Here is a 57,671-nt window from a genome sequence, read left to right on the forward strand (position 1 = left end):
TATCCCAGAAAAACAATATATAAAGACATGACGCTAAAAGAAAAAATAATGTACTTGTCTTAATAAGGTTTTTTGACCATTTAGAATATATACTTTTAATAAAGTAAAAAGCTAAGAAAACTGTACTGCCAATCTGCCAAAATATCGTGTACCACCAATAATTGCGCTTAAACACAGTACCTGTAACTAAGTTATCCAAGGGTTCAAAAAACTCATAGTGCAAAAATTCAGGATACGTCGCAATGATTTCACCAATTAAAACAAAAATTAAATAATAGATGAAATACTTAACTTTTGTGTGCTTATACTTTTTAAATAATAGTAATCCAACTAAAACTGGAATTGCTTCAATAATCCTAGTTAGGAGCGAATAATTAATGATAATAAAATCCTTAAATTCCTGCACACTCGAGTATATTACGATATCAGTTAATTAAGTAAATAATTATCCTCCATAACCACCACTTGGTGGTTTACCTGGATTACCACCGTTCAACGGGTCAGCGCCAGATATATCGTCATCGCCTCCACCACCTTGAAATGAAAAATTAAAGAGATTGAAACTGCCTTCTGAGGTGTCTGTTGGTCGCGCTTTTTTACCTGTCGGTACTATAAACATGGTTTGGTAGTCGGCTTTACCATTAGGAGCATTACCTGGATATACCCCAAGATATACACGTAAACCATCGAGTTCATAACCCAATTCACCGGCTTGGTTGTCTGCATAATCAATATAATCTTGGATATCCTCCAAAGACCACCATGCTGAGCGGTTATCTGGTCTGCCTGCAGCTGAATCGACCGCTTTTTTACGCTTATTAGTCCAATTGTTATTTAAGCCTTTCGCAACAGCTGGGGTTACCACACCTTTTGGTTTTACAATGGTGACCTCTTCTTCCTGTGGCTGTTGATAATAATTGCAATACCAATACATGGCAGCCAAGCCGATAATAAATCCGATGATTAATGTTGATAGTTTTTTCATGTTGAGGAATGGTTTAGTTAATAGCTTTGCTAAAAATAGGAAATACTTAGTAATAAACCCTTATGACACAGTTTTGTTATTAACAGTACTATTCTTTCAAAATAAAAGAAAAAACATCTCCAGTTCTTTTTTGGCTCAAACAATTTATAGCATACTCTGTCAGATGTAATATTCTAGGGTAGCCGCCTGTGGTTTGGCAGTCTCGCATCAATACAATCAATTGCCCAGAAGGTGTCCATTGTACGGTTCCAGGTAAAACCGGACCTGTTAGAATGCTTTTTGAGTGTGGTTTTAAGCTTTCATTGAGCTGATATCCCATACTGTTATTTAAAGCTCCAACGGTAAAGGAATGGCTTAGTAGTTGTGATTTCACCTCCTCTACCAACATTTTAAATTCGGGACCCTGAAAAGCTTCAAGTGTTTTTGAAGTGATGACATCATCCTTAAATTTTAATTGGGCATGTTGTGATATGTTATTCGATTTGTAGGATTCTACGGGTAACATATCACCTTTTAAGAGTTGCCGTTTCTCTGTTATCGGTTGATAAAAACTACGGCTACCAAGGTAAGTTTCTGTTTTAAAGCCGTGCTTTATTGCCAAATAGGTTCTAAACCCCTTAATAATGGCAGCACATTCTAAAATATCACCCTTTTTAATTGAGATAGGTTTATATAGTTCAATGGGCGAACCATTCAATACTGCTTTTAAAGTACCACCAGCCAATGCAATTTGAGTGGGTATATTGAACTTTAAAGCACAACCCGTCATCGTCATTTCTAAAACTGCTGCGCATTCCTTGTTATTTAAAATCGCATTAGCAAACCTCGCGGAATAATTATCCATAGCTCCAGAAACAGGAACTCCATATTGTGCATAACCTTTCCTGCCAAGATCTTGAATCGTTGTAAAAAAACCTGGCTTTAATATTTCAACCATGATACACTTCTGGTTTTAATTGGTAGTTTCCTGTTTTTACCTTCTTGGAAATGCTATGATATTCATCTAACGAAATAGGTACACATTGAATTTTATCTCCTGCTTGAGCAAAACAAGGAACTTCCTTTTTTGGGTCAAAAAATTCAATGGGCGAATTACCAATAATATGCCATCCCCCAGGACTCTGTTGAGGGTAAATTCCGGTTTGTTCTCCACCTATGGCAACAGCCCCTTTTTTAATACTTGGGTTAGGTGTTTTTCTTCGTGAAAAATGAAGCCTTTTATCCAATCCTCCTAAGTATAAAAAACCAGGTAAAAACCCAATAAAAAAAACGGTGTATAGAGGTGCCGAATGCCACTTAATGATATCAGATTTTGAAACCTTTTTTTCTTGGGAAAAATGATCTATGTCTATTGCAAAATCATCATCATAACATACAGGAATTTTCCAAAGCTGATTATTGAGGTTTACCTCTCGATTGAGGTTAGAATATAGGCCTTTAAGTGTTAATATTTTATCATTGATATTATCAATAGTAAAATTATAATTAATTAATAATGAATTATATGTATTAATTATATAAAGTTTTTCTTTAACATACTTGTTTTGAAGGCTTTTTTTATAATTCAGAATGTCAGACAGTATATTTTCATCAATTTTAGCAGGCCATTCTATCAAAATTCCTGATGCACCATATCGTGAATATTTCAATGTATAAGCTCCCAAAGTATTAACGAATTATTATATATTTTTCTTTAAATTTTTGATGTAAAAACTCAGCAATTTCAACAGCATTTTCAGTATCGGAATGAATGCAAAATGTAGACACTTTTATAGGTACTTCTACTCCATCGATGGTCTTCACTTTGTCATGTATAAACATGTGATATAAATGCTCAAAAACGTCATGCTTATCCGTAATTAAAGCTTTTGGCTGTTGTCTAGAAACGAGTGATAAATCGGTATTGTAATTTCGGTCTCCAAAAGCTTCATACACTACAGGTATATTTTCTTGCTCAGCAAGGCTAGCAATTACCGAATTATATGGTGCATACAATTTTAAGGGAAGTGCAATACTCTTCATCACTTCTATAATAACTGTTGCAGTCTTATGGTCTTTAGCGGCTAAATTATATAATGCACCGTGTGGCTTTATATGATGTAGTGAAATTTCTTTTTTTCTGATGACAGAAAGTAAGGCTCTGATTTGAGCTTTTAGACTAGTGTATAAGTCAGCTGCCGATATATTAATAATTTGTCGCCCAAAGTTTTCTTTATCAGGAAATGATGGATGTGCTCCAATTTTTACACTATTTTCAATAGCCAGGTCTACCACCTTATGCATGGTCTCTTCATCGCCGGCATGACCTCCACAAGCTATATTACAAGAAGCCAAATAAGGCATTAGTTGGGCTTCATTTCCCACTCCCTCACCGACATCTGCATTTATGTCAATAGATTTTTTCATGCTAGCTAAATCAATTCAAAAACACTTAAAACGCCTTTTAATCCTAATAAAATAGTAATTATTACAATAGCAATGCCCAATACATTTTGAAGCTTAGAGTTCTTATATCTTCCAAGTAAGCTGGAATTGTTCATCATCCAAATTAAAATACCAGCAACAAGAGGCAAAACCAGTCCGTTTGCAAATTGAGCGAATTTGATAATCTCTATGGATTTTACTCCAGATGATGCCGATAACACACCCATTAATAAAACCACTATCCATACGACTCTAAAACGTTTCGATTTTAAATCAGAGCTCCAGCCCAAGCATCCTGTTGCCACATAGGCTGCTGCCAAAGGAGCCGTTATAGCACTCGTAATACCTGCTGCACCTAAACCTATAGCCATAATATATGTAGCATTTGTTCCAAATAAAGGTTCTAAAGCCAGCGCTAAATCAGACGCATTATTGATATCTGCACCATTTAGGGATGCGGAACAAATAATAATACTCATGGATACTATACCACCCAAAATAACAGCAATTAAAGTATCCTTCCGTGCAAAACCTAAATCCGAAGCATTTCCCCATTTTTCCTTTACTAAAGATGCATGCAAAAAGAGATTATAGGGCACAACCGTTGTCCCAATTAATCCAACAATAGTCAGCATACTACCTTCTGGTATAGAAGGTGCCGCAATTCCTTTAAAAATTTCGGCGATATTGGGTCCAACAATAAAAGCTGTAGTTATAAATGCCAGACTCATTAAAATAACCAGAGCTACCAAAAAACGTTCTAAAAGTTTATAGCTTCCAATAAACAAAACTGTGAAAGCAGCCAACCCTATAACAATTGGCAAATAATGTATTGAAATAGCACCTAAGATTATTTCAGTATTACCAGTCAATACTTCAAGCCCCAATACTCCTCCACTGATATTACCTGCTTCATAAGCCGTATTACCAATAACAATCGCTGACAGAATTAGTAAAATTACAATAGCTCGGATTTGTGGCTGTTTAATTTCGGAACGAATAACATCCGATAATCCCTTTTGGGTTATAATACCCAGTCTTGCCGCCATTTCTTGTAATACCACTGTAGCTACAATAGACAAAACCATTGCCCATAATAATGCATAGCCAAAATCAGCTCCCGCCAACGTACAGATTGTAACTGTCCCCGGGCCAATAAAAGCTGCAGCCACCAGAGGACCTGGCCCTATATTTTTGAAAAATTTTTTCATACTATTATCCTAACCATCCTTCTCTATCCAAACTTCGGTATTGAATAGCCTCGCTAATATGACTACCTAAAACCTTAGCAGAGCCTTCTATATCGGCAATAGTTCTTGACACTTTTAAAATCCGATCATAAGCACGCGCTGAAAGGTTTAGACGTTCCATTGCGGATTTTAAAAGTTGTAGAGAGGCATCATCTAACTTACAATATGCTCTAATCTGCTTGGTATTCATTTGTGCGTTGTAATGCACATTCTCTAATTCTTTAAATCGTTCTGTCTGGAGCTCTCTTGCTTTTGTCACTCGCTTTCTAATATCAACTGAAGACTCACCTTTTCTATCATCTGAGAGTTTTTCGAAAGGCACAGGTGTGACTTCAATATGAATGTCAATACGGTCTAATAAAGGGCCTGAAATCTTTCCCATATAACGTTGCATCTCAGCTGGTGATGAGGTAACGGGAGCATCTGGGTCATTAAAATAACCACTTGGGCTAGGGTTCATGCTCGCCACTAGCATAAATGAACTTGGATAAGTTACCGTAAATTTAGCACGAGAGATGGTCACCTCACGGTCTTCTAATGGTTGACGCATTACTTCCAAGACTTCGCGTTTAAATTCTGGTAATTCGTCCAAAAACAATACACCATTGTGCGATAATGAAATCTCACCAGGTTGAGGATAACTCCCACCTCCTACAAGTGCAACGTTCGAAATGGTATGGTGAGGGCTTCTAAAAGGCCGTTGTGCCATTAAACCTGTGTGTTCTTTGACTCTTCCAACAACAGAATGAATCTTAGTAGTTTCCAATGCCTCATGCAGTGTCATCGGTGGCAAAATACTCGGTAATCGCTTAGCTAACATTGTTTTTCCGGAACCAGGCGGTCCAATAAGAATAATATTATGGCCGCCTGCAGCAGCAATTTCCATACAGCGCTTTATACTTTCTTGACCTTTGACATCAGCAAAATCGAATTCAGGGAAATCCAAGTTTTTATAGAACTCTTCTCGCGTATTAATAATCGTCTGCCCTAAAGTTTCACCTTTATCAAAATGATTGATAACCTGCTCAATGGTATCCACTCCATAGACGTTTAAATTATCGACTATAGCCGCCTCTTTTGCATTTTGACTAGGCAAAATAAAATGTTTAAAACCTTCCTCTCTTGCTTTAACAGCGATAGGCAACGCCCCTTTTATAGGTTGCAAGCTACCGTCAAGAGATAATTCCCCCATGATTAAATACTCCTCTAGGTTTTCTGCCTGAATTTGGTTTGAAGCGGTTAAAATACCAACGGCTAAGGTTAAATCATAAGCAGAGCCTTCTTTTCTTAGGTCAGCAGGCGCCATGTTTATGGTGATTTTTTTGCCCGGAATTTTATAGCCATTATTTTGAAGTGCTGCAGCAATTCTGTAATTACTTTCCTTAATGGCATTATCCGGCAGCCCCACCAAGTGATAGCCGATACCGTTATCTACGTTAACCTCAACTGTGATAGTTGATGCTTCCACACCAAAAACGGCACTAGCAAATACTTTTTTGAGCATGAATTAGAATTTGATTAAAACTACGAATTAAAGTCCATTTACAAAATTCAATGCCCTACGTTCATTGTAGTACACATTATTTTTATCTATAAAACCGACATGCCCACCATATTTGGGCATTTCTAATTGGATATTGGGATTTTCTTTCGCCGATTTTACAGGAAAGCAAGACGCTGATAAAAATGAGTCATTAAGAGCATTAATTATTAATGTCGGGGTTTGAATATGTTTTAAAAAGGGTCCGCAACTTGCTTTTTCGTAATAGTCGTCAGCATTTTGGAAGCCATGTGCTTTAGAGGTATAGACATCATCAAAATCTTTTAATGTTTTAATAGTGTCAAAATCTGTTTGACTTAGTTTCTCTGGATATTGGATAGCCTTTAGCTTAAGTTTTCGTTTTAAATACCCCAAAAAATTAATGGCATAAGGTCTGTTTTTAAGTTTAAGCAATTCATTACAAGAGCCCTTTAAGTCACAAGGTACAGATACCGCAATTACAGCCTTTAATTCTTGTGGCACTATTCGATCTTCTCCGATATATTTTAAAGCCATGTTTGCCCCTAGACTGATGCCTTTTATATAAATATCCGAGTATGAATAGTTCTCCACAATATGACTTATAATCTCATCTAAATCTTCTGTGGCACCGGAATGGTACGTTCTATATTTTAAATTATCCTCTCCACTACAACCCCTAAAATTAACAGCCACAGCGTCAATATCATTATCATTAAAATGCTTTGCAGTACCAGTAATATATGGCCGTTGTCCATTGCCTTCTAACCCGTGTAGCAAAACAATAACACGATTGCTTTTCTCTTTTGAATAGCTCCAATCTAAATCGAGATAATCCCCATCATTAAGAAAAATTCGTTCTCGTTTTTGTTCTAAACCTTTAACGCTTCGGAGTAAGCCCGAATAGACTGTTGCAACATATCCATTTTTAGCCCAGAAAGGCGGCTTGTATGTTGACTCTATTATTGGCATTACGCTTCTATTGGAGTGAATTTGAAGATTGAACCATCAAACAGCCCTTTGTCACTTAATTTTAAGGAAGGAATTACCAACAACGCCATAAAGGACAAGCTCATATAAGGTGCAGACAAGGTACATCCCATCTGTTTTGTCATTGAATCGAGTTCACTATACGCTTTCCCAATAATTTCTGCACTCTGATCACTCATTATTCCCGCTACAGGTAATGGCACATTATTTTCTTCAGACTGAGTCACGGCACAAATACCACCCTTATGTTCAATTAAAAGGTTAACAGCTTTACAAATCATGTCATCAGAGACACCCACAGCAATTATGTTATGCGAATCATGGGCGACAGAAGATGCGATAGCACCTTTTTTTAAACCAAAATTCTTAATGAATGCTACGGAAGCCGGAGCATCACTATATCGATTAACAACACAAATTTTTAAAATATCTGTTTCAGTATTGGAAATTAAATGTCCATCCTCAACGGTTGCATCAGCAATAACCTGATTGGTGACCAATTCACCATCCAAGCATTCAATAACTTTAATGGTGCTAGTATTAGATTTTAATTTAAAATCTTTTAATTGCTTTTTACCTGCATTGAAGTTGTTAGGAATATCTATTGCAACTGATTCAATTTTTGACAGACCCTTTTCAAAAACCAATTGACCGTCAATATAGGTTTGCTCTGTCTTAAAATGTTTTAAGTCTTCAACAACAATAAAATCTGCAGAATCACCAACTCTTAACTGCCCTACATCCAAATTATAGTGAGCAATAGGATTAATACAAGCCGCTTTAAGTACTTTAAATACATCTATTCCTTTAGCAACGGCTCTTTCGCAAAGCTGATTGATATGCCCCAACAATAAATCATCGGGATGCTTATCATCACTACAAAACATCATGTTTTCATAAAACTCTGGGAGCAAGTCAATAAGTGCATTAAAGTTTTTGGCTGCACTACCCTCACGGATAATAACCTTCATGCCTTTTTGCAATTTCTCTAAACCTTCGTCGTAAGTAAAACATTCGTGATCGGTTGTTATTCCTGCACTAATATATTTTGATAAATGGTCGCCTCGCAATCCTGGAGCATGACCATCAATAGGTTTTCCAAAATATTTTGCCCATTTGATTTTTTGTAATACTTCAGAATCATCATAAATGACTCCTGGGTAATTCATCATTTCTGCCAAATATTTAATCTCCGGTTTTTCTAACAAGGATTTAATCCCATCTGAATTTATTTCAGCACCAGCCGATTCAAACGTCGTTGCTGGAACACAAGAAGGAGCGCCAAAGTTGAATTTAAACGGGACTTGATTTCCATTGTCTATCATATACTCAACACCTTCTATGCCGAGGACATTGGCAATTTCATGAGGGTCGGAAACTGTAACAACTGTGCCATGTTTTACGGCTACTTTTGCAAACTCGGAAGGTACCAACATTGAACTTTCAATATGGATATGCGCATCAATAAATCCAGGCATTATAAAATGGGTTTCCTCACAATCCTTTTCGACAACAGACTGAATCACCCCATCAGTAAAAGTAATTTCACCTTTAAAAATACGCTCGTTTAAAATATCTACGATGTGTCCTCTAACTTTCAATATGCAGTTTTAAAATATTCTTGGTCTTTTCTGTTATTTTAAATCTATCATCGGCTCTATGGCCAATGACCCACACAACAGCATCACCAGACAATAAAAGCCATGTATTTTCCTTTTCTGAAGGCATCAATTTTTCATCCTTTAGGTATTTACTCAATTTCTTCTTTCCTTTCATGCCTATTGGATAGAAGTAATCACCCTTCTTCCATAGCCTCAATTCTAAAGGAAAATTGAGCGTGTCTTTATCTACAAATGTTGTGTTTTTTGAAGGGCTTGTTACCGCATCAACAGCTTGAAAAGTAAGTGTACCAATTGGAGTTTTAACACTCTTATCAAATCCTGTTATTGTGAAAGATTCATCGCTTCCGCCTTCGCTAAAGCTTCGTCGAACAAGTCGCTCTGAATGACATATATCAGAGAGTATTAAATACTCACGATGTTTTAAGAGTTTGTGGGTGTTTGATACTACATACTTTCCTGTCTCAGCATCCAATAAGTCAACGATATCGTTCCACTCCGCAAAGCCGTATTCTTTGAACATTTCAAACAAATACGCTTTTGGGTTATTTACTTTTTTTAATTCGGATACTTTATACGTTATACCAGATTCATTAATATCTACAATAGCTCTTTTTGTAACAGCACTAAGACTCTCATCCACAATATCCGCAGTGTCGTTTAGATTGCTAATTGTCGATTGAAAACTTTCTAAAAGTTGAGGATTGATCTCTTTTAAAATAGGAACAACATCGTGACGCAATTTATTCCTCAAATATTTTCGCGATGAATTGCTACTATCTTCCCGCCATTTTATGCTTTCAGATTTTGCATACCCTTCTATTTGCTCTCTAGAAAACGGCAATAATGGTCTTACAATATTATCTTTTACTTCAGGGATACCTGTTAATCCATTTAAACCAGTGCCTCTGGTAAAATTAATCAGAAAGGTTTCTAAATTATCATCCGCATGATGTGCGGTTACGATATAATCGAAATTTAAGCTCTCAGCAAGGTCTTGAAACCAATCATAACGCAACTCACGTGCTGCCATCTGAATAGACACCTTATGTTGTTTAGCGTAATCCTCTGTATCAAAATTCTGAATAAAAACTTCGACATCTAAGTCTTCCCCTAGTTCTAAAACAAAGGCTTCGTCTTCATTACTTTCATCTCCCCGTAAATTAAAATTACAATGGGCTAGAGAAAATTTTAAGTTTAACTCTGAGCATAAGTGCGCCAAAACGACGCTGTCAATTCCGCCAGAAATGGCAATGATTAATTTGCCTTCTTTTAAGAAAGGGAAATTTTGATTGATATGTTTTTCAAAGCTCTTTAAAGGCATAAGACTAAAAGGAAAAAGTGATAAGAAGTCATATAACTAATTTTTCAACTTCTTTATTAGAGTGTTCAACATTTTTTCGACTTCAATAGAAATACTGACTATTGTTTCTATATCTGATTCTTTTACAAAATTCAGGTTAAAAGCAATTTATATTTGTGTTTTCATTTCATACAAAGACCCACGTGCTATTTGCAAAAACCTAGAGTAATCTTTTGTATAATTACGTCCGCACCCTTCTGCAATATTTGAAGGTATCGAAACTGAGCTTCTCTTAATCTGTGAAGTCAACCCAAATCTTTCTTCCTCCGGGAATTTTTTAGTTAACTCATAAACTAAAGCCACAAACTTCAAGGATTTTTGCCAAACAATTAAATCTCTATATGTTTTCATTTATCAAATTTACAATTAAAAGTCATCTCTTTTCTGCTTCTAACTTTCTCCCCTATCCTTTATTTCTTATCTCTTTTTCCTTATCCACTTAATTTTCAAGCACCTCCCGCATGGCTTTAGCTTTCACCAAACATTCTTCATATTCTTTTAAGGGGTCACTTTTTGCCGTAATAGCGCTACCAACGGAATAAGAAATATATTTTTTACTTTCATTGTAAAGAATACTTCGAATAACAACATTAAAGTCAAAATTATGCTCTGGGTCAATATAACCAACAGATCCTGAATAAACTCCACGCTTAGCATCTTCTAGTTCCTCGATAATTTTCATGGCTGAGATTTTAGGAGCCCCTGTCATACTTCCCATAGGGAATGTCGTTTTAATCACTTCGACTGGGTCTATATGTTCGACAATATGCGACGTTATGGTAGAAATCATTTGATGTACTTGTAGAAAAGAATATACTTTACACAACTCCTCCACTTTAACCGAACCTCTTTCTGCGGTTTGGGAAAGGTCATTCCTTACCAAGTCAACAATCATAATATTCTCACTACGTTCCTTTGGGTCATGAGATAATTGTGTCTTTAAATGTGTGTCTAATTCGTTATCATCCGATCTAGGAGCTGTTCCCTTTATTGGTTGTGAAATAATTTTAGGTCCATCTTTTTTAATATAACGCTCCGGAGAACCTGAAAGCAGGTATTTATCTTCCATTTTTAAATAAGCCGCAAAAGGTGGCTTTGAAATGGTATTTAATTTTTCAAAAATAATGTCTGGCCGAATCTCGGAATCCTCAGCGTAAAATTCCTGACAAAAATTAGCTTCATAAATATCACCACGATGAATGTGGTCTAGCATGTGATTCACTTTCTCAAGATAAGCGTCCTTGAATGTACGGAGTTTTATTTTTATTGGGTTACAAGGTTCTGTTGATGCGCTAACCTCTGTAGCACCTATAGCATTTAAATCTTTTGAAACCTCATCATCAACCATTTTTAGATATTGGATTTCCAGCATATTTTCCCTTAACAGGAATATTTTTTTAGGTTGAAAAAAATAAAGATCAGGAAATTCTAGCCCATCAAAATTAGTTGAACCTAAATCCTCGATATCATTCTTTAAATCATAGGATAAATAACCAAAAATCCAATCCTTAGTTGTTGCCTGGTATTCTGACAAACGCTCAAATGCCGATTGGCAATCACAGCGTAACGAGGTTATAGCATCAACCGCTAAAATGGCATCGTAAGTCTTGTACTTTCCTTGGTGATTATTAGAATCTAACCATACCACGTCATCATAGGTTTGCGCCCAATGAAAGAGTTTGGTTTTAAATTCTGAAGGATTAGATAACTTATGCTTGGAAGTGGTTCTCAATGCTGTTTTGATTGGTTGCAAATTACTGAAAATAAATAGTGATTTGAAATGATTTTGAAAGATGTAAAATGAAGACTTTGGAATGTCTATCTTTGCAACTACTATTATGGAAAACTTCACCTTTCACGACCTCAACCTAAACACGCCTCTTTATAATGCCTTAGAGGATTTAGGACTTACCACTCCTACTCCAATCCAAACAGAATCCTTTGGGAAAGTAGCCTCTGGAAGTGATGTTGTAGGTATTGCCCAAACAGGAACAGGAAAAACTTTTGCCTATCTGCTTCCCATTCTTAGGAATTTAAAATATTCGACACAGGATAATCCAAGAGTTTTGATCTTAGTCCCAACTCGTGAGCTGGTGGTTCAGGTTGTAAATGAAGTTGAAAAATTATCTAAATACATTAACAATCGAGTGCTTGGCGTTTATGGAGGCACAAATATTAACACCCAAAAACAAGCTGTTGCTCAAGGATTAGATATTATCGTCGCAACGCCAGGGCGTTTGTACGATTTGGCTGTGAGCCGTGTATTGCAATTAAAATCCATTCAAAAATTGGTCATTGACGAGGTGGATATTATGCTCGACTTGGGTTTTAGACATCAGTTGATGAACATTTTTGATATACTGCCAGAACGACGACAGAATATTATGTTTTCAGCAACTATGACAAAAGATGTTGATGAGCTGATTACTGATTTTTTTAGAAATCCAGAGAAAGTATCAATAGCCGTTTCGGGAACACCTCTAGAAAATATTGACCAAACCGCTTATGGCGTACCAAATTATTATACTAAGGTCAATGTATTAGAGCATTTACTTCAGAATAAAGAGGTCTTTAATAAAGTTTTGATTTTTGTGGCTTACAAAAAAATGGCTGATCGTCTTTTTGAAGCTATGGAAGAGCTATTCCCTAATGAAGCCTGTGTTATTCATTCCAACAAAACACAAAACTATAGGCTGAGAAGTATTGAAGATTTTGAAAATGGAGAGAAGCGATTAATGATTGCCACTGATGTTATGGCAAGAGGTCTAGATATTGATCATATTTCGCATGTTATTAATTTTGATACGCCAGAATATCCTGAAAACTATATGCACCGTATTGGCAGAACAGGCCGTGCGGAACAAAAAGGTCTCTCATTATTATTTTCAACCGAAAAAGAGCAGGATGCAAAATTAGCGATTGAGAATCTCATGAAGATGAGTATCGAAACATTAGATCTGCCCGAAACTGTTACGATATCTAAAGAATTAATTCCCGAAGAACGTGAAATCATCAAGGAACGATACAATCCATTAAAGCGAAATGATGACGATGCTCCAGGTCCTGCATATCATGACAAAAAAGACAAAAATAAAAAAGAAAATTTAGGAGGCTCTTACCGACGGGAAATAGCGAAAAAATATAAGAAACCTAAAACTCGAGGTGACAAGAATTATAACCGTCGGAATAAAAAGAGGAAATAACCTAAACTATTTTAGGCCTTTTTTATCAGTTTCTTTTATTCGTTTTTTAACTGCTCAATACGTTTCAATAATTGTTCGTCTCCATTCACTTTATGCAGTAATGTAAGATATTTAATCGTTTGTTCTTTATTCTCGACACTTTCATAATGTTCTATCAAGAGATCATATGCCATTAAACTATTTGGGTAATGATGGATAGCCTCATTCAGAAATAACTTCATCTTATCACTTTGTCCCGTTTGAGCATACATCTGTCCATAACCCACATACAATTCCTCTACCATTGGCGGAACCTTATACCCGAAATTTTTACGATATATAATTTCTTGTTCTTTTAATAATTGTTTTAATTCTTCAACGGAAGTCTCGGGATTATTATAATCCTGAGGATTTTTAAATTGGAACCAATTAAATACTGATACTAATCCATCTTGCATTGCTGGCAATGGAACCGTTCCATGCAAATCTTCAGGGTAAACTTTCCAATTAAAATTAAGTCCAATTTCATCATGTTTCGAAGACATAATGTTACAGAATTCGATAATCGAACGTGGAAACAATGTAAATTCCGAAGTGTCTTCCATTAGGTTGTCTATCGTCACATCCTTATTCCACATATGCAATTGCTCAGCTGCTAAGGCCACAAATAATCCTTTGCTCGAATAATTCTGATTTTCTAATTTTGCTTGAGCTTGTTTCAACAATTTTTTATTATCCCAGTCGAGACTTGGGTCAATAGCAATATAATTATTGAACAACTGTGGACGATTTATAAAAACATTAACTGTAAATAGCCCCCCATAAGAATGCCCAATTAATGTTCTGTAGGATGACGTTTTGTAGGTCTTATCAATTAAGGGAATAAGTTCTTTTTCTATAAAACCGATGAACTTTTCTGCTCCGCCAGTTTCATTATTGAAGTTAGCACCTCTGCGGGTTTCAATCTTTGAAGTTGTTAAATCACGCGTTCTATTTTTTCGATTTGAAATACCTACTAAAATCATGTGTGGCAAATAATGGCCCCAATAATTATTATAAACAACTTCTAAATTTTGTTTTAATGAAAAGCCATCCAATAAATAAACTACTGGATAAATTTCCTTGCGGTTTGGATTATAACTCTCTGGGAGTTTAACCCAATAATCACGATACTCGTCTAGAGCTTCAGAATACAAACTATCTACTACACCAATGATGATCTCGCTTTCGGCGTTTTGCTTGTATTGTGCATTTGTTTTATTCCAAAGACAAGAAATTATAAAAACAATGATTAGTTTATATGTTTTCATCGTAACCTGCATTACCTTTCTATTTCTGATTTTAATGTCCATTTATAAATTAAAATCCCCAAGCGTGCCAACGTAAATGAGAATAATCCAAAGGTAATTGTAAGTAGTGAAACTTTGAGTCTAGCTGAAAATAAATCTGGTCGTGTTTCACCAATTGCTTCTACCATATCAAATAATTCAATAATACCAACAATTGATGCCAAACACCCTAATACTAGAGCAAGAATGCTAGCTTCTGCGGCTAGGCCAATATATTTTTTGGCTGTAACTTGATTTGCGTTTCTTTTTACAAAAGCCATGACAATAAAAAATAACGACAATAAAAAAGCAATAAGGATGAAGTACATAAATGTACCGCCTTCATTCATTCGGTCTGCAAATTGATTAGTTGTGATAATTGTAGAAATCATAATGTTCGTTTAATGGTTAATAGTCCAAATCTACATATTGCAAACCAACAATTTTAAAACAATGCGACCAATAACCATTTTAGCCTCGGATTTAACGACAATGTCAAAACAGGCTCTAATTCCGTAGTTCGTCTACAAATCCTAATCTGAATTAAAAAATGTACTATCATTGTATTTTAATCTAAAACTTTTGAAGCCAGTTTTTCCAGCATACAACATCTTAATTAGAGCTTTTCTACACCTTCTATTTTGGTGCTGTATATTGTTGTTTTTTTCTTCAATATTTGGTGTGGGCAACACTATAGACATTAATGTGTTTTACTTTTCATTATTCTTAATGCCAGTAACCATAGGTGCCACATACTTCTCAATTTATAAACTATTGCCACATTATCTTGTAACAAAGCGCTATTTTCAGTTTGGTGTTTATAGCCTTTATACACTTATAATGCTAGTGTTTGGTGTGATTTTATCCGCTTTTTTTGCCATCGCTGTACTTACTGATTTTAAATTTGCAAAAATGACAACGCTTTCCAGAAGCGGTGTCTTTATTATTACTTGTGTTTGCCTAGTTGTAATTATTGTAAGCGCTTTTAAGCTTTTAAAACTGAATTTAGATCAATCAAAACAAAATGCTGAATTGGAAGCTAAAATCCTAGAAGCGCAACTCAAATTAAAAGATCAGGAACTGAAATATTTGAAGATGCAAATACATCCGCACTTTTTATTTAATACATTGAATACCATATATGGATATGCACTAAAAAAATCGGGCCAAACCCATGAAATGATCTTGAAGCTATCCAATTTACTAGATTATCTTTTATACCAAGTCGAAAAACCCTTAGTGGCATTAACTGATGAAATTAATCACATTGAAGATTATATTGCATTGGAAGAATTGCGCTTTAGCAATAGCTTAGCAGTAAGTTTTAAAAATGAATGCAAAGATTCTAAAATTGAAGTGGCACCTATGCTTTTTTTACCTTTTGTAGAAAACAGTTTTAAACATGGAAGCATAACCAACGGAAAGCTATCTATAGATGTTGAGTTTTCATGTAGTTCAAAATACGTGAATTTCAAAATAAAGAACTCCTTTAAACCCAATAGCGAAAAAGAACCTGGTTTAGGTTTAGCGAATATTAAAAAGCGTTTGAATTTACTGTACAAAGACAATCACACATTGAACATCACCAATAATGAACATTGTTTTTACGTTGAATTAATGCTGCAGCTCGATAATTCCCGTAACAATGTCTAAACCTATCTCCTGTATTATTGTTGATGATGAAGCGATAGCCAGGGAGGTTATTTCAACCCATTTAAAAAAATTAAATACTATTGAAATTGTTGCAGAATGTAGTAATGCTATTGAGGCTTTAGCTGTTATCAACAAAGAAAAGGTAGATCTAATTTTTTTAGATATACACATGCCAGAAATTTCAGGTATTTCATTTGCTAAATCCATCAATACTGACATCAAGATAATTTTCACAACGGCTTTCAGGGATTATGCCATTGAAGGGTTTGAACTTAGAGCTGTGGACTATCTACTTAAACCAATTTCTTTTGATCGTCTTTTTAAAGCTGTGACCACTTATTTCGACGTTTACAATCCCGCTCAATTAAGTACAAATCATATTAGTGAAAATGATACGTTTTTGTTTGTAAGGTCAGATCGAAAGATGGTGAAAATAGATCACGATTCCATTTATTATGTGGAAAGTTATAGTGATTATATAAAAATTAACACCACAAATGGGCTTATAGTGACACGTGAAACTATTTCCTCGATAGAAGCAAAATTACCCAAACCTCAATTTATTCGTATTCACAGATCGTATATAGTTTCTGTCAATTATATAGATTCATTTACAAACGAATATGTTTCTATAAATTCAAAAAGTTTCACGATAAGCAGAAGCTATAAGGCAGAGGTATTAAAGCTGTTAGAAGGCTTTTAGATATTTTTTATATGGTTTTCAATATCGCTAATATGCAATTGTAAGGCCTTGGCTGATATTTGAATCTCTTTTATTAAAAGCCCTAGGGAAATTATGAGAAGTATTAAGGCGGTACCAAAAATCCAAACAGCTACTGTGTTTTGCTGTATATAAATTAAAAACATGGTCAATACGCAAAGCAACAGGCTACTGATTCCGAAAATTTGCATCCAACGAGTTAGATTTAAGCGTAATTTTAAATTTTTTATTTGCTTAATCAGCGAATCGTCTTTTTGTGACTTATATTTTTCGTGCAAATTCCTGATTACAGCAGCATAGGCCAAAAATCGATTGGTATAAGCTAGCATAATCAGTGATATTGCCGAAAATAATAATGCTGGTGTGGTTAGTGTGAGCTGTTCCATAAGCGCAAAGTTAATTGCTTAAACCCACACCTTAAAATCAAACCAGTAATTTAAAATACCTTTCTATTTTATTATCAATTTTTTGGTAATAGTTTCTATTCCAGATTTAACTTTCAATAAGTATAGACCACTAGATATAGACGACGTACTAAACTCATTCAACCCTTTTGTAAATGAACCACTTAAAACAGAACCCCCCTGAAGACTAATTAATTGATAGTCTATATCATAATCGGTTTCAATATGCACATTACCTTCTGTTGGATTTGGATAGAGGTTAAAAGCCAAAATAGCATTATCATTTGTACTTAATGAGCACGATAAACTGAAGTTTGCGCCAGGATCTCGTTGCCAATTAGGAGATGACTTCGTACCCGCCAAGGCTACATCATCAACCTGAATACAGTTAAGACTCGGGTTATCGTGAGCCCACATCCAATCTAATGCAGCATTGTTTCCGTTGGCTATATTTAAATAGGTCAATTGGTTTTGATTACAATAAAATTGTAAAAGATTTGGCAACATACTAACATCGGCACTTGTAAAATTATTAATTCCTATATCCAAAAATTGAAGCCCTGTATTGTTAGTATAATCCAAAGTTGACAAACTAGCCCCATAAGCCCATACCTGGCTCAGTGTTGTTGTATTTGGCAGCATTAGACTTGTAAGGTTTGGGTTGTTACCTGGTTCTACATATTCCAAAACCAAATTATTAGACACGTCTAAACTTGTTAAGTTATTATTCCAAAGACCGAAATCTACAAGGTCAGTAAGTGTAGAAACATTAATGGAACTCAAATCATTATTAGCGCAGTATAGAGCCGTTAAATTAGGAAAAACCGTAACATCCAAAGAATTTAAACCGTTATCACTACAATCAAAATAAGTCATGTTTGGATATGTACTGTTTGAAATGGTTAATGTATTATTAAGACTACTATAGCATCTTACCTCACTCAAGGCTGTATTAGCAGAAATATCTAAACTCGATAAAGGATTGTTATAGCAAACCAACAAATCAAGATTGGTACATTGAGATATATCTAAACTTGATACACCTGCGTTTTGGCAGTATAAAGTAGTTAAATTAGGATTGGAGGAAAGATCTAAGGTTCCTATATTAATATTAAAGTTATTAGCACAAGATAAGAAATCCAAATCTGGATATGCACTCACATCTAAACCACTTAGGTGATTATTACCAATGCTTAAAAATGTCAATAAATTGTTGTTCGGCAAAGTTAAACTATTGAGATCGCAGTTAAAAGCTCGTAATTCAATAAGTGCCGTATTATTAAAGACATTTAATGAAGGTAGGAAGTTGTTACTTGAACAATCTAATATTTCTAACGCAGCAAAATCTTCTATACCTTCCATAGATTCAATACCCAAACCAGACACATCGAGGGTAGTCACAGAATTAATGTTGCTTGTGGTCACAAAATTATCATTTGCAACACCATTTCCCATACCATTAGCTTCGAGAAATGCCTCAAAAATATCATCTGGCACGAAAGTTTGGGAAAAAACAAAGTTGAATGATAAGAGCAAAAGAACGGATAAAAGTAATCGTGTTTTCATGTTTTATGATTTAGAAATTAATATAAAACACAACACAGGTAGTATGAACCCTAAAATGTATTCAAAATAGCCTTGAGACCTCCCTATAAGTAGAATACTGGCTTCAATTTGAGAAACTCTAAAGTAATAAAAATTAAGAAGTTATACAATATGAATTAAAAAAAAGCGAACTACACTTCGACTTCGCTCAGTGACCAGTTCGCTTTTCTATATTGGGATTCCTGCTTACGCTTCGAGTAGCCTCAGCGCCCACGCAGGAATTTATTAAATATGCAAAGCTCTATCCTCAGTTGCCGCTAGTGCAGCCTCTTTAATAGCTTCAGCAAATGTTGGATGCGCATGTGAGTAGCGCGCTATATCTTCGGCAGACGCTCTAAATTCCATAGCTGTAACTGCCTCAGCGATAAGGTCTGCACAACGGGCACCAATCATGTGCACCCCTAGAACTTCATCCGTTGTTTTATCGGCTAATATTTTTACAAACCCATCAATATCACCACTGGCTCTTGCTCGTCCTAATGCTCTAAATGGAAATTGTCCAACCTTATATTCTGTACCAGCTTCTTTTAGTTCTTCCTCTGTTTTACCTACAGCAGCAACTTCTGGCCAGGTATATACGACTCCAGGAATTAAATTATAATCGATATGTGGTTTTTGTCCAGCTAATTGTTCAGCAACCATCACCCCTTCTTCTTCGGCTTTATGAGCTAACATGGCTCCTCTTACCACATCACCAATAGCATAAATATTTGAAGCTGACGTTTGCAAATGATCATTAACTTCAACTTGTCCTTTATCATTAATTTTTACTCCTGCCGCTTCCGCATTCAATCCGTCCGTGTAAGGCCGTCTTCCCACAGAAACTAAACAGTAATCACCTTTAAACTCTACCTCTTCGCCTTTTTTGTTTTCAGCTTTAATAATGACCTCGCCTTTCTTGCGCTCAACAGACTTCACTTTATGAGACACCATCATGTTACATTTTGCTTTCTTAAAGACTTTATTGAGTTCTTTAGATAACCCTGCATCCATAGTCGGCAAGATTCTATCCATATACTCAATGACGGTAACCTCTGCACCTAATCTACGATAGACCTGTCCTAACTCTAAGCCAATAACTCCTCCCCCAATAATCATTAAATGCTTTGGAATTTCTTTTAATTCTAAAGCTTCTGTTGATGTGATAACACGTTCTTTATCCAACTCTATAAAAGGCAGGTTACTCGGCTTGCTACCGGTTGCAATGATGGCGTTTTTTGCTTCAATCTCACCAGCATCCTTTCCGTCAATGATAATGTGAGTAGCGTCTTTAAATGAGCCTAAGCCTTCAAACACATCAATCTTATTCTTTTTCATTAAAAAATCGATACCACCTGTAGTTTGGTCCACGACAGCTTGTTTTCGGGCAATCATTTTTTCAAGATTTACCTTTATATCACCAGGGATTTCAATACCGTGTTCCTCAAAATGTTTTGTAGCTTCTTCGTAATGGTGTGAAGAACTCAACATCGCTTTACTAGGAATACAGCCTACATTAAGGCAGGTACCACCAAGGGTAGAGTACTTTTCTATTAATGCTGTTTTCATGCCCAATTGTGCACATCTTATTGCTGCTACATAGCCACCAGGACCAGAACCGATTATTGCTACATCGTATGATTTCATAAAGTATATTTTCAGATTCAAAAACGAATACAAAAGTACTAATTTATGTCTATTCCATTGGGTTGAATATGGTTATATTTTCGTATATTTTAGGTGAATTAAAAACAATTTATTATGAGTAATCACACGTATAAAAAGATTGAAATTGTTGGATCTTCTGAAACATCTAGCGATGATGCCGTAGAAAATGCACTTTCAAAAGCCGCAAAATCGGTTAAGAATATGAGATGGTTTGAGGTTACGGAGTCACGTGGTCTCATTGGCGATAACGGAAAAGTATCTTATTGGCAAGTGACCGTTAAAATTGGGTTTACGATGGAGGATTAATTTTTAAAAAAATAACCTGCTCCATCAAAAGTATACTGATACTTCTGTCCGAAACAGGCCTATTTTCCCTTAAATTACTTAATTAATAGCTTTAACAAATTTGACAGTTTTAAATCTGAAGGACAATACTCAATTTGAGTAATTTTAGAAAAGTTTAAATCAGGCTTCTATTCATCTTTAGCATGCCAATTAACTCACCGGTAGATGATATTTTTAGCTTTTTTAGAATATTTCTGCGATGGGTATCCACTGTGTGCGGGCTGATATTCAGCTTTTCCGAGATGTCTTTACTGCTATAATCCAATACCAAGAGCCTAATCACATCCCGCTCCCGATGAGTAATACCTCCTTTTAATAATTTTTGGGAGACGTTGTTAAAATAGATGGTTTCGTATTCATTGTTCTCATTTAACAACTTTGCAGAGGCGGTAATCGGCAATTTAATTTCGGGATGTAAAACGGTGTAATGTGCCAACCCAATGATTGGTTTATCCGAGGAATCAAAGGCTAACGGTGTTGTATTCTGAACGATATTAACATAGACACCATCTGCGTTTTTAAATCTAAAGTTCCAGGTATAGTTTGCTTTTTCACGATCTTTCTCTGCTATACTAGTCATAGTAAATTCCATCAATTGGTTTAAAGCGCTCAGCCAATTATCCAAATCATCTGGATGAATCCTACTCCAAAAATAGCGCATGCCCTGATTTTTCATAATTTTTGGATCCAAACCCAAACACGATTTAAAATTTTTGCTGATATACTCAAAACTAAGATCTTGTGTATTGGTGATACAGAAAAATGTTGAGCTGTAAGGTAGAAACCTATCTAATTCAATAATCTTTTTAATATGCTCTTCGAGCGAAGGCTTGTCGTAAGACTTAAATATGGTTTTGTATAGGTCTTTTATCTGGGAGTATTTCATGGTCTGCTAAATGTAAATAAAATATGACAACACTCAAACAGGAAACCCCAACATAGCACCAAAACCAACTGTATATAGCCATCCGCCATATAAAGCATGTTCTATAGACACCAAAAGTGTTGATTGTGTTCTTTGAAAAGTCAATGCAAACAAAAGGCCTCCAACAAAAGTGAGTGCCATTACCAAAGTATTTTGAAAAAACAGATGTGCTAACGAAAATAGTGTGGCATTAATAAATAGGAGAAGATTTTGGTTTTTAAATAAATGCTGATACCGCTTAAAGAAAAACGTTCTATAAATCAATTCTTGCGGATAGACAGAAAACAAGCAATACACACCCAAAAATAGCACCCATTTTTGGGGATTGCTTTTTACGGCATTAAATAAACTTGTGCTATCCATGGCCAGGATATAAAGTGAGGTTATAACAGCTATGCCTACAAATTTCATAAACGTCAGTCGCCAAAATCGTTTCCAATTAATGCCTTTAGCAACGTGAATTTTAATGTTTTCGACCCTTAATAGAGTATAAAGTATATATAAGAAGCCTATACCTACAATACTTATCTTAACATAAATTGAAATAGAAGTCACCAAGAAAATTGGCAATAACAAAAAAAGGACAACTAATTCTAAATACCTGTAAATAGGTGATTGCATAACGTTTTAAATTATCTCATTAAATATAAGGATATCAAAAAGAATGAAAGTGCTAAACTTCAATAGCCGTTGTATGCTTAACTTCATTAATCATAAACATGCTATGTGTACTACCAATATGATTAATGGTTGTTAATTTTTTCACCATAAAGTCTCTAAAAGCCTCCATGTCCCCAACAACAACCTTTAAAAGGTAGTCATAATCACCACTAATATGATAACACTCTAATACCTCGTTAAGCTGAGTAACCTCACGCTCAAACTTTACGACATACTCTTTGGTATGCTGAACCAACTTAATATGGCAAAACGCCACAAAGTCCTTATTCACTTTTTTTCGGTCAAGAAGTGCTACATACTTGTTAATAACCCCATTATTCTCTAACTTTTTTATGCGCTCGTAAACGGCGGTAACAGATAAATTAAGCTGGTATGCCAACTTTTTAGTGGTTTGCTTATTATCCGATTGTAATAGTTTTAACAGTTGCCTATCTGTTTTGTCAAATTCCAACATTGTAAATTTTTCTATATGATAACCTCTTTAAATCAATTTAACTAAAATAAAACTATATAAATGAATATTAAGTTATTATTATTCTAAATATTTACTTAACTGTTGATTTTAATTCTTAATAATTAGAAATTTGATGTAATTATAAAATTACACTACAATGAAGTTTAAACCAGCGAATAACATTCAGGATCTACAATATTTCGGAGAGTTTGGTGGAGTTAACCCATCCATTTCCGATTCATCAACCTATACCTTTCTTTCTGCAAAGACTATGTTCGACACCTTTGAAGGCAATGCTGATGGTTGTTATTTGTATTCGAGACATTCATCCCCTTCAAACTTATATCTTGGTGAAGCCTTAGCTGCCATGGAAGGTACAGAAACGGCTACCGTTACAGCTTCAGGAATGGGAGCCATAACACCTGTTTTGTTACAGTTGTGTGGTAATGGAGATCATATCGTGAGCAGTAGAACCATCTATGGAGGTACTTATGCCTTTTTGAAAAACTTCACGCCAAGACTTGGTATCGACACTTCTTTCGTGGATATCACAAAATTGGACGTTGTAGAGGCATCTATCACAAAAAATACTAAGGTCATCTATTGTGAATCCGTTAGCAACCCCTTATTAGAAGTTGCTGATATTAAAGGGTTGTCCGCATTAGCCAAAAAACACAATTTACAATTGGTTGTAGATAACACCTTCTCTCCTTTATCCATTTCGCCAGTAAAACTGGGTGCTGATGTGGTTATACATAGTTTAACTAAGTTTATTAATGGTTCGTCAGATACTGTTGGTGGTGTGGTTTGCGGCACACAAGAATTAATTGACCAACTACGTAATGTCAATGATGGAGCAGCTATGTTGTTAGGTTCTACAATGGATAGTTTACGTGCGGCTTCGGTTTTAAAAAACTTAAGAACACTTCATATTAGAATGCAGCAGCACAGTCATAATGCTCAGTTTTTAGCTGAAAAGTTTGAAAACGATAATCTTAAAACTGTTTATCCGGGATTAACTTCCCATCCATCTCATGAGTTATTTACAAGTATGATGAATGAAAAATATGGTTTTGGCGGTATGATGACAATTGATGTTGGCTCATTGGATAAAGCCAATGCATTGATGGAGCTGATGCAAGATCGTAATTTAGGGTATCTGGCGGTAAGTTTAGGCTTTTACAAAACCTTATTTAGCGCACCCGGCAGTTCAACATCTTCCGAAATATCTGAAGAAGAACAGATAGAAATGGGTCTCAGTGACGGTTTAATCCGGTTTTCTATTGGCTTGGATGCAGATATAGAACGCACTTACAACACAATGAAAACCTGTATGAAAGATTTAGGAATTTTGTAATTATTTAAATCCCTTTTAATCGTTGAAACATAGGCTTAAAGAATTCTAAAGGATCTACTTTTTTGCCTTTAGATTCAAATCTTGGCCCGCTGGAGATCATATCCCAAGTGTTATTCATTTTCTGAATTTTAAATGAAAATATAAATGAATCCATATCCGTTGGATCAGCTAATGGATACCTAAGGTCAGAAAAACGAAACACATTAGGGTCACTCGATGCTTTTACATTAAAATAACCATTACTAAACCAAATCAACTTTTTAAGGTTCGGGTCTTCAAGATCAATGAGATGATGCTCTTTTGGAATTCTTGTCCAATCTTTCACTCTTCTTTCATCATCAAAAAGTGAATAAAACCCAATATAATAATCGTCTTTTGTCTCTGCTACGCCATACCAAAGCATATTGTTCAATATAGTTGGTTGAGTTTGAAACCGCTCAAAGGACATTCGTTCATCTTGAAGGGACTTTTTAAACACACTTGAGACGTTCCATGAATTTAAAACTGTTAGACATAAATAGATGGATGATGCACCTACTCCTATTTTAAACCATAATCTTCTTTTTTGAGAATTTCGTTTAAAGAATAGTAGAGCAGTCATTCCGAATAAAAAAGGTATGGTGTAAAATGGATCTGCAACTGAAATGGTATTAAACGCCACCCTATAATCTGAAATAGGACTGAAGAGTTGTGTGCCATAAGGCGTAAAACAATCTAATATCGGATGTGTGAATAACGCCCAGAAGTAAAGCATTATCCAGTCTTTTAGTGTTGTTGTTCCCCTACGCCTTCTAAAATTATATAGTTTAAAGGTTAGCCAGCCAAACACAAAACAGCCAATTACCGCAAACCAAATGGAATGCATAAATCCTCTGTGGAAAGCCATCACCTGAATTTCATTGTTGTAAATCCATTGGCCAACATACACATCCAAATCCGGAATGGTACCGCCAATAGCCCCAAACAACAAAGCCTTATTTCCTATTTTTTTACCAAGGACAGCTTCACCACAAGCTGCACCTAAAACTATTTGAGTTAGTGAATCCATATTATTTTTTCGAATGTAAAAGTAAGCAACTGGCGGCATTTGCAATTCAATTTTCAAAATCGTAACATTACGGAAGCAAAAAAACAACCATGCAAGACGACCAGAACCTTTCGGATATTGAAATACAAGATCAACACATTAAGGACAACAAAGAGTTAAGCTTACGTGAAGCCTTAGTGCCAGTAGTTATTTTAATGGCGCTTTTAGCTTATAATATCTTTTTCGTTGAAGATCATGAATGGTTGGGTGTATACACAAATCAGATTATTCTCCTTATTGCTGCTGGTGTTGCTTTTTTTATGGGGCTATTCAATAAAGTGCAATCAATGATAATGTTACAAGAAGTTTGGGAGAACTTAAAAAGTGTTTTTGTCCCAATTGTCATTCTATTATTGGTTGGAGCTCTTGCTGGTACTTGGTTGATAAGTGGAGTTATTCCGGCAATGGTTTATTATGGCTTACAAGTGTTGAGCCCTGAGATATTTTTACCTGCGACTGTCGTTATATCTGCTATAATTTCTATTGCAACTGGTAGTTCTTGGACGACCTCTGCTACTGTCGGTATAGCATTAATTGGTATTGGATCTGCACTTGGAATCAATCCAGGAATGATAGCTGGTGCAGTTATATCTGGCGCATATTTTGGAGATAAAATGTCACCTTTGAGTGACACAACAAATTTAGCGCCCGCTATGGCAGGGATAGATTTATTTACTCATATCAGATATATGAGTCTTACTACTGGCCCTACTATTATAGTCACTTTAATTTCATTCAGCGTTATAAGTTTTTTCATTGAACCAACGGGAGATGCAGACTTAACAAATTTATTGAATTCTATAGATTCAGCTTTTAATATAACGCCATTGTTATTTTTAGTTCCTGTAGCTGTAATCATTTTAATTTTATTGAAGACCAAACCTTTGATTGCTTTGGCCACAGGTGTTTTAGTCGCTGTTGTTTTTGCACTAATTTTTCAGACCGACGTCCTCCAATCTGTTTCAGATTCTAACATGGGAGCTATTTCAAATTCAATACTCACCGATATAAGTATTGCCACGGATAACGAAAAACTAAATGAACTGTTTACTGCTGGCGGAATGAATGGCATGCTTTGGACCATATACTTATGTGCATGTGCTATGGTATTCGGTGGTGTAATGGATGGTATTGGTGCTCTTGCAAGAATCACAAAATCCCTTCTATCTGTTGCATCTAGTGTATTTGGACTATTTGCTTCAACAGTTATGAGTTGTTTGGGGTTAAATGTTATTGCCTCTGATCAGTATTTAGCGATTGTCATCCCAGGGAAGATGTTTAAAAAAGCTTTTGATGATAAAGGTTTAGCCCCAGAAAATCTAAGTAGAACACTTGAAGATTCTGGTACCGTAACTTCTGTATTGATTCCTTGGAATACTTGCGGAGCCTACCAAAGTGGGGTTTTAGGTGTTAGTGTTGCCGACTATTTTGTCTATGCCATCTTTAACTGGCTAAGTCCGTTTACTACGTTACTGTTTGCGGCATTTTCTATTAAGATAAGAATGCTGACAGAAAAGAAACCGCAACTCGTTTAAGTATTTTCTTTCATTTTAGTGTGCTATTGCCCCAAATCTAAATAGGAATGTTAAAGACTTGTAATTGCGACTTTTAGGTGTTATTTTTAAAGTAAAAACGCAATGGTGCTGAAAAGGACAAATATTGAGGAAAAGCTAAAGCGAACACGACAAAAAGACTCTAAGCCAGATATATTAAAGGAAGTACATGCTATTCTCGACAAGGATGCATTAATAGAAGGTGAAATTCTTGACACACTTAACTCTGGGCATACAAGTGAATCAAACACCTTTAAATTTGAAGCACTAGAGACTGAACATATTTATCACATTGACCAAATTAAGGCTATTTGTATTGACTATAGACTTCGATTTTTAGATACAAAGTATTTTAAAGGCGAATTACCTTATGAAGCGATTTCTAAAATTAAACATCTTGAAAAATTACACGGCACTAAATTAAAAGGATTTAAAATTATTGCTCCTTCAAAATTATTTAAGCTAGAAAATTATGACGACCCTCTTCTTTTTGCACCTATAGGAAATGGATATTTTTATTTAGTACATAAATGGGGCAATGACCTTAATCCTTTTAGAAAATGGTTAATGAAACCCTATAAGAGTTTTGAAAATTTAATTGTAGCCATTCTTTTAATCAGTCTTTTTACAACTGTAGTTATCCCCTTTACATTTCTTAATGGCGATGCTAGCCCTGCTCAATTCTGGATGATATTCTTTTTTATATTTAAGTGCTATGCTGCAATCGCACTTTATTATGGCTTTGCTGCCGGTAAGAATTTTAACAATAGTATATGGAATAGCAAATATTTCAATGCTTAATATTCTAAACCTCCAATGCTTCTAAAAGCTCCGTGAATCCTTTATCCTTTGCCTGGTCATAAGCTGTTTTTCCTTCATTATCGGTGAGGCTTTTGTCTGCATTGTGCTTTAATAGTAATTCTATACTATCTTTTTGATTATACGTCGCTGCAAAAATCAAGGCAGTCGTTCCCATAGTATTCTTGGCGTTGACATCGGCTCCTCTATCTAATAATTCAGAAGCTATTCTTGTATTTCCTTTATAAGATACACCTATAAGTGCAGTATTTCCGGTAGCATCTTTTGCATTTAAATCTGCCCCATTGTCCATAAGTGTTTTTGCAATATCCTCCTTATTAAAGTAAGTTGCAAAAATTAAAGGGGTAAAACCTCTTTGATCTTTAGCATTAACCACATTTGGGTTTTCATTAATCAATCTTAAAACAGCATCATTATTGCCAGATTGAATAGCTCCAAACAATTCTTGTGTTGCATCCATAATATTTAGGTTTTAAACAAAATTGGGATAAGTTTTTACCACCTACCCCAATTTATAATTATAAAAAATCTAGTTTTATTTTAAATCGAAACGATCTAAATTCATCACTTTAGTCCAAGCACTAACAAAATCCTTAACGAATTTATCTTGTGCATCATCCGTACCATAGACCTCTGCAATTGCTCGCAATTCAGTGTTTGAACCAAAAATTAGATCGGCGCGTGTTCCTTTATAAACGACTTTTCCGGTTTTTCTATCCTTTCCTTCAAATAATGTATCGTCATCTGAGGTAGAACTCCACGTATAAGTCATATCCAATAAGTTTGAAAAGAAATCATTGGTCAAGCTGCCTACTCTGTCTGTAAACACACCGTATTCAGAATTATCGAAATTAGCACCAAGTACTCTTAATCCACCAACCAATACTGTCATTTCTGGTACTGTTAAGGATAATAAATTTGCTTTATCTACTAACAAGTCTTCTGCTTTGACATCAATATTAGAGTTAACATAATTTCTAAAGCCATCACCAACTGGCTTCAAGTAATTAAATTGCTCTATATCTGTTTGCTCTTGAGTAGCATCACCTCTACCTTGTGAAAATGGTACTGATATGTTATGACCAGCATTTCTTGCTGCTTCTTCAACACCAGCAACTCCAGCCAATACAATAAGGTCTGCTATGGAAACTGTTCCGCTAAACTCATTTTGAATCCCCTCGTAAACATTTAAAACCTTATTTAATTCTTCAGGATTGTTTACTTTCCAGCTGCGCTGTGGTTCTAATCTTAAACGGCCTCCGTTTGCTCCACCACGTTTATCAGAATCTCTATACGTTGATGCCGAAGCCCAAGCTGTTTTTACTAATTCTGAAACTGTAAGACCAGAAGCTAATATCATTTTCTTCAAAGAATCGATATCTGCATCGCTCAATTTATAATCCACTTTTGGAATTGGGTCTTGCCATATTAATTCTTCCTTAGGTACCTCAGGGCCTAAGTAACGGTCAATTGGTCCCATATCGCGATGGGTCAACTTGTACCATGCGCGTGCAAAAGCTTCTTCAAATGCTTTATGGTCTTTATGGAATCGTTTTGAAATTTCTAAATACGCTGGATCAGTTTTTAAACCAATATCCGCAGTAGTCATCATCAAGGCTTGAGTCCCTTCTCCACCGGCTTTTGGTGCCATTCTGGCTTTAGATTCTGCCGTTGGTGTCCATTGGTGTGCCCCTGCAGGACTTTTTGTTAATTCCCAGTCATAATTCAATAAAACATCAAAATAATCGGCATCCCATTTAGTTGGATTAGGTGTCCAAGCTCCTTCAATACCACTAGTAATAGCATCTTCCAGCACACCGCTATTAAAAGAATTTTTCCAACCCATACTCATTTCTTCAATTGGTGCACCATGTGGTTCTGACCCTACATATTTATTAGGGTCAGCTGCACCATGTGCTTTTCCAAAGGTATGTCCACCTGCAACTAAAGCTACCGTTTCTTCATCATTCATTGCCATACGCCCAAATGTCTCTCTTACATCTTGTGCTGAGCCCATAGGATCAGGATTTCCGTTTGGTCCTTCCGGGTTAACATAAATCCAACCCATCATTACTGCGGCTAAAGGATCTTCTAAATCCCTTTGGTCATCGTAACGTGCTTCATTCGCACCCCATTCGGTTTCACTTCCCCAATACACATCTTGTTCTGGTTCCCAAATATCTTCACGTCCTCCTGCAAAACCAAAAGTTGGGAAACCCATAGATTCTAGTGCACAGTTACCTGCCAAAATCATTAAATCAGCCCAAGAAATCTTTTTACCGTATTTCTTTTTAATTGGCCATAATAACAAACGCGCCTTATCTAGATTACCATTATCTGGCCAACTATTGATTGGTGCAAAACGCTGGTTTCCTCCACCTGCACCACCACGTCCATCACCTACTCTGTAGGTTCCTGCACTGTGCCAAGCCATACGTATCATAAATCCACCATAATGACCATAATCTGCCGGCCACCAATCTTGAGATTCCGTCATTAGGTTGAGCACATCTTGCTTTAGTTCAGCAAAATCTAGGCTATTGAATTCTTTTGCATAATCAAAGTCCTCGCCCATAGGGTTTGTCTTTTCAGAATGCTGACGAAGAATATTTAATTTTAGTTCATTAGGCCACCAATCACGATTTTTGGTTCCGCCTCCAGCTGTTGCGTTTTGTTTACCGCTTAAAAAAGGGCATTGACTTACATCTGAATTGTTGATTTCAAATGATTCAGTATTCTTATTGTCCATTATATATAATTCTAGTTAATTTCAATTTTTATAAAATTAAAAAATTAAAACCTGCTTACAGAATATGAGCATTTTTTTAACGAATATTTTAATAGGTAAAACTTATTCTTAGGGTTGCAGAAATTGCCTAAATCTATAAAAAACAAATAATTGATTATTTATTGAGGTATCTGGTATTTAAATTTTTCAGTTAAATAAATCTTCCTCAGCTTTTGTAAGTGTCCAAATTAAAGGTGCAACATTATGGGAGGTGACTATAAGTTCTGTTTCACTTAAACTAGTAATTCCTCCAATAATAATTGTACCATTGATACTTCCATCTTCACTATATTCGACCCATTTAATTAATTCTGACCCAATTGAGCTAGAGCCAGTATCATTTTCTGTCACTATATAATCTCTAGAACTATTACACAATGCACATGCATAGTTTGGGTTTAAATTATCTGTTATTGTCATTACCCCTGAAATAGAATTAAATGTCCATGTTTTTTCCCCAGGTTCATAATCAATATTAATTGGACTAAAATCTCCACCTTGCTCATTTAATAAATTCCATGTACCGTGTAATGGGTCAGTAATTTCAACTCTTTCAAATTCATTATTGTCACAAGCAACTAAAAGACAAGAAAAAAGTAAGAGTCTACAAATTCTTAACATGATTAAAATATTTAATTAGATGGCTTTAATCTACTAATATAAAAAGAATATTTCGTAACTTTTATTTCGAATTAACACCTATAGATATGAGCACATCAGAATATATAAAGATTTATGGCGGTAACTTTATTATAGCTAAGCGTATAGCTATCGAACTTGAATCTATTGGAATAAACCCTTTAATTAAAGATGAAGGAGAGTCAAATAGGTTAAGTGGTTACCCCACAAGAAATATCGATCTTCAAGAAATTTATGTCTTTAAAGAAGATTCAAAAAAGGCCGAAGAGATTGTAAATAGAGTTAAAGCTGAGATGGAAGCTTAAGCAAGGGCATTATTCATCTTATCTCGTTGTTGGTATTAATTTGAACCAAATGAAATTCAAACTTACATATATTTTTATTTTTATATTATTTGTTTCTTGTAAACAAAATAAATTGGATGTTGCTACAGATTTTAAAAGTAACAGAGTGTCAGAATATATTTACTCATCAGAAAGGGATTTGAATCCTATTAATGAAAGTTGGATTCAAAAAGATTCACTCTTTTTATCAGAATTAACAAATATTTTGAAAAATGATGATAGTGATGTAACCGATATTCTAAAAATAGATGAAAATGATAGGAAAATCGCACTCGGTTTTGGCTATGAGCAAATCGAAGCAAGTATGGGAAAAGGCTATGCTGGAATTTATTATAATTTAATATTAAAAGAAGGTGAAGTCATATCTTATGAATTTACGCCAAATTTCCCAAGCAATAAAGATTTAACAGAGCGTTATTTAAAAATGTATTCAGGAATTTTCGAAATAAATGAAAACATACTTCACAAACGATATTTCAATATTGAAGGAATGGAAAGCCCTTTGAAAAACATAAATTCGGATATTTCATTGAATGAAAATTTAAGATTTCTTATGACACCATTTTCTGGAACAAGGTATGGTTTTAGCGGTGGATATTCAGGAAGCACTTTTACGAATAGGGCCATATTTTTGGAGGAATATAAAAGCATAACATCAGAAGTTTGCCTAATTCTTATGAACAGTAAAAATCCAGGAACAAGATTAATGGCGATTGAATATTATATGAAAAATAAATCTGCCTTTAAAAATCAAGATTTAATCAAAAATTGGATTGACAAAGTATACGCTGAATTACCAACAATAGAAACTTTAGAAGGATGTTTTGTAATGCACAGAGATAGTAAAGAATTAGTATCGGAATATGTAAACAGAAAAAACTAATGCCAACACCGTATATAAAAAATTGCTGGTGTTGTGCTTAATCAAAGCTCATAAATAGATTTAATTTCTCATTCCTGCGCAGGCAGGAATCTCATATTTAGATGACGAATGGATTCCTGCTTTCGCAGGAATGACAACGTGTAATTAAACCAAAACCCCATACATCTTATCACGCTGCTCTTTAATCTTTTTATCGCTCATATACTCATCAAAAGTCATATAACGGTCGATAACCCCATTGGGAGTCAACTCAATAATTCGGTTACCAACGGTTTGTGCAAACTCGTGGTCGTGGGTTGTTAAAAGTATAGTGCCCTTAAAGTTTTTTAAGGAATTATTAAAGGCTGTAATGCTTTCTAAGTCAAGATGATTTGTTGGTTCATCTAACATTAACACGTTAGCTCTCATCATCATCATACGACTTAACATACAACGCACTTTCTCTCCTCCAGAAAGTACATCGGCTGTTTTTAAAGCTTCTTCACCACTAAAGATCATCTTACCTAGAAAACCTCTAATGTTAACCTCTTCGCGCTCTTCTTCAGTTTGCGCCCATTGACGTAGCCAATCTACTAGCGTCATTTTTTTCTTGAAGAAGTCACTGTTATCCAATGGCAAATAGGATTGAGACGTTGTGATGCCCCAAGAAAACTTGCCTGCATCTGCTTTTTCGTTACCGTTCAAGATTTGATAAAACGCTGTTGTAGCTCTCGAATCTCTCGAAAATACAATGACCTTATCCCCTTTGTTTAAATTGATATCGATATTTTTAAATAAGACTTCACCGTCTAAAGATGCTGCTAAATTATCGACGTTAAGTATTTGGTCCCCGGCTTCACGATCGCGTTCAAAAATAATAGCGGGATAGCGACGACTTGATGGCTTAATGTCAGAGATATTTAATTTATCAATCATCTTCTTTCTACTTGTTGCTTGTTTGGATTTTGCAACGTTAGCAGAAAATCGTCTGATAAATTCTTCGAGTTCCTTTTTCTTTTCTTCGGCTTTCTTATTCTGCTGGGCTCTTTGTCTGGCTGCTAATTGAGAAGACTCATACCAAAATGTATAGTTCCCTGAATAGTGATTTATTTTCCCGAAATCTATATCAGAAATATGCGTACAAACAGCATCCAAAAAGTGTCTATCGTGAGAAACCACTATAACACAGTTGTCATAGTTTGCCAAGAAATTCTCTAACCAAGAAATGGTTTCGTAATCTAAATCGTTGGTAGGCTCATCCATTATCAACACATCTGGGTTACCGAATAATGCCTGTGCCAACAAGACTCTTACCTTTTGCTTACCATCTAGGTCTTGCATTAAGGAATAATGCAAATCTTCCTTGATTCCTAAGTTAGAAAGTAGTGCTGCAGCATCACTATCGGCGTTCCAGCCATTCATTTCTTCAAACTGTACCTGCAGCTCACCAATCTTTTCAGCATTTTCATCTGTGTAATCGGCATAAAGTGCATCGATTTCAGACTTCAATTTGTACAACGGTTTGTTACCTTTTAAAACGGTGTCTAAAACGGTGTCTTCATCGTGTTTATTATGATTCTGTTCTAAAACCGACATACGCTTGCCAGGCTCTAAATGAACATGCCCCGATGTCGGGTCCATTTTACCAGCTAGTATTTTTAGAAACGTGGATTTACCGGCACCATTGGCACCAATGATTCCATAACAATTTCCGGTATTAAAAGTGGTGTTAACCTCATCAAAAAGGATGCGTTTACCAAATTGAACAGACAGATTAGAAACTGATAACATATTAGGTTTAATTTAAATCAATGTACTTAGAAACCCTAAGCCTAAATTTTTAAGACTGCAAAAGTAGAAAAATCTAATGATGTGGTAAAATAAAACGCTCTCCTTCTATTATTTAACGTGCCATTAACAATGAAGAACCTTAGCAACACATATTTTTGTTTCAATGAGAAAAAACTACTAATTCTTTTTTATGCGCTATTTAATTCTATTCTTATTCCTAGTGATAGGTCTTTTTGGGTGCGATAACACCTCAAATGACAACGCTGGTTCGGCCTATCTTGGTGGGGAAATAATAAATCCCAAGAGTGACCATGTGATGGTGTTTAATAAGGACATGGAATTATCTGACACATTGAAGTTAGATGCTAACAACCGTTTTATTCATAAAATCGAAAATGTTAAGCCAGGCGTGTATTCGTTTTTTCATGGTGGCGAGGTTCAATTGGTGATTTTAGAGCCAAATGACAGCATAATGTTTCGTTTAAATACGTATGATTTTGATGAATCATTAGTATTTACAGGTGAAGGGGCTAGAAAAAACAACTACCTCATTAAGTTATTTGTGGAAAATGAGATTGAACGCAAGAAACTTATGAAATATGCTCAAAAAGAGCCTGAATATTTTATTGAGTTCATTGATAAAAAGTATGAATCTGCTGTTGAAAAATTTGAAAATTTCATAGCTAAAAAAGATATGTCAGACTTTGCCAAGCATATCATTAAATCTAATATCGACTATCATCATTTTGCTAAAAGGGAGATATACCCATTTGCATATTTTGGTAACAATAAGTTGGTACATGTTATGGATTTGCCAGAAGACTTCTATGACTTTAGATCAGAAATCAATTATAATGATATAGAAATTAATGAGAGTTATGATTACAATCTCTTTTTGTCTGCTCATATTGACAATTTGGCTTTAGAAAACTACTACAAAACGAAAGCATACCATTCTACTTTCGATCGCCATGAGATTAATTATAATCTAGCCAAACTAGAGCTTGTGGATAGTTTAATCACAAACCCTACTATTAAGAATAACCTCTTAAGAAATAAAACGTATCATTTTATAAACAATGTCAATAGTGATGAAGAAATCAATATAATGTTCAACCATTATCTGGCAAAATCTACATCGGAAGATGACAAAAATTATATGCGGAAACAAGTTGAATCGATTAAGAAGTTAAGACCAGGTTATGGTATACCTTCACTAAAGATTCAAAATGTAAAAGACGAGACATATACAATTTCAGAAGTTGTAAACCGACCCACTTTGATTTATTTCTGGTCTTCTAACAACATTCAACATTATAGAAATAGCCATTATAGAGCAAGAGAGTTACGTGAAAAATTCCCTGAAATGGCGTTTTTATCTATTAATACAGACAATAATTTAGATAAGTATTGGAAGAACACGTTAAACAAGTATAAATTTTCTTTAAAGGATGAGTATCGATTTGTGAATCCCGAGGAGTCTTTAAAATCTTTAGCAATCGGTTATGTTTTTAAAGTTATTATTGTGGATAAGAATTCTAATATTGTGCACCCCAATGCCAATATATTCAATGACGATTTTGAAATCCTTTTGGAAGAATTGAAGCTAAAAAAAGAGCTTTCGTTTTAAAAGCTCTTTCTTATTATTTCACTAACTAACAGTTTAATTTCCTTTTTTGTAATCTGCTAAGAACTTCTCTAGCCCAATATCAGTTAAAGGGTGCTTTAATAAACCTGTAATAGAACTTAAAGGTCCAGTCATAACATCAGCGCCAAGTTTTGCACAATCAATGACGTGCATTGTATGACGGACAGATGCGGCTAGAATTTCTGTCTCAAAAGCATAGTTATCATAGATATGACGTATCTCAGCAATAAGGTTTAAACCGTCGGTTGATATATCATCTAATCTTCCAATAAATGGAGACACATAAGTGGCACCCGCCTTGGCCGCCAATAACGCCTGCCCAGGAGAAAACACTAAAGTGACATTTGTTTTTATACCTCTGTCAGAAAAATATTTACACGCTTTTACACCATCTTTAATCATTGGCAACTTTATAACAATCTGATCGTGTAACTCTGCTAAGGCCTCCCCCTCTCTTACCATACCGTCAAAATCTGTTGAAATCACCTCAGCTGAAACATCACCATCCACAATATTACAGATGTTTACATAATGCTTCATAATATTATCCGTTCCGGTAATACCCTCTTTTGCCATTAAGGATGGATTGGTCGTTACCCCATCTAAAATACCCATATCTTGGGCTTCTTTAATCTGATCTAGATTGGCAGTGTCAATAAAAAATTTCATTCTTTAAGTAGTTTGAATTGTTGTGTTTAAGATTATGCAAATTTACAATTTATAGATTGCCCTACACCCTAAAACATTTGAAAACATATTAACATTAGCGTACTAAATGTTATAATGGTTGCTCAATATTTTTTCGTAGACTTTATCAGGAAGTACTCGTTTTAAAACTATTGAGAATTTTTGCATAAAAGCTCCGACCTTATAATGAATCTTTGGCTTAGGTGTCTCAATGATTTTAGCAATAATTTCGGCAACCATCTTAGGGTCACCTCCAGAATCCACATGGTCATCAATCATTTTAAGATTTGCAACATAGGATTTTTCATATGGAGAACCTGTTTTTACCGGAGCATGGTATCTTCCAGCAGCAATATTGGTTGCAAAATCACCAGGAGCTACATTGGCCATCTCAATATTGAATTCCTTTAGTTCCATCCTAAAGGACTCAGTAATTAATTCCAAAGCACCTTTACTAGCACTATAAACACCTCGGTATGGCAAACCCATATAACCGGCTATAGACGTAATATTAATGATAAGCCCACTTTCTTGTTTCCTCATTTGAGGCAGGATGGCTTTTATAACATTGATTGGTCCAAAAAAATTAGTTTCAAAATTTCGCTTTATTTCTTCTTCAGGAATTTCTTCAATTGGCCCTGTAATTCCGGCACCAGCATTATTAATCAATACATCAATTTTCTGAGCTTGTGTCAGAACTTCTCTTATGCATTCTGAAATTGTTTCCGGCTTGGTAACATCTAAAGTCACAAGTGGAAATTTACTGTCTTTGTACTTCTCAGGATTTCTACTAGTACCAAAGACGGAATAGCCCTTAGTCATAAGATATTCACCTATGGATTTTCCAATCCCAGATGAACCACCAGTAATCAAAACAACTTTAGACATATATTTAAGTTAAAAGTTCGATGTTAAAAGTACAAAGTTTGAAACTATAAATTAAAAAATCTTGATTCGCTAAAGCTTTCAAGATTTCAGTTTAGTGTACAAAAAAAGGCAAGCTACCTACATCACACCGCTACGACCGCTTACCTTTGCTGCGTTCCCGCCCTGGAGGATTCAGCAGGAGCTGGTTGTGTAGGACTTGCCGATTGCAAAGATACAACCTTTTAATACTTTCACAATTTTTTTAATACCAAATTATTTATAAATATCTTGCCAAAAATTAAAGTTAAACCATGTCTTTTCAAAAGTATTTAAGCCTCCTTTTAATAGCACTTTTTGTTGTTAGTTGTAATGATGATTCCAAAGCCAATGATTATGGCTTATCCATAAAAACCAATGCAAAAAATAATACCATTACTCTTGGTGAGAGCATTTCATTATCATTAAATAATCCTGAAGGTATTTCCATTCAATCAGTAACCTATCAATTAAATGATAAACCCACTGAAACAACCTTAACATATGCAAACGGAAAGCTTGGTGGACAACATATAACTGCAAATGTTATTCACGATAACGACACTATTATTGTAAATGGTACATTTAAAGTGTTGAGCAATTTTGTGCCAGATATCTACACCTATGAAATTATTAACACCTATCCTCACGATATAACATCATATACACAAGGCTTAGAGTTCCATAATGGTGAATTGTATGAAAGTACTGGTCAATATGGAGAATCTAAACTTAGGAAAGTAGATTTTGCAACTGGAGATGTTTTAAAAAATGTCAACCTTAGCAATGGCTTTTTTGCTGAAGGATTAACCATATTAAATGACAAACTCTACCAATTAACTTGGCAAGAAAACACAGGAATTATTTACGATGTAAATACGCTTGAAAAAGAAGGCATCTTTAGATATGGTAAAAGTAAAGAAGGCTGGGGTTTATGCAACGATGGCACCTCACTCTACAAGTCTGATGGCACTGAACGCATCTGGACTTTAAACACAGACAACTTCAATGAAGACGATAAAATTGAAGTGTACACTAACAAAGGTAAAATTCCACAGTTAAATGAATTAGAATGGATTAACGGAAAAATCTATGCTAACATTTATCAAAAAAACGGTGTTGTAATTGTTGAACCTTCTACTGGTGCTGTTGAAGGGGTTATTGATTTTTCTCCATTAAAAGACATGGTGACTCAACACTCAGAATTAGATGTCCTCAACGGTATTGCCTATAACCCTGAGACCCAAACCATTTTTGTGACAGGTAAAAATTGGGATAAGCTTTTTGAGGTGACCATTAAAAAGAAATAGCTTTTAATGGAGGTCTTTGTTAAAACCATTAAAGTTAAACAGGAGGATTTAGACCAACTGCAATACGTTAATAATGTCCGGTACGTGCAATGGGTTCAGGATATTGCTGAAGCCCATTGGCTAAAAAATGCTTCTGACGAAATACTGAATCAGTACTTCTGGGTCTTATTAAGTCATCATATAGATTATAAATCTCCTGCTGTCTTAGATGATACAATTCGCATTGAAACCTTTGTGGAACAATCTGAAGGAGTAACTTCAATCAGAAAGGTCAACATGTATAACGATAGTACTGATAAACTATTGGTGACTTCTACTACCAAATGGTGTTTTATGTCTAAAGACACTTTGCGACCTACTCGGATTACTCAAGAAATTGCTGGCCTTTTTAATTAACATTTTCTTAGGTTAAAGTTTATTTAAGGTCGATTAAAATTTCACATTTAAGCTGTTATTTAGAGGTAACCTAAGCCAATCAACTACCTAATGCTGAAAACACAGCTCTTTATTTTTCTACTGCTTTTTGCCTCTGCTGCCCATTCACAGATAATAAATGGAAAAGTATATGATGCGGAGTCGACTGTAAAAGGAGTGAAAATCACAAACATCTCAACTAGAATCATAACCAACTCTGATCAAAATGGTGATTTTCGATTACAAGCAACTGTAAATGATTCTCTGGTTTTTGAATCCTTATTTCATCACCCATTAAAAATTGCTGTAAAACCTTCATTCTTTGAAGATGTATATGTATTTGAGCTCAAAAAACTGGTTAACGAATTGGACGAAATATTACTAAGCGAAGAAAAATCTAAAGTAAAGCCGTTTGAAGAGGAAACCTATAATTTAAAGTTAAATGAAATAATACAAACAGACATTAAAGAAAATCCACATCTTTATGGAAGGGCTCCAAGTTATGGATTAGACTTTATACAAGTTATAGGTCTTGTAGCTAAACTCTTCAAAAAGAAAAAATCAAAAAGAGAAATTGACTCAAACATCACTTACGATCAGCTTGTAAAACTGTTTGAGTCTCATGTATTCTTTAATACCGAACTGTTAGAGGTAGATTTAAGCATTCCAAAAGACAATACGCTCTTATTTATGGAGTTTTGCGAAGCTCGAGGCATCAAAAAAAGCTTGATGAAGGAAAGTAAGCGCTTTCAGTTATTGGATGTTTTTGTACTGTATAGTCAAGAGTTTTTAGTCATATTAGAAGATTATAAAGCACTAAAGACTGATTAAATTAAATAAGGCGTATTCATAATAAAACATTAGTTCAAAAGTTATATTTTTAGCCTTTAGACTAAATCTTTGCTATGAAGCGATTTCTATACCTCACTTTTACACTTGGCTTATTGTTATTTTGGAGTTCTTGCCGAAATGATTTTGAATTCTCTCCAAGCACAGGTCAGTTAGAGTTTGCCAAAGACACAGTTTACCTCGATACCGTATTTAATAATATTGGCTCAAGCACCTATAATTTAAAGGTATATAACCGTAGTGACGAAGATATTGTCATTCCTACAATTCAGCTAGAACGCGGCGTGAGTTCATTTTATAGGATGAATGTCGATGGCGGAACAGGTTCAGAAGGCGAACTCCAGGGCAAGTATTTTGAAGATGTAGAACTCTTAGCTAATGACAGTCTGTTTATTTTTATAGAAACCACCATTGATATTTCTACGTTGCCAACTATGGACGTAGAGTTTCTTTATACGGATAGAATTCTATTTGATGGCGGTTCTAACCAACAGGATGTTGATTTGGTCACCCTGGTAAAAGATGCTATTTTTATTTATCCAAATAGAGATGAAACCACCAACATTAGAGAGACACTGACCTTTGACGTCGATGGTGATGGCAACCCTGACGAAACAACGTTAACCGGACGCTTTTTAGAAGATTCTGAATTAAACTTCACTAACGTAAAACCCTATGTCATTTACGGTTACGCTGGTGTCGATACAGGAAAAACACTCACGATTGATGCTGGAGCACGCGTACATTTTCATGCAGATTCTGGTATTTTGGTCAATAATGGCGGTAGTTTACAAGTTAATGGCGAGTTGAGTACTGACCCTGAAGCCTTAGAAAACGAAGTAATTTTTGAAGGAGATCGCTTAGAACCATTATTTGAAGATATCCCAGGACAATGGGGCACCATTTGGTTATTCAACGGAAGCACCAATAATGTGATTAATTACGCTACTATAAAAAATGCAACTATTGGTGTGTTATCAGAAGGCAACCAAGATGCCGCAACGGATAAATTATCAATTAGTAATTCACAAATCTATAATTCCAGTGCATTCGGTATTCTTGGTAGAGCAACGTCAATAGGTGCAGAAAATGTGGTGATTAATAATTCTGGCCAGTCATCTTTTGCCGGAACTGTCGGTGGTAAATACAATTTTACACATTGTACCATTGCCAATTATTGGGATAACAGCTTTAGGCAATTCCCCGCACTATTATTGAATGATTTTGTTCAAGTAGATGAATCATCAATTGCTACAAACCCTTTGGTAGAAGCAAATTTTAATAATTGTATTATTTACGGAAACGATAATCCTGAATTTATTTTAGACCAACAAGGTGATGATTTCAACTTTAAGTTTACTAACTGTTTGCTGCGTTTCGATAATGATAATTTAGAAGGCACACCAAACTATGTTTTTGGTGATATGACTAATTATGAAGGCAATATTTTTAACCAAGAACCCAATTTTGAAGCGCCTTTTGATAATTTATTGAGAATAGGAGAAGACTCAGCTGCTAATGGTGCTGCCAATAGCTTATTCTCAATGCAAGTGCCTTTTGATATACTTGGTACTTCACGCTCAGCCACACCAGATATTGGGGCTTATGAGAGTGTGGTTTTTGAAGAGGATTAAAATGAAATATTTATTCTTTTTATTTTTTACTGTTTGTAACTTTTTAGTTGCTCAAGAAAGGATGTCTACCAATAACCTAACAATATCCCATGATCCAATAACTTCTATCGAGTTTGATTTAAATCAACAGGGGTTATCAAAAGAACATACTGAATTTCTTAATAACATCGGGATCCTAATTAATAAAAATAAAAATGTTAAATATCTATTTCAAATTATCCCAAGTAACAAAGAGCAAATCAATCTAGAATATAAAAGAACTGACCTTATTCTTGAATATTTAAAATCAAATTTCAAGATTAAAAAATCACAAATTCTTATTCAATACTTCGAATCAATTCCACACAAATCGATGATAATGTTTGTTATGGAGAAAAACTAAGAAACAAACAAAGGTCTCCCACTCATCAACGCATTCACTTTTTTCGCAATCCCATCCAGCACGGTTTCGTTTTCATAATTCATTAAAACCTCATCAATCAAGTCAACGACTAAAGCCATGTCATTTTCTTTAAGCCCACGGGTTGTAATAGCAGATGTTCCGACTCTAATACCAGAAGTCACAAAAGGAGTTTGTGTATCAAAAGGCACCATATTTTTATTCACGGTGATATCTGCTTTAACCAAAGCTTGTTCCGCATCTTTACCTGTAATATCTTTATTTCGTAAATCGATCAACATCATGTGATTGTCAGTACCACCAGAGATTAAATGATAGTCTTTAGCAACAAAAGCTTTGGCCATAGCTTCTGCATTTTTTTTAACCTGAAGTATATAATGCATAAACTCGTCCGTTAGGGCTTCACCAAAAGCAATAGCCTTAGCTGCAATAATGTGCTCTAAAGGCCCACCCTGATTACCAGGGAAAACACCAGAGTCCAATAAGCCTGACATCTTTCTAAGATTTCCGTTTTTAAGTGTAATTCCGAAAGGGTTGTCTATATTCTTTCCCATCATAATCATTCCTCCACGAGGCCCTCTCAAGGTTTTATGGGTTGTTGTCGTTACAATGTGGCAATGTGGCATCGGGTCATTTAATATACCTTTTGCGATTAAACCCGCCGGATGCGAAATATCGGCCAACAATACTGCACCAACATTATCTGCCACTTCTCTGAATTTTTCAAAATCCATATCACGAGAATAGGCTGAAGCACCTGCAATAATTAATTTCGGTCGCTCTTTTTCAGCAACATCAGACAACATATCGTAATCTATATAGCCTGTATCTTTTTTGACTCCGTAAAAGGTCGGGTTGTAAAGCTTTCCTGAAAAATTTACCGGAGACCCATGAGTTAAGTGTCCACCATGAGACAAATCAAATCCTAGAATAGTATCACCAGGCTTTAAACACGCATGAAAAACAGCTGTGTTAGCTTGACTGCCTGAATGCGGTTGTACGTTAGCATATTCAGCATTAAACAAGGTCTTTGCGCGTTCTATAGCAATTTTCTCAACTTCATCAACCACTTCGCATCCCCCATAATAACGCTTCCCAGGGTAACCTTCCGCATATTTATTCGTCAAAACCGAACCTGCAGCTTCCATAACCTGTTCGCTCACAAAATTCTCGGAAGCGATAAGTTCTATTCCGTCTAATTGTCGTTCTTTTTCTGCGTTTATAAGTTCAAAAATTTGTTCGTCGCGATACATACCTAAAGTTTGTGTTAAATGAGCATCAAAAATACGAATTACATTAGTTTAAATATCAAAATTTATGTAGGTTTGGTTACAATTAATGAACATTTAATCAACAATAATTTATGCCACTTTCCGCTAATAATCCAGATAGAATGTCTTGGCTTCATGTCAACAAAGATTCAGACTTTCCCATACAGAATATTCCGTTTGGAGTATTTTTAACAAGGGACGATATTATCACCATCGGAACCCGTATAGGCGATACAGCCATTGACCTTGGTGCTTTACATCAATTGGGTTATTTTGAGGGCATTCCATTAACAGATGATATTTTCCTTCAGGATACCTTGAACGATTTTATTGCAGACGGCCGTAAAACGTGGAGATTGGTTCGTAACCGTGTGGCAGAAATATTTGATGCCACTAACAATACCTTAAAGAATAATACTAAACATAAGGAGACCATTTTATTTCGATTGGATGAGATTGAAATGCAATTACCAGTTCAAATTGGTGATTATACGGATTTTTATGCCAGTAAAGAACACGCAACAAATGTAGGGACTATGTTTAGGGGCCCAGAAAACGCATTAATGCCAAACTGGTTACATCTACCTGTCGGATATCATGGTAGAAGCTCTTCCATCATTCCATCTGGAATACCGATACATAGACCCCAAGGGCAAACCATGCCTGAAGGTGCTAAAAGCCCTGTTTTTGGACCATCAAAATTAGTGGATTTTGAATTAGAGATGGCTTTTATCACCACAGACGCCAATGATCTAGGTGAGCCAATACCAATTGAGGAAGCTGAAGAGTATATTTTCGGATTAGTGCTATTTAATGATTGGTCTGCACGAGATATTCAAAAATGGGAATATGTGCCACTAGGACCGTTTTTAGGTAAAAACTTTGCCTCATCCATTTCACCTTGGATTGTGACACTAGATGCCCTAGAACCGTTTAGGGTAGAAAGCCCAAAACAAGATCCAAAGCCTTTACCTTATCTTCAAACGAAAGGAAAAAAGAGCTACGATATTAAATTAGAGGCTTCTATTCAACCAAAAGGGGCTAAAGAAATGACAGTTTGTAAATCGAATTTTAAATATATGTACTGGAATATGGCGCAGCAATTAGCACATCATACCGTAAATGGCTGCCCTGTAAATTCTGGTGATATGATGGGAAGTGGAACCATTTCTGGGCCGACAGAAGATTCTTATGGCTCTATGCTAGAGTTGTCTTGGAAGGGCACTAAACCATTAAAAATGAAGGATGGCAGTGAGCGCAAGTTTATTAATGATAATGATACTGTAATTATGCGAGGCTATTGCGAAAAGGATGGTACGCGTATTGGTTTTGGCTCAGTTAAAACACAATTATTACCTGTTTTTAATCCTAAGAAAAAGAAATAATTACCTAACACCAAGTTAGCAAAAGCATCCATTTTTAGGGTGCTTTTTTTGTTATTGTCAATTATTTTTAGACTTTAGCCAAAGTCAATAATTCATTTTTGGCATTATAATTGAAATTTACCAATTATAACTAAAACCTACTATTATGAAAAAAATTACACTTTTAGCAGTAATATTCGTAATTGCCGTGTCTTGCAGTGGTAAAAAACAAGTCGCAAGAGCCCTTAACTCTGGTAATTATAATGAAGCCATTTACGATGCCCTAAAACGTCTTCAAGCGAATAAAGAGGCAAAGCGTAATCAAGAATTTAAAGTGCTTTTAAAAGATGCGTACGTAAAAGCAAATACACGCGACTTAGAAGCTATTAAAAACTTAAGAGCAGCAAAAAATCCCGAGTTCTATCAACGTATTTACGAAACGTATTTAGCCTTGGATGAACGCCAAAATGCAGTAAGACCTATTTTACCATTGGTTTATAATGGGCGAGAGATTAAATTTAAATTTGTCGATTACACACCTAGTATATTAGCAGCACGAGAGGATGTTTCCAACTTTAAATATGAAACAAGCCTTGATCTTTTAGAAACGGATGATAAAGCACTCATTAGAGAAGCCTATCATCAACTAGCTTACATAGAGCGTATCAACCCTAATTATGAAGACACACGCGAATTAATGCAAGAAGCGCATGAGCGTGGTACTGTCCATATTGCTGTGTCGATTGAAAATCAGACACGGCAAGTTATCCCTCGACGTCTGGAAGCTGCCTTGTTGGACTTTAATACTTATGGTTTAGATCAATTCTGGATGGCATACCATGGCAATCCAGACCCAAAAAATGACTACGATTATGCCATGCAATTGCAACTTGCTCAAATTAACATCTCACCTGAGCGACTGAGAGAACGTGAGTTTGTTAGAGAGCGAGATATTAAGGATGGTTGGCAATACAAGCTTGATGCTAATGGCAATGTGATGAAAGACAGTTTAGGTAATGATATCAAAGAAGATAAGATTATTAGAGTTAGAGCACGTTTGTTTGAAACTATTCAGGAAAAGTCATCACAAATAGTCGCCAGAGTTGTGTTTTCCGATCTTAAGAATCAAGAGGTCATAGAAAGTTTCCCTATTGATAGTGGTTTTGTGTTCGAGAACTTTTTTGCAAGATTTAGGGGTGACAAACGAGCATTGTCTAGAGAGGATTTAGACCTCATTAGAAATAGAGCCATTCCTTATCCTACCAATGAACAAATGGTATTTGATTCTGGTGAAGATTTAAAATTGAAACTGAAACGGATTATACAAGATTATAGATTGTGATTTCTATAAAATTAGATTAATGAAAAGCGACCTCTTAGGGTCGCTTTTTTCTTTATTTTTAACTCGAAATAAAATACAACATCAATTAATGAAACTCGTATTCGCCACAAACAATTCTAATAAACTTAAGGAAGTTCAAAGTTTAGTGCCAAAGCATATCCAATTATTATCACTAAAGGACATTGGTTGTGAAGAGGACATCCCCGAAACCACAGGTACTATTGAAGGCAATGCAAAGCAGAAAGCCAATCATATCAAAACCAAGTATGGCTATGATTGCTTTGCTGATGATACAGGTTTGGAAGTCTCAGCACTTAACGGGGAACCAGGAGTGGATTCTGCTCACTATGCAGGACCTCAACGAAATGCAGAAGACAATATGGACAAGCTTTTAGAGAAACTAAAAGACAAACCAAACCGAGCTGCCCAATTTAAAACTGTTATTGCACTTCAGATTAATGGAGAGTTACATACATTTACTGGAATCTGCGAAGGAGAAATCACAAAAGAAAAACACGGAGATAAAGGCTTTGGCTACGATCCAATTTTTAAAGCAGAGGGTTACAATAAAACCTTTGCAGAAATTTCTTTAGAAGAAAAAAATAAGATTGGTCATCGGGGGAAGGCTATAAAACAGTTAATTAGCTTTTTAATAAAATACAACATATAGCTTTTTTAGCTACCTTAGTGTACACTAACCAGTAAATTTATCAATGGAACGTTATAAGAAACTGCATTTGTGGCTAATTGTTCCATTAGTCATTATTCAAGTTGGAATTTTCAATTATTACTGGCCAAAATTTACGAACGTCACTTGGGAAATACACTTCCACTATTGGCTAGTCACCTTTTGGTATATTTTAGTTATCATTCAACCATATTTAGCGGTAAATGGAAAAATTCCTCAACATCGAACTTTGGGTATTTTTGGTTTTTTACTCGCAGGTGGTGTTATTTTTACTGGATTCAGTCTTTTAGATATTCCTTTAAGAATATTAGCAAATGCTGATCCCAATAGACCAGGACCGCCAGAAGCATTCTATTATGGGACTATAATCGTAGAGTTTTTGTTAATGATGGCTTTTATTTATGCTGTATGTAAAAGTATAATTCATCGAAAAAATCTGCACGAGCATGCCTGGTGGTTAATCTGTAGTTTATTTTACATGATGATGCCAGCCTTAGGGCGTGGCATGATTGTATTTCTTAGAAAGGTCATGAGCCCTGAAAACTTTAAACCCATGTATGTGTTTATCGCTTCTGAACTGATTTATATTCCTCTTTTTATTCTATTTATCGCCAAATTCGGAAAATGGAAACACCAAGCCACAATTATAGGATTTTTACTCATTGGAGTGCGACTCTTAAGAGTACCTTTAGGTTCTTCAGAGACGATTCAAGAATTTTTAAAAGCAGTTATACAATTTTGAAACAAAGACTTATAAATATTAGTTTTATTCTATTTCTGATTTTAACACAATCCTATGCATTTCAAAAAAGCAATACACCGCCTCAAAATGTAAACAAACCAAACATTCTGCTCATTGTAGCGGACGACATGGGCTATGCAGATTTAGGCTGTTTTGGCAGTGATATTCTCACCCCAAATATTGATGCGCTAGCAGCCGAAGGAGTGCGTTTTAGTAATTTTTATTCCGCACCTAGTTGCGCCCCAACCAGAGCAGCTTTAATTACAGGTACAGATAATCATGTTGCTGGTGTTGGTTCACAATTTCACAGAAATGATGAACAATGGGGTTATGAAGGCCGTTTAAGTAAACGAGTAGTAACCATTCCTCAGGTTTTAAAAACAGTAAATTACCAAACTTATATGGTGGGTAAGTGGCATTTAGGGTCACGAGAAGAGGATTTGGCAGAGCGCAAAGGATTCGATAAATCATTTATAATGTATCAAGGTGCAGGCAACCATCACAATAATGTTGGGTTTGAAGCACCAGATCGGCCTTCAACTTACGCGCTAAATGGCGAAGTCGTTGATTGGCCAAAAGATGAATATTCCACAGATTTGTACACCGATTACCTTATTAATTTTATAAAAGAAGGTGATAACGATAAACCCTTTTTCGCATTTGCTGCATACACCTCTCCACATTGGCCGCTTCAAGTGGCACCAGAATATTGGAAAAAATACGAAGCCAACTATGTTGAAGGCTACGAAGTATTGCGCAAGCGTCGATTAAACGCTTTAAAAGCTAAAGGCCTTATAGACGAAAATCACCCTCTGCCTCCACTCCATCCTGACGTAAAAGCATGGGATTCACTAAGCCCAAAAGAACAAAAAATAGAAATCCGAAAAATGGCACTTTACGCCGGTATGCTCGAGAATTTAGATGCCAATATTGGGAGACTCATACAACAGCTCAAGGACAATGGAACTTACAACAATACCCTTATTGTTTTTATGAGTGATAATGGTGCTGCCTATCGTGATTTCTACGAATCTGGACCTTTTGCAGAATTTCTTCAAGCTAATTATGATAATAGTTATGAAAACATGGGAGCGCCAGACTCATTTGTGTCTTATGGACCTCAATGGGCAGAAGCTGGCTCTGCACCATTTCGCTATTTTAAACAGTATATGTATGAGGGCGGAGTCAGAACCCCGTTAATTATTCGCCATCCCAATGTCAAAAATAAAGGAAGTATCAATAAAGAAAAAATAACACTTACGGATTTGGCACCGACTTTTTACGAAGTCGCAACTGCTGATTATCCTGAAACCTATAATGGAAATACCATCTACCCACTCAAAGGCAAATCGGCTTTAGACATGCTTAGTAGTGATACTAAACAAATACATTCTAATACCGACACTTATATCATGGAACACCATCACCATGTATTGGTACGCCAAGGAAATTGGAAGCTTGTTAATCCAGGAGAAGCATGGAACGACTCTAAATTTGAACTCTACAACATTGTTAATGATCCGTCTGAAAGTATAGACGTAAAAACTGAACATCTAGATATCTATAATGCACTGCTAAAAATTTGGCTAGCCTATAAAAAAGAGAATAAGATTGTACGGTATTGAGAAGTGCTAAGTATTGTTTTTAAGAATATCTTCAAAAATTGGCTGTTGCACGTATTAGATTTATCACTTTTTTTAGTTAGTGACAAAAGTTACTAAAATATGACTAGGTCTATAAAAAAAATCATGAAGGTTAAAAGGGTTACTAACTTATATAGCAACACAACATTTAATTGAAAATCAGTCTCCTTTAACTCTTCATAATGTTTTTTAGTATCTTTTCAATTCGAAAAATGGGTCTATTATTTTAACCGAACCAACACTAAATGTTTAAATTCTTCCGACAAATTAGATACAATCTTATGGAAAAAAATAAAACTAGTAGATATCTCAAATATGCTATTGGAGAAATTATTTTAGTTGTCATTGGTATTCTACTCGCTCTACAAATAAACAATTGGAATGAACAACGAAAGGATAAATTAACAGAAAAAGAATTATTAAAAGGACTATTAATAGACTTTTCAGAAACAAAATCTAGATTAAAAGAAACTATTGGTCTTCAAAATACAGCTTTCTCTTACGGCAAACGATTATTATTCTTATACGAGACTAGTAGATTATTAGAAAAGAAAGATTCAATTGCCGCTTTTGTTGGATTTGGAGCTTTGTCTTGGTGGCGAGCAGAACCTGTTACAGGAACTTATGACGCAATGGTTAGCACTGGCAATATAGAATTAATAGGCAATAAGGAATTAAAACGTGATTTAGCCAAATTTGATGCAGAATTGAAAAGTGGCTTTGAAGATCACGAATATAGTATGGACTTATTGAATGAACTTACCTTGGAACAAAGCGAATATGCATTCAATTTTTTATATGATAACACTCGGAGCGATTTAGGGTTGTCAATTTTTAAAGATGCCGCAGAAAAGGAGAAGAATATCAATGCCGCAATAAATGCATTAAAGAATAATAAGAAATTTTTTGGTTTATTATCCTCGAGGCTAATGATGGAAAAGAACAGGTTAGAAAGACAAGAGAAAATGTTTCATTTTGTTAATAATATAATATCCATTGTAGAATTAGAATTAAAAAAATAACGAAGCACAACAATATGTAACCAATGAGCAAACCTTAAAAGGATTGTGCAAATTTTAAGGTCATTATAATCTCTTAAAAATTTCTATTGAGGTAAGTTAAGGTCCCGTTTCATTTGCTTAAATCGAGGGTCTAGGAGAATTTCTTTGGGGTAGACATAGTCTAAAGTAAACATGTAAAAACTATTGGTTTCTTCATCTAGACCTATTTGATGCCAGCGTATACTTTCATCAAAGTCGCGTTTAGCATTATATACAAGACCCATGGCAATTGGGTCTCCATAATTGCTTTCAGTAACCCGAGTTAAATAACGCTCTATGGCTTTATTCTTTTTTTCGGTTATTTCACAATTGTCATAAACAAAAATAAAGCAGGATTCGAGCAGTTCACTACCCCAATCTCCTATTAAATTACGTGCTTTATTAAGGTCTTTATCAGCTAAATCGCACTGGTTCCTATACATATGGGTATAGCTTCTTTTGACGTAGCCCCAAATCCAATTAGGATGAATTTCTAAAGCATCAGAGAAGGCCTTTTCAGCTTCTTCATAATTTTCGTCTAATAAATTTGCCCATCCTAAATTATGTAAACTGGAGATAGATATTGGGTCAATAACCACAGCTTTTTCAGCCATAGTAATGGCTTCATCATAGCGTTTTAATGTCGCTAAAAAGAAAGAGTATCTAATTAATGCATTTGCATTGTTTGGGTCTAAGGTAATGGCCTTTTTATAAGATGCTTCTGCAGCATCCCAATCCCTATCCTGGTAAAATTTTATCATAGCATCTACCGTATAGGCTTCCGCATAATTAGGATCTAGTCTTAACGCCGTCTGTACTGCTAAACGTGCCTCATTAAATATATCTGCCCTAGTATCTGTAGCGAACATTGCTTGCACTTGCTTCTCATTAGCAATAGCTACATAAGCGGCTACAAAGTCTTTATCAATTTTAATAGCCTCTCTAAAGTGATTGAGCGCTAATTCTGTTTCTTCCTGAGTAGAACCATAGCTTAGTGCTCTACCTTTCATATAATGGGCTTGTGCTTCAGAATTATCACTCCACGATTTGGAGGAGAGTTCTTCTTTTTTAAAACGCTTTGGTAAAGACGCTAATAGCGAGGAAACGATCTGCTCTTCAATTTTTAAAATATCGCCCGTTTTTAAAGTCACCTTTTCCCCCCAGATCTGGGCATTAGATTCGGTGTCTATAAGCTGACAATTTACAATGAGGTTATCATCTAATCTATTGATCCTACCTGTCAACATAATATTTGCCTTTAAACTCCTGCGCACATTATTTGGGTTCTGTTCATCTTTAGATAGTAAAAAAGATGACGCTTTAGATACCAATTGCATACTTGTATTCTGTGACAATCGGTTTATAATATCTCGGGTATGCCTTGGGATAAATAATCCATAGAAGCATCTCCAGCGATACTTTCAAAAGGTAACACTGCCAAGCGATAATCCTTTTCGGAGTCTATGTTATTAAAAGCAATAGAGTCAACATTCGCGTTATTACTAAAATAAAAAGCAGTCGCTAAAGTTAAAACCCCAATTACGATGTAAGACACAGATTCCTTTTTAGTATAGTTTTGGTGACCCACTTCCCCATGCAGCCAATTCCATAAGAGTGCTATAATAAAACCACCTACTAAGGCAATTAAGGTAAATGTTAAGGCTTTAGGATTGAGTCCATATTTTGTAATAAAGAAATCTACGGCCTGTAGTATAACAAAAGACGCTGCAGGATATGCAACAAAAGTTTTCCAAATTCTTCGCTTTTTTAATTTTTCAAAAAAAGAGTCGGCCATACTATTATACTACAATCAAATGTTTAATCATGTTCAATATACTAATTATCTTCGTTGTTATTTGAATACACAAATTTTAAAATCAAAAAACACTAAAATTCAATACCAAAATACTTTAAACATCAATTTAGAAACTAATTAATCTGTGGTCTTAATTGCCATATCAACACTAAGTAAATTAATTGTACTTTTAATAGTTAATGACACAATAAAAGAATCGAAATCTTAATTCATGAAAAGAAATAGCACCGTAAAAGTATTACTAGTATTACTCATTTTATTGACAGTAAATAATGGATTCTCACAAAGCAACAAAAACATAGTTACAACTGGTCCAGAAAATGGAGCCCTCTTTATAGTTGGTGGAGGTAGCATGAGTGAAGAACTTTGGGATGAATTTAAAAAACTTATGGGAGGTGCTGATAAGCATTTGGTTGTATCACCAACAGCAATTTCTAGTGAGAACTACAGTAAAACGTTCTTAGAAGAATATAAAAAATCGTTTTTAGATAAAGGTTTTACTAATGTAACTGTTTTGCACACTAGAGATAGAAGCGAAGCAAATTCCGAAGCTTTTACTAATATTTTAGCTAATGCAGCAGGAGTTTGGTTCACAGGTGGAAGACAATGGCGCTATGCAGATTCTTATCTAAATACTAAAACACATGATGCTCTAAAAAGAGTTCTTGAGCGCGGAGGTGTTATCGGTGGTTCTTCAGCCGGTGCAACAATACAAGGATCATATTTAGCAAGAGGAGATTCTAAAACTAACCTTATAATGATGGGAGACCATGAGGAGGGCTTAAGTTTTATAAAAAATATAGCCATTGACCAACATGTATTAGCAAGGAATCGTCAGAATGATATGTTTGAGATATTAGATAATAAACCCGAGCTTTTGGGTATAGGGATAGATGAAAGCACTGCTATTATTGTAAAGAAAAATACATTTAAAGTCATTGGCAAGTCTTATGTCGCCATATATGACGGAACTCGTTGGTCTAAGGAGCGAGACACTATTTACAATTTACCCAAAGGAAGTAGAGAGTATTATTGGTTAAAATCTGGTGACGAATACAATTTAGAAACAAGAGCTGTTGTAACTAACAAAAATTGATAATGTATAAGTAAAAGGCATAAATTGTATATCCAATTAAATAGCGTACATTTGCGCCTTTGAAAATCAGACGACTGATTTTCTTATTTACTCCTCAGGGTGAGGATGTGTTACAAGAAGTTTAGGTTTAAGTATGTCGATTCCCTTCTTATGTAACACTGCATAACATAATCGAATACTTAAACAAGAATGAACACATTCAAAGACTTGGGTCTTAATGAAGACCTTTTGCATGCTATTACGGATATGGGTTTTGAAACCCCTAGTGATGTACAAGCTAAAGCAATTCCACAATTATTAAACGAAGAACGCGACCTCGTCGCCTTAGCACAGACCGGTACTGGTAAAACTGCTGCCTTTGGGTTTCCGATGCTTCAAAAAATTGACATTAACAGTCGCACAACTCAGGGTTTAATTTTATCACCAACCAGAGAGCTGTGTCTACAAATCACCAACGAGCTTAAAAACTACGGTAAGTACTGTAAAGGGCTTAACGTCGTCGCTATTTACGGTGGTGCAAGTATCACAGAGCAGGCTCGCGATGTAAAACGCGGAGCACAAATTGTTGTGGCCACTCCTGGTCGTATGAAGGATATGATTAGCCGTAAGCTTGTAGATATTAGCAAGATTCAATTCAGTGTCCTCGATGAGGCCGATGAAATGCTAAATATGGGATTCTATGAGGATATCACTGATATTTTATCGCACACACCAGATGAAAAAAGTACGTGGTTATTTTCTGCGACGATGCCAAAAGAGGTCTCGACTATTGCCAAGAAATTTATGTACAATCCTATTGAAATTACGGTAGGTAATAAAAATGAAAGTACAGACCAAGTGTCTCACGAATACTATTTGGTCAACGCTCGTGACCGTTATAATGCTCTAAAGCGTTTAGCGGATGCCAATCCAGATATATTTTCAGTGATTTTTTGTCGTACTAAACGCGATACTCAGAAAGTAGCTGAAAAGCTAATTGAAGATGGGTATAGCGCAGGAGCATTACATGGTGATTTAAGCCAGAATCAGCGTGATTTGGTGATGAAATCCTTTAGAAATAAGCAAATACAGATGTTGGTAGCAACAGATGTTGCTGCTCGTGGTATAGATGTTGATGATATTACGCATGTTATCAATTATCAATTACCTGATGAACCTGAAATTTACACACATAGATCTGGTCGTACAGGTCGTGCAGGAAAGACTGGAATATCAATGGTTATCGTTTCTAAAAGTGAATTACGCAAGATTAAAAGTATAGAGCGTATCATTAAAAAACAATTCGAAAAGAAAGAAATTCCTTCAGGAATGGCAATTTGCGAAGTGCAATTGATGTCTCTGGCGAACAAAATCCACAATACAGAAACAGGTAACGAAATAGACAAATACCTGGATAGTATCAATGAACTTTTTGAAGACACTTCCAAGGACGATTTAATTAAAAAGTTCTTTTCTGTAGAATTTAACCGCTTTTTTAAGTATTACGAAAAGTCACAAGACTTAAAGACTATTGAGGGCAGAGCTGAGGATGCATCGGGGCGCGACTACAGCAAATCATCTAACGACACCCGTTACTTTATAAATGTGGGTAAAAAAGATGGTTTCGACTGGATGAAACTGAAAGATTTCTTGAAAGAACAATTGAGCTTAGGACGTGATGATGTATTTAAAGTGGATGTCAAAGAAAGCTTTTCATTCTTTAATACCGAAAACGAATTAAAAGAAAAGGTGTTGGCCTTTTTTACAGACTTTAAACACGACGGTCGTTTTGTTAACGTTGAAGTGAGCGAAAACCGCGGCGGCGGTGGAGGTCGTAAAGGAGGTGGTAAAAGACGCTCTGGAAGACGTAGTGATGACAATAACTTTAAAGGCAAACGCAGATCTAATCGCAGAAGTGATGCTTCCGATAGTGGCAATAGAAGTAGCAGAAGACGTTCAGGTAACGATTCTGACGGTTCTAGAGGTCGTCGTTCAAAAAGTGAGAGCACTAGCCCTTACGCGGATAGACCGAGACGTTCACGTAGATAATATTAAAACCTTAAAACTAAACCCAACGCATTATGTGTTGGGTTTAGTTTTTTTTTCACCTCTTTAAAGTAAAATGACCTGTATAAACTTTACCATTACTTGGTCTATGAATCCGAAACCAGTAATCATTTGTTGGAAGATCTAGTCCATTAATTGTACCATCCCATCCTAATGAAGAGCCCATAAAACTTGTGATAGATTTACCATATCTATCAAAAATTTGAACCTTTAAATCAGGCTCGTTTGCGGCTGCTTTTATTTGCCAAAAATCATTAGAACCATCACCATTTGGAGTAAAAAACTTTGGTTGAACTAATAAAAAAGCATCAAGTGTATAAACACCACAACCATTTTTATCACGAATATAAATAATGTACTCTGAATTATATAATTCATTAAAATATGGATTGTCTTGGTAGTGTATTCCGTCTAGAGAGTATTCATAAGAACCTTTACCAGTAGCTGATATTTCAATAGAATTATTTGTTGATAAATCAACAATATCTAGATTAACTTCCATTGGCAATCCCGATGAAAGTACTGTGAAGTTCTTCGTAATGTTACATTGTCCATGGAAAGTATCGATAGTAATTTTTAGATTATAGCTTCCTGTATCCGTAATTACAGTTTCAGAACCTGTACCCTCATTAGACCATAAATACGAATCGTATTCATTAGTAGTCCCAACAGTAAGTTCACCCTCATTATCGCACAAATAATAGGAATCTTGTAAACCTAAGTCTCTATCAATAGTCTTCAGTCTTAAGTGTTCTATAATATAAGAACCAGGAAGAACCCTACTTTCCATGCGAATGAAAACATCAGTTATAGGAGCTTCAATTAACACTAAATCATTTATTGGGTTGACTTGGTGTTCAGCATCTGATGCGTCATTATAAATACTAATGGCAACACAGTCTAAATTACCTTCAAAAAGGTTATAAATTTCTACAGTTTCTATATATTGTCCTTGTTCATCAGGGCAGAAAATTAATTCGGATGTTGTTAAAACAGGGAAGGACTCTACAAATAATGTAATTGGTGCAGTTAAAAAATTATTTGGATCGTCTTCATCTGTTATCCTAATATATAGAGTTTGTGGATTAACATTATTTTCAAAATTATCAGATAATGCATTAACATTTGAAACTGCTTCATTTTCACTAAAATGGTATGTGACTTCTCCACAGGTTTGACCATTTAAGATCATTCCAGTGATATCTTCGAAATTAAAAAGCGTTATACCATCTGAAATTGCATCATCACAGACAGTAATTTCTTCATTAAAGTTTAATGTCGAATCTGCGATAATTTCAATTTCACGAATAACATTGCCATATTGGTATTCAACATTTGCTGTTACTGTATAAGTTCCAGGCTGTTGATATTGGTGTGTTGGTTCTAATTCGGATGACGTAAAGCCATCTCCGAAATCCCATTCTACAGACAATAAAGGGTCACTCGTCTCCAAGCTAAATAAGTATTCGGCTCCTAAGCATATAGGTTCATCAAGAATATTTAAATAGAAAAACTGCCTAATATCTTGAGGTAATGCTATCGTATATCTTGGATCAGAAGGGCCATTTGCGATTGAAAAATCCCTATGCTCATAATCACTTTCATTACCTAGTCCATTAGGATTATTAATAACACTCAATTCTGGTCTTATGGTACAAATGTATATTTTATCATTTTCGCCTTTTTGCATAGGGCCTACATAGTCTCTTCCAATATATAGTTGAGAACGATTTGTAATTATGTCCTCTTCATTTTCAAGTCTTAAATCGAATTGATATACCGAACTTGGAAAACGATTTCCTTCTATACTAACAAAAGAATTTACACAAGAAACATATAAAAGCTCATTATTAGGAGAAAACTCTATATCTCTGGCCCCGCCATTTGAATCACTTATTGGAGAATCATTGAAAATACCGTCAATCTTAATACCATTACCACTGACAATACCTGTAAGGTGATTAAAATCAAAAACTTCAACGAATGTATTAAACCCTTGAAGGCTAGTTTTAGATATTACAGCAATTTTATTGGCATCATGAGAAATTTTCATTGTTTCATAATTGCCATGCACAACTGTATCACCAGTAACATGGATGCTACCTACATCAGAAACAACTGGATTTGCAACTAGACCATTTGGTGTTAACAAAAAAGAATAAAAATTAGCATTACCAACACCGTGCGTAACTATCCAAAAGTCAATATTATTTGCATGTTGTACTGCTGCCATTTTTAAACCAATAGGTATATCTGTAACCAAAATATTTTTAGTTAAAACATCTCCATCTCCCCCATTAAGACTCATATCAATAATACTGTAATAAAAACTACTAGAACTACTAAACTCATCACTTGAGGACATAAATACATAATATTTATAATCACTATCTGGCAGAGGTACTATTAGTGTTTGGCGAGCAAGAAGGTTACCTATTAGCCC

At 35.2% G+C, this 57,671-nt stretch carries 52 protein-coding genes and 1 other RNA gene (1 of these 53 only partly in view); 22 read left to right on the top strand and 31 right to left on the bottom strand.

Features of this window, described 5'->3' with window-relative positions; all coding sequences use genetic code 11:
• Positions 1-445 precede the first annotated feature (445 nt).
• From ACFEMA_RS04970 to ACFEMA_RS05020, 11 genes are all read right to left on the bottom strand, one after another.
• Positions 446-985, bottom strand: a complete 540-nt coding sequence (locus tag ACFEMA_RS04970) for a hypothetical protein (RefSeq protein WP_411766933.1) — start codon at positions 983-985, stop codon at positions 446-448.
• 88 nt (positions 986-1,073) lie between these two features.
• Positions 1,074-1,922 (bottom strand): biotin-dependent carboxyltransferase family protein, encoded by an 849-nt coding sequence (locus ACFEMA_RS04975; RefSeq protein WP_411766934.1) that lies wholly within the window; start codon positions 1,920-1,922, stop codon positions 1,074-1,076.
• Entirely contained in the window at positions 1,915-2,634 is a 720-nt protein-coding gene (pxpB, locus tag ACFEMA_RS04980; protein WP_411766935.1) for a 5-oxoprolinase subunit PxpB, read from the bottom strand. Before pxpB ends, ACFEMA_RS04975 begins: the two co-directional genes overlap by 8 nt.
• Positions 2,635-2,653: 19 nt before the next feature.
• Complete coding sequence (pxpA, locus tag ACFEMA_RS04985; RefSeq protein ID WP_411766936.1) at positions 2,654-3,391, bottom strand: 5-oxoprolinase subunit PxpA; 738 nt, start codon at positions 3,389-3,391, stop codon at positions 2,654-2,656.
• A gap of 5 nt (positions 3,392-3,396) precedes the next feature.
• Positions 3,397-4,620, bottom strand: a complete 1,224-nt coding sequence (locus tag ACFEMA_RS04990) for an Nramp family divalent metal transporter (protein ID WP_411766937.1) — start codon at positions 4,618-4,620, stop codon at positions 3,397-3,399.
• A gap of 4 nt (positions 4,621-4,624) precedes the next feature.
• On the bottom strand, positions 4,625-6,163 hold the full coding sequence (locus ACFEMA_RS04995) for a YifB family Mg chelatase-like AAA ATPase (protein ID WP_411766938.1): 1,539 nt from the start codon (positions 6,161-6,163) through the stop codon (positions 4,625-4,627).
• A 27-nt stretch (positions 6,164-6,190) separates the two neighbouring features.
• The gene (locus ACFEMA_RS05000; RefSeq protein WP_411766939.1) at positions 6,191-7,150 is read right to left on the bottom strand and encodes a YheT family hydrolase; all 960 of its coding nucleotides are present in this window, start codon (positions 7,148-7,150) and stop codon (positions 6,191-6,193) included.
• Positions 7,150-8,769: an adenine deaminase gene (gene ade, locus ACFEMA_RS05005; protein ID WP_411766940.1), complete on the bottom strand. Its 1,620-nt coding sequence runs from the start codon at positions 8,767-8,769 to the stop codon at positions 7,150-7,152. The genes ACFEMA_RS05000 and ade overlap by 1 nt, the downstream gene beginning before the upstream one ends.
• A complete protein-coding gene (tilS, locus tag ACFEMA_RS05010) occupies positions 8,759-10,111 on the bottom strand; it encodes a tRNA lysidine(34) synthetase TilS (protein WP_411766941.1) in 1,353 nt (450 codons plus the stop codon). Before tilS ends, ade begins: the two co-directional genes overlap by 11 nt.
• Positions 10,112-10,258: 147 nt before the next feature.
• Complete coding sequence (locus ACFEMA_RS05015) at positions 10,259-10,501, bottom strand: four helix bundle protein (RefSeq protein WP_411766942.1); 243 nt, start codon at positions 10,499-10,501, stop codon at positions 10,259-10,261.
• Between the two features lie 88 nt (positions 10,502-10,589).
• Positions 10,590-11,882 (bottom strand): anthranilate synthase component I family protein, encoded by a 1,293-nt coding sequence (locus tag ACFEMA_RS05020; protein WP_411766943.1) that lies wholly within the window; start codon positions 11,880-11,882, stop codon positions 10,590-10,592.
• Positions 11,883-11,988: 106 nt separating this feature from the next.
• On the opposite strand from ACFEMA_RS05020, the gene ACFEMA_RS05025 reads away from it, so the two are divergent.
• Positions 11,989-13,353 carry a DEAD/DEAH box helicase gene (locus ACFEMA_RS05025; protein WP_411766944.1) on the top strand — a complete coding sequence of 455 codons (1,365 nt, stop codon included), beginning with the start codon at positions 11,989-11,991 and terminating at the stop codon, positions 13,351-13,353.
• A 35-nt stretch (positions 13,354-13,388) separates the two neighbouring features.
• Here the strand turns inward: ACFEMA_RS05025 and ACFEMA_RS05030 are convergent, their stop codons facing one another.
• Both ACFEMA_RS05030 and ACFEMA_RS05035 read right to left on the bottom strand, forming a co-directional pair.
• Positions 13,389-14,642, bottom strand: coding sequence for an alpha/beta hydrolase-fold protein (locus tag ACFEMA_RS05030; protein ID WP_411766945.1), 1,254 nt, complete (start codon positions 14,640-14,642; stop codon positions 13,389-13,391).
• A gap of 11 nt (positions 14,643-14,653) precedes the next feature.
• Entirely contained in the window at positions 14,654-15,052 is a 399-nt protein-coding gene (locus ACFEMA_RS05035; protein WP_411766946.1) for a hypothetical protein, read from the bottom strand.
• Positions 15,053-15,242: 190 nt separating this feature from the next.
• On the opposite strand from ACFEMA_RS05035, the gene ACFEMA_RS05040 reads away from it, so the two are divergent.
• Both ACFEMA_RS05040 and ACFEMA_RS05045 read left to right on the top strand, forming a co-directional pair.
• A complete protein-coding gene (locus tag ACFEMA_RS05040; protein WP_411766947.1) occupies positions 15,243-16,313 on the top strand; it encodes a sensor histidine kinase in 1,071 nt (356 codons plus the stop codon).
• Positions 16,306-17,016: a LytR/AlgR family response regulator transcription factor gene (locus ACFEMA_RS05045; protein ID WP_411766948.1), complete on the top strand. Its 711-nt coding sequence runs from the start codon at positions 16,306-16,308 to the stop codon at positions 17,014-17,016. Before ACFEMA_RS05040 ends, ACFEMA_RS05045 begins: the two co-directional genes overlap by 8 nt.
• Here ACFEMA_RS05045 and ACFEMA_RS05050 read toward each other — a convergent pair.
• The 3 genes from ACFEMA_RS05050 to lpdA form a co-directional block, all read right to left on the bottom strand.
• Positions 17,013-17,420, bottom strand: coding sequence for a DUF2721 domain-containing protein (locus ACFEMA_RS05050; protein WP_411766949.1), 408 nt, complete (start codon positions 17,418-17,420; stop codon positions 17,013-17,015). The two genes, ACFEMA_RS05045 and ACFEMA_RS05050, sit on opposite strands and share 4 nt — an antisense overlap.
• Before the next feature lie 63 nt (positions 17,421-17,483).
• On the bottom strand, positions 17,484-19,004 hold the full coding sequence (locus tag ACFEMA_RS05055) for a T9SS type A sorting domain-containing protein (protein ID WP_411766950.1): 1,521 nt from the start codon (positions 19,002-19,004) through the stop codon (positions 17,484-17,486).
• Between the two features lie 264 nt (positions 19,005-19,268).
• Positions 19,269-20,669, bottom strand: a complete 1,401-nt coding sequence (gene lpdA, locus ACFEMA_RS05060) for a dihydrolipoyl dehydrogenase (protein ID WP_411766951.1) — start codon at positions 20,667-20,669, stop codon at positions 19,269-19,271.
• 114 nt (positions 20,670-20,783) lie between these two features.
• Between lpdA and ACFEMA_RS05065 the strand changes: the two genes are divergently transcribed.
• Positions 20,784-20,996 (top strand): dodecin, encoded by a 213-nt coding sequence (locus tag ACFEMA_RS05065; RefSeq protein ID WP_411766952.1) that lies wholly within the window; start codon positions 20,784-20,786, stop codon positions 20,994-20,996.
• Between the two features lie 154 nt (positions 20,997-21,150).
• On the opposite strand, the gene ACFEMA_RS05070 is transcribed toward ACFEMA_RS05065, so the two are convergent.
• The 3 genes from ACFEMA_RS05070 to ACFEMA_RS05080 are packed head-to-tail and all read right to left on the bottom strand — an operon-like array spanning position 21,151 to position 23,092.
• A complete protein-coding gene (locus ACFEMA_RS05070; protein WP_411766953.1) occupies positions 21,151-21,921 on the bottom strand; it encodes a LuxR C-terminal-related transcriptional regulator in 771 nt (256 codons plus the stop codon).
• Between the two features lie 33 nt (positions 21,922-21,954).
• Positions 21,955-22,581, bottom strand: coding sequence for a CPBP family intramembrane glutamic endopeptidase (locus tag ACFEMA_RS05075; protein ID WP_411766954.1), 627 nt, complete (start codon positions 22,579-22,581; stop codon positions 21,955-21,957).
• Positions 22,582-22,633: 52 nt separating this feature from the next.
• Positions 22,634-23,092, bottom strand: coding sequence for an Lrp/AsnC family transcriptional regulator (locus tag ACFEMA_RS05080; protein ID WP_411767141.1), 459 nt, complete (start codon positions 23,090-23,092; stop codon positions 22,634-22,636).
• A 160-nt stretch (positions 23,093-23,252) separates the two neighbouring features.
• On the opposite strand from ACFEMA_RS05080, the gene ACFEMA_RS05085 reads away from it, so the two are divergent.
• Positions 23,253-24,452, top strand: coding sequence for an aminotransferase class I/II-fold pyridoxal phosphate-dependent enzyme (locus ACFEMA_RS05085; protein WP_411766955.1), 1,200 nt, complete (start codon positions 23,253-23,255; stop codon positions 24,450-24,452).
• Between the two features lie 4 nt (positions 24,453-24,456).
• On the opposite strand, the gene ACFEMA_RS05090 is transcribed toward ACFEMA_RS05085, so the two are convergent.
• Entirely contained in the window at positions 24,457-25,500 is a 1,044-nt protein-coding gene (locus ACFEMA_RS05090) for a metal-dependent hydrolase (RefSeq protein ID WP_411766956.1), read from the bottom strand.
• 89 nt (positions 25,501-25,589) lie between these two features.
• Here ACFEMA_RS05090 and nhaC point away from each other — a divergent pair, with 89 nt between their 5' ends.
• Both nhaC and ACFEMA_RS05100 read left to right on the top strand, forming a co-directional pair.
• Positions 25,590-27,074, top strand: coding sequence for a Na+/H+ antiporter NhaC (gene nhaC / locus ACFEMA_RS05095; protein WP_411766957.1), 1,485 nt, complete (start codon positions 25,590-25,592; stop codon positions 27,072-27,074).
• A 102-nt stretch (positions 27,075-27,176) separates the two neighbouring features.
• Positions 27,177-27,893, top strand: coding sequence for a hypothetical protein (locus ACFEMA_RS05100; protein ID WP_411766958.1), 717 nt, complete (start codon positions 27,177-27,179; stop codon positions 27,891-27,893).
• Between the two features lie 4 nt (positions 27,894-27,897).
• On the opposite strand, the gene ACFEMA_RS05105 is transcribed toward ACFEMA_RS05100, so the two are convergent.
• The 3 genes from ACFEMA_RS05105 to ACFEMA_RS05115 all read right to left on the bottom strand — a co-directional run bounded on the left by ACFEMA_RS05105 (position 27,898) and on the right by ACFEMA_RS05115 (position 31,320).
• Positions 27,898-28,371 (bottom strand): ankyrin repeat domain-containing protein, encoded by a 474-nt coding sequence (locus ACFEMA_RS05105; RefSeq protein ID WP_411766959.1) that lies wholly within the window; start codon positions 28,369-28,371, stop codon positions 27,898-27,900.
• Positions 28,372-28,446: 75 nt separating this feature from the next.
• Positions 28,447-30,660 carry a catalase/peroxidase HPI gene (gene katG, locus ACFEMA_RS05110; RefSeq protein WP_411766960.1) on the bottom strand — a complete coding sequence of 738 codons (2,214 nt, stop codon included), beginning with the start codon at positions 30,658-30,660 and terminating at the stop codon, positions 28,447-28,449.
• A 186-nt stretch (positions 30,661-30,846) separates the two neighbouring features.
• A complete protein-coding gene (locus tag ACFEMA_RS05115; protein WP_411766961.1) occupies positions 30,847-31,320 on the bottom strand; it encodes a hypothetical protein in 474 nt (157 codons plus the stop codon).
• Positions 31,321-31,406: 86 nt separating this feature from the next.
• Between ACFEMA_RS05115 and ACFEMA_RS05120 the strand changes: the two genes are divergently transcribed.
• Together ACFEMA_RS05120 and ACFEMA_RS05125 are read left to right on the top strand one after the other, a co-directional pair.
• Entirely contained in the window at positions 31,407-31,643 is a 237-nt protein-coding gene (locus tag ACFEMA_RS05120; RefSeq protein WP_411766962.1) for a DUF2007 domain-containing protein, read from the top strand.
• 49 nt (positions 31,644-31,692) lie between these two features.
• Positions 31,693-32,565 (top strand): hypothetical protein, encoded by an 873-nt coding sequence (locus ACFEMA_RS05125; RefSeq protein ID WP_411766963.1) that lies wholly within the window; start codon positions 31,693-31,695, stop codon positions 32,563-32,565.
• A gap of 144 nt (positions 32,566-32,709) precedes the next feature.
• Here ACFEMA_RS05125 and ACFEMA_RS05130 read toward each other — a convergent pair whose 3' ends face one another.
• The gene (locus tag ACFEMA_RS05130) at positions 32,710-34,335 is read right to left on the bottom strand and encodes an ABC-F family ATP-binding cassette domain-containing protein (protein ID WP_411766965.1); all 1,626 of its coding nucleotides are present in this window, start codon (positions 34,333-34,335) and stop codon (positions 32,710-32,712) included.
• A gap of 190 nt (positions 34,336-34,525) precedes the next feature.
• Here ACFEMA_RS05130 and ACFEMA_RS05135 point away from each other — a divergent pair, with 190 nt between their 5' ends.
• Positions 34,526-35,965, top strand: a complete 1,440-nt coding sequence (locus tag ACFEMA_RS05135; RefSeq protein ID WP_411766967.1) for a hypothetical protein — start codon at positions 34,526-34,528, stop codon at positions 35,963-35,965.
• Positions 35,966-35,998: 33 nt separating this feature from the next.
• Here the strand turns inward: ACFEMA_RS05135 and fsa are convergent, their stop codons facing one another.
• The 3 genes from fsa to ffs all read right to left on the bottom strand — a co-directional run bounded on the left by fsa (position 35,999) and on the right by ffs (position 37,760).
• Complete coding sequence (gene fsa / locus ACFEMA_RS05140; protein WP_411766968.1) at positions 35,999-36,652, bottom strand: fructose-6-phosphate aldolase; 654 nt, start codon at positions 36,650-36,652, stop codon at positions 35,999-36,001.
• A 102-nt stretch (positions 36,653-36,754) separates the two neighbouring features.
• Complete coding sequence (locus ACFEMA_RS05145) at positions 36,755-37,558, bottom strand: SDR family oxidoreductase (protein ID WP_411766970.1); 804 nt, start codon at positions 37,556-37,558, stop codon at positions 36,755-36,757.
• Positions 37,559-37,661: 103 nt separating this feature from the next.
• Positions 37,662-37,760, bottom strand: an RNA gene (gene ffs, locus ACFEMA_RS05150) — signal recognition particle sRNA small type.
• Between the two features lie 88 nt (positions 37,761-37,848).
• On the opposite strand from ffs, the gene ACFEMA_RS05155 reads away from it, so the two are divergent.
• The 4 genes from ACFEMA_RS05155 (at position 37,849) to ACFEMA_RS05170 (ending at position 41,780) form a co-directional block, all read left to right on the top strand.
• Entirely contained in the window at positions 37,849-38,883 is a 1,035-nt protein-coding gene (locus ACFEMA_RS05155; protein WP_411766972.1) for a glutaminyl-peptide cyclotransferase, read from the top strand.
• A 6-nt stretch (positions 38,884-38,889) separates the two neighbouring features.
• Entirely contained in the window at positions 38,890-39,279 is a 390-nt protein-coding gene (locus ACFEMA_RS05160; protein WP_411766973.1) for an acyl-CoA thioesterase, read from the top strand.
• A gap of 90 nt (positions 39,280-39,369) precedes the next feature.
• Positions 39,370-40,128: a hypothetical protein gene (locus tag ACFEMA_RS05165; protein ID WP_411766975.1), complete on the top strand. Its 759-nt coding sequence runs from the start codon at positions 39,370-39,372 to the stop codon at positions 40,126-40,128.
• Between the two features lie 74 nt (positions 40,129-40,202).
• Entirely contained in the window at positions 40,203-41,780 is a 1,578-nt protein-coding gene (locus ACFEMA_RS05170; protein WP_411766977.1) for a hypothetical protein, read from the top strand.
• A gap of 378 nt (positions 41,781-42,158) precedes the next feature.
• On the opposite strand, the gene glyA is transcribed toward ACFEMA_RS05170, so the two are convergent.
• On the bottom strand, positions 42,159-43,433 hold the full coding sequence (gene glyA / locus ACFEMA_RS05175; RefSeq protein WP_411766978.1) for a serine hydroxymethyltransferase: 1,275 nt from the start codon (positions 43,431-43,433) through the stop codon (positions 42,159-42,161).
• 110 nt (positions 43,434-43,543) lie between these two features.
• On the opposite strand from glyA, the gene fahA reads away from it, so the two are divergent.
• From fahA to ACFEMA_RS05205, 6 genes are all read left to right on the top strand, one after another.
• Entirely contained in the window at positions 43,544-44,836 is a 1,293-nt protein-coding gene (fahA, locus tag ACFEMA_RS05180) for a fumarylacetoacetase (RefSeq protein WP_411766979.1), read from the top strand.
• A gap of 145 nt (positions 44,837-44,981) precedes the next feature.
• The gene (locus tag ACFEMA_RS05185) at positions 44,982-46,157 is read left to right on the top strand and encodes a hypothetical protein (protein ID WP_411766980.1); all 1,176 of its coding nucleotides are present in this window, start codon (positions 44,982-44,984) and stop codon (positions 46,155-46,157) included.
• Positions 46,158-46,245: 88 nt separating this feature from the next.
• Complete coding sequence (locus tag ACFEMA_RS05190) at positions 46,246-46,827, top strand: non-canonical purine NTP diphosphatase (protein ID WP_411766981.1); 582 nt, start codon at positions 46,246-46,248, stop codon at positions 46,825-46,827.
• A gap of 43 nt (positions 46,828-46,870) precedes the next feature.
• The gene (locus ACFEMA_RS05195; protein WP_411766982.1) at positions 46,871-47,587 is read left to right on the top strand and encodes a hypothetical protein; all 717 of its coding nucleotides are present in this window, start codon (positions 46,871-46,873) and stop codon (positions 47,585-47,587) included.
• On the top strand, positions 47,584-49,212 hold the full coding sequence (locus ACFEMA_RS05200; protein ID WP_411766983.1) for an arylsulfatase: 1,629 nt from the start codon (positions 47,584-47,586) through the stop codon (positions 49,210-49,212). The genes ACFEMA_RS05195 and ACFEMA_RS05200 overlap by 4 nt, the downstream gene beginning before the upstream one ends.
• A 299-nt stretch (positions 49,213-49,511) precedes the next feature.
• Positions 49,512-50,252, top strand: a complete 741-nt coding sequence (locus tag ACFEMA_RS05205) for a DUF6090 family protein (protein ID WP_411766984.1) — start codon at positions 49,512-49,514, stop codon at positions 50,250-50,252.
• An 83-nt stretch (positions 50,253-50,335) separates the two neighbouring features.
• On the opposite strand, the gene ACFEMA_RS05210 is transcribed toward ACFEMA_RS05205, so the two are convergent.
• Together ACFEMA_RS05210 and ACFEMA_RS05215 are read right to left on the bottom strand one after the other, a co-directional pair.
• On the bottom strand, positions 50,336-51,625 hold the full coding sequence (locus ACFEMA_RS05210) for a tetratricopeptide repeat protein (RefSeq protein WP_411766985.1): 1,290 nt from the start codon (positions 51,623-51,625) through the stop codon (positions 50,336-50,338).
• 5 nt (positions 51,626-51,630) lie between these two features.
• Positions 51,631-52,065: a hypothetical protein gene (locus tag ACFEMA_RS05215; protein WP_411766986.1), complete on the bottom strand. Its 435-nt coding sequence runs from the start codon at positions 52,063-52,065 to the stop codon at positions 51,631-51,633.
• Positions 52,066-52,297: 232 nt separating this feature from the next.
• Between ACFEMA_RS05215 and ACFEMA_RS05220 the strand changes: the two genes are divergently transcribed.
• A complete protein-coding gene (locus ACFEMA_RS05220; RefSeq protein WP_411766987.1) occupies positions 52,298-53,182 on the top strand; it encodes a cyanophycinase in 885 nt (294 codons plus the stop codon).
• A 189-nt stretch (positions 53,183-53,371) separates the two neighbouring features.
• Complete coding sequence (locus tag ACFEMA_RS05225; protein WP_411766988.1) at positions 53,372-55,210, top strand: DEAD/DEAH box helicase; 1,839 nt, start codon at positions 53,372-53,374, stop codon at positions 55,208-55,210.
• A 55-nt stretch (positions 55,211-55,265) separates the two neighbouring features.
• Here the strand turns inward: ACFEMA_RS05225 and ACFEMA_RS05230 are convergent, their stop codons facing one another.
• A protein-coding gene (locus ACFEMA_RS05230; protein WP_411766989.1) for a T9SS type B sorting domain-containing protein crosses the window boundary here: on the bottom strand, positions 55,266-57,671 show its 3' portion. The gene runs 255 nt beyond the window's last position; only the last 2,406 of its 2,661 coding nucleotides appear in the window; the start codon falls outside the window, past its right edge; it ends in the stop codon at positions 55,266-55,268.

Source organism: Winogradskyella sp. A3E31 (assembly GCF_046720935.1).
Lineage (GTDB): Bacteria > Bacteroidota > Bacteroidia > Flavobacteriales > Flavobacteriaceae > Winogradskyella.

Excerpts from the sequence above, each read along its gene's own strand:
- ACFEMA_RS05220 (WP_411766987.1), top strand. The coding sequence starts at position 52,298 with ATGAAAAGAAATAGCACCGTAAAAGTATTACTAGTATTACTCATTTTA.
- ACFEMA_RS05195 (WP_411766982.1), top strand. The coding sequence starts at position 46,871 with ATGGAACGTTATAAGAAACTGCATTTGTGGCTAATTGTTCCATTAGTC.
- ACFEMA_RS05170 (WP_411766977.1), top strand. The coding sequence starts at position 40,203 with ATGAAGCGATTTCTATACCTCACTTTTACACTTGGCTTATTGTTATTT.
- ACFEMA_RS05205 (WP_411766984.1), top strand. The coding sequence starts at position 49,512 with ATGGAAAAAAATAAAACTAGTAGATATCTCAAATATGCTATTGGAGAA.
- ACFEMA_RS05035 (WP_411766946.1), bottom strand. The coding sequence starts at position 15,052 with ATGATTTCTACAATTATCACAACTAATCAATTTGCAGACCGAATGAAT.
- katG (WP_411766960.1), bottom strand. The coding sequence starts at position 30,660 with ATGGACAATAAGAATACTGAATCATTTGAAATCAACAATTCAGATGTA.
- ACFEMA_RS05120 (WP_411766962.1), top strand. The coding sequence starts at position 31,407 with ATGAGCACATCAGAATATATAAAGATTTATGGCGGTAACTTTATTATA.
- ACFEMA_RS05190 (WP_411766981.1), top strand. The coding sequence starts at position 46,246 with ATGAAACTCGTATTCGCCACAAACAATTCTAATAAACTTAAGGAAGTT.
- ACFEMA_RS05215 (WP_411766986.1), bottom strand. The coding sequence starts at position 52,065 with ATGGCCGACTCTTTTTTTGAAAAATTAAAAAAGCGAAGAATTTGGAAA.
- ACFEMA_RS05070 (WP_411766953.1), bottom strand. The coding sequence starts at position 21,921 with ATGAAATACTCCCAGATAAAAGACCTATACAAAACCATATTTAAGTCT.
- ACFEMA_RS05015 (WP_411766942.1), bottom strand. The coding sequence starts at position 10,501 with ATGAAAACATATAGAGATTTAATTGTTTGGCAAAAATCCTTGAAGTTT.
- fahA (WP_411766979.1), top strand. The coding sequence starts at position 43,544 with ATGCCACTTTCCGCTAATAATCCAGATAGAATGTCTTGGCTTCATGTC.
- ACFEMA_RS04970 (WP_411766933.1), bottom strand. The coding sequence starts at position 985 with ATGAAAAAACTATCAACATTAATCATCGGATTTATTATCGGCTTGGCT.
- lpdA (WP_411766951.1), bottom strand. The coding sequence starts at position 20,669 with ATGAAATCATACGATGTAGCAATAATCGGTTCTGGTCCTGGTGGCTAT.
- ACFEMA_RS05115 (WP_411766961.1), bottom strand. The coding sequence starts at position 31,320 with ATGTTAAGAATTTGTAGACTCTTACTTTTTTCTTGTCTTTTAGTTGCT.
- ACFEMA_RS05025 (WP_411766944.1), top strand. The coding sequence starts at position 11,989 with ATGGAAAACTTCACCTTTCACGACCTCAACCTAAACACGCCTCTTTAT.
- ACFEMA_RS04995 (WP_411766938.1), bottom strand. The coding sequence starts at position 6,163 with ATGCTCAAAAAAGTATTTGCTAGTGCCGTTTTTGGTGTGGAAGCATCA.
- ACFEMA_RS05055 (WP_411766950.1), bottom strand. The coding sequence starts at position 19,004 with ATGAAAACACGATTACTTTTATCCGTTCTTTTGCTCTTATCATTCAAC.
- ACFEMA_RS05165 (WP_411766975.1), top strand. The coding sequence starts at position 39,370 with ATGCTGAAAACACAGCTCTTTATTTTTCTACTGCTTTTTGCCTCTGCT.
- tilS (WP_411766941.1), bottom strand. The coding sequence starts at position 10,111 with ATGCCTTTAAAGAGCTTTGAAAAACATATCAATCAAAATTTCCCTTTC.
- glyA (WP_411766978.1), bottom strand. The coding sequence starts at position 43,433 with ATGTATCGCGACGAACAAATTTTTGAACTTATAAACGCAGAAAAAGAA.
- ACFEMA_RS04990 (WP_411766937.1), bottom strand. The coding sequence starts at position 4,620 with ATGAAAAAATTTTTCAAAAATATAGGGCCAGGTCCTCTGGTGGCTGCA.
- nhaC (WP_411766957.1), top strand. The coding sequence starts at position 25,590 with ATGCAAGACGACCAGAACCTTTCGGATATTGAAATACAAGATCAACAC.
- ACFEMA_RS05125 (WP_411766963.1), top strand. The coding sequence starts at position 31,693 with ATGAAATTCAAACTTACATATATTTTTATTTTTATATTATTTGTTTCT.
- ACFEMA_RS04975 (WP_411766934.1), bottom strand. The coding sequence starts at position 1,922 with ATGGTTGAAATATTAAAGCCAGGTTTTTTTACAACGATTCAAGATCTT.
- ACFEMA_RS05085 (WP_411766955.1), top strand. The coding sequence starts at position 23,253 with ATGAAGTTTAAACCAGCGAATAACATTCAGGATCTACAATATTTCGGA.
- ACFEMA_RS05030 (WP_411766945.1), bottom strand. The coding sequence starts at position 14,642 with ATGAAAACATATAAACTAATCATTGTTTTTATAATTTCTTGTCTTTGG.
- ACFEMA_RS05225 (WP_411766988.1), top strand. The coding sequence starts at position 53,372 with ATGAACACATTCAAAGACTTGGGTCTTAATGAAGACCTTTTGCATGCT.
- ACFEMA_RS05145 (WP_411766970.1), bottom strand. The coding sequence starts at position 37,558 with ATGTCTAAAGTTGTTTTGATTACTGGTGGTTCATCTGGGATTGGAAAA.
- ACFEMA_RS05050 (WP_411766949.1), bottom strand. The coding sequence starts at position 17,420 with ATGGAACAGCTCACACTAACCACACCAGCATTATTATTTTCGGCAATA.
- ACFEMA_RS05090 (WP_411766956.1), bottom strand. The coding sequence starts at position 25,500 with ATGGATTCACTAACTCAAATAGTTTTAGGTGCAGCTTGTGGTGAAGCT.
- ACFEMA_RS05105 (WP_411766959.1), bottom strand. The coding sequence starts at position 28,371 with ATGGATGCAACACAAGAATTGTTTGGAGCTATTCAATCTGGCAATAAT.
- fsa (WP_411766968.1), bottom strand. The coding sequence starts at position 36,652 with ATGAAATTTTTTATTGACACTGCCAATCTAGATCAGATTAAAGAAGCC.
- ACFEMA_RS05160 (WP_411766973.1), top strand. The coding sequence starts at position 38,890 with ATGGAGGTCTTTGTTAAAACCATTAAAGTTAAACAGGAGGATTTAGAC.
- pxpA (WP_411766936.1), bottom strand. The coding sequence starts at position 3,391 with ATGAAAAAATCTATTGACATAAATGCAGATGTCGGTGAGGGAGTGGGA.
- ACFEMA_RS05185 (WP_411766980.1), top strand. The coding sequence starts at position 44,982 with ATGAAAAAAATTACACTTTTAGCAGTAATATTCGTAATTGCCGTGTCT.
- ACFEMA_RS05135 (WP_411766967.1), top strand. The coding sequence starts at position 34,526 with ATGCGCTATTTAATTCTATTCTTATTCCTAGTGATAGGTCTTTTTGGG.
- ACFEMA_RS05100 (WP_411766958.1), top strand. The coding sequence starts at position 27,177 with ATGGTGCTGAAAAGGACAAATATTGAGGAAAAGCTAAAGCGAACACGA.
- ACFEMA_RS05000 (WP_411766939.1), bottom strand. The coding sequence starts at position 7,150 with ATGCCAATAATAGAGTCAACATACAAGCCGCCTTTCTGGGCTAAAAAT.
- ACFEMA_RS05045 (WP_411766948.1), top strand. The coding sequence starts at position 16,306 with ATGTCTAAACCTATCTCCTGTATTATTGTTGATGATGAAGCGATAGCC.
- ACFEMA_RS05065 (WP_411766952.1), top strand. The coding sequence starts at position 20,784 with ATGAGTAATCACACGTATAAAAAGATTGAAATTGTTGGATCTTCTGAA.
- ACFEMA_RS05075 (WP_411766954.1), bottom strand. The coding sequence starts at position 22,581 with ATGCAATCACCTATTTACAGGTATTTAGAATTAGTTGTCCTTTTTTTG.
- ACFEMA_RS05130 (WP_411766965.1), bottom strand. The coding sequence starts at position 34,335 with ATGTTATCAGTTTCTAATCTGTCTGTTCAATTTGGTAAACGCATCCTT.
- ACFEMA_RS05155 (WP_411766972.1), top strand. The coding sequence starts at position 37,849 with ATGTCTTTTCAAAAGTATTTAAGCCTCCTTTTAATAGCACTTTTTGTT.